Source organism: Vibrio sp. 779(2023) (assembly GCF_033344285.1).
GTDB lineage: Bacteria > Pseudomonadota > Gammaproteobacteria > Enterobacterales > Vibrionaceae > Vibrio > Vibrio alginolyticus.
Genome location: NZ_JAWPOM010000024.1, coordinates 1 through 57,671 on the forward strand (window position 1 = coordinate 1; position 57,671 = coordinate 57,671).

General features: G+C 44.1%; 51 protein-coding genes (1 of these 51 running past the window's edge). 24 read left to right on the plus strand and 27 right to left on the minus strand.

Features of this window, described 5'->3' with window-relative positions:
* Nucleotides 1-112: 112 nt before the first annotated feature.
* The 5 genes from sucA to sdhC form a co-directional block, all read right to left on the minus strand.
* The gene (gene sucA, locus R8O70_RS21290) at nt 113-2,938 is read right to left on the minus strand and encodes a 2-oxoglutarate dehydrogenase E1 component (protein ID WP_115385809.1); all 2,826 of its coding nucleotides are present in this window, start codon (nt 2,936-2,938) and stop codon (nt 113-115) included.
* Nucleotides 2,939-3,109: 171 nt separating this feature from the next.
* On the minus strand, nt 3,110-3,820 hold the full coding sequence (locus R8O70_RS21295) for a succinate dehydrogenase iron-sulfur subunit (protein ID WP_005382174.1): 711 nt from the start codon (nt 3,818-3,820) through the stop codon (nt 3,110-3,112).
* Nucleotides 3,821-3,835: 15 nt separating this feature from the next.
* Nucleotides 3,836-5,602 carry a succinate dehydrogenase flavoprotein subunit gene (sdhA, locus tag R8O70_RS21300; protein ID WP_005382172.1) on the minus strand — a complete coding sequence of 589 codons (1,767 nt, stop codon included), beginning with the start codon at nt 5,600-5,602 and terminating at the stop codon, nt 3,836-3,838.
* Nucleotides 5,603-5,947 (minus strand): succinate dehydrogenase, hydrophobic membrane anchor protein, encoded by a 345-nt coding sequence (gene sdhD / locus R8O70_RS21305; protein ID WP_005382169.1) that lies wholly within the window; start codon nt 5,945-5,947, stop codon nt 5,603-5,605.
* The gene (gene sdhC / locus R8O70_RS21310; RefSeq protein ID WP_017634811.1) at nt 5,941-6,333 is read right to left on the minus strand and encodes a succinate dehydrogenase cytochrome b556 subunit; all 393 of its coding nucleotides are present in this window, start codon (nt 6,331-6,333) and stop codon (nt 5,941-5,943) included. The genes sdhD and sdhC overlap by 7 nt, the downstream gene beginning before the upstream one ends.
* Before the next feature lie 396 nt (nt 6,334-6,729).
* On the opposite strand from sdhC, the gene R8O70_RS21315 reads away from it, so the two are divergent.
* The gene (locus R8O70_RS21315) at nt 6,730-8,019 is read left to right on the plus strand and encodes a citrate synthase (protein ID WP_258623742.1); all 1,290 of its coding nucleotides are present in this window, start codon (nt 6,730-6,732) and stop codon (nt 8,017-8,019) included.
* Nucleotides 8,020-8,110: 91 nt separating this feature from the next.
* Here R8O70_RS21315 and R8O70_RS21320 read toward each other — a convergent pair whose 3' ends face one another.
* Nucleotides 8,111-8,869, minus strand: a complete 759-nt coding sequence (locus R8O70_RS21320) for a Nif3-like dinuclear metal center hexameric protein (RefSeq protein ID WP_213876688.1) — start codon at nt 8,867-8,869, stop codon at nt 8,111-8,113.
* A 231-nt stretch (nt 8,870-9,100) separates the two neighbouring features.
* Here R8O70_RS21320 and R8O70_RS21325 point away from each other — a divergent pair, with 231 nt between their 5' ends.
* Nucleotides 9,101-9,874, plus strand: coding sequence for a DUF1853 family protein (locus R8O70_RS21325; protein WP_258623743.1), 774 nt, complete (start codon nt 9,101-9,103; stop codon nt 9,872-9,874).
* A 61-nt stretch (nt 9,875-9,935) separates the two neighbouring features.
* Here the strand turns inward: R8O70_RS21325 and pgm are convergent, their stop codons facing one another.
* The gene (gene pgm, locus R8O70_RS21330) at nt 9,936-11,582 is read right to left on the minus strand and encodes a phosphoglucomutase (alpha-D-glucose-1,6-bisphosphate-dependent) (RefSeq protein WP_025766986.1); all 1,647 of its coding nucleotides are present in this window, start codon (nt 11,580-11,582) and stop codon (nt 9,936-9,938) included.
* Nucleotides 11,583-11,674: 92 nt separating this feature from the next.
* Entirely contained in the window at nt 11,675-12,217 is a 543-nt protein-coding gene (seqA, locus tag R8O70_RS21335) for a replication initiation negative regulator SeqA (RefSeq protein ID WP_005382149.1), read from the minus strand.
* A gap of 92 nt (nt 12,218-12,309) precedes the next feature.
* Here seqA and R8O70_RS21340 point away from each other — a divergent pair, with 92 nt between their 5' ends.
* The 3 genes from R8O70_RS21340 to fldA all read left to right on the plus strand — a co-directional run bounded on the left by R8O70_RS21340 (nt 12,310) and on the right by fldA (nt 13,993).
* Nucleotides 12,310-13,077, plus strand: coding sequence for an alpha/beta fold hydrolase (locus tag R8O70_RS21340; protein WP_017819953.1), 768 nt, complete (start codon nt 12,310-12,312; stop codon nt 13,075-13,077).
* Between the two features lie 112 nt (nt 13,078-13,189).
* Nucleotides 13,190-13,411: a DUF2788 domain-containing protein gene (locus R8O70_RS21345; RefSeq protein WP_005393038.1), complete on the plus strand. Its 222-nt coding sequence runs from the start codon at nt 13,190-13,192 to the stop codon at nt 13,409-13,411.
* Between the two features lie 48 nt (nt 13,412-13,459).
* Nucleotides 13,460-13,993 carry a flavodoxin FldA gene (fldA, locus tag R8O70_RS21350; RefSeq protein WP_005382146.1) on the plus strand — a complete coding sequence of 178 codons (534 nt, stop codon included), beginning with the start codon at nt 13,460-13,462 and terminating at the stop codon, nt 13,991-13,993.
* A gap of 52 nt (nt 13,994-14,045) precedes the next feature.
* Here the strand turns inward: fldA and R8O70_RS21355 are convergent, their stop codons facing one another.
* Nucleotides 14,046-14,549 carry a DUF4442 domain-containing protein gene (locus R8O70_RS21355; RefSeq protein ID WP_005382144.1) on the minus strand — a complete coding sequence of 168 codons (504 nt, stop codon included), beginning with the start codon at nt 14,547-14,549 and terminating at the stop codon, nt 14,046-14,048.
* 200 nt (nt 14,550-14,749) lie between these two features.
* Between R8O70_RS21355 and fcrX the strand changes: the two genes are divergently transcribed.
* Nucleotides 14,750-15,199, plus strand: coding sequence for a ferric iron uptake transcriptional regulator FcrX (fcrX, locus tag R8O70_RS21360; RefSeq protein WP_005382141.1), 450 nt, complete (start codon nt 14,750-14,752; stop codon nt 15,197-15,199).
* A gap of 222 nt (nt 15,200-15,421) precedes the next feature.
* Here the strand turns inward: fcrX and glnS are convergent, their stop codons facing one another.
* Together glnS and nagE are read right to left on the minus strand one after the other, a co-directional pair.
* Complete coding sequence (glnS, locus tag R8O70_RS21365; protein ID WP_005382124.1) at nt 15,422-17,092, minus strand: glutamine--tRNA ligase; 1,671 nt, start codon at nt 17,090-17,092, stop codon at nt 15,422-15,424.
* A 276-nt stretch (nt 17,093-17,368) separates the two neighbouring features.
* A complete protein-coding gene (nagE, locus tag R8O70_RS21370; RefSeq protein WP_005384985.1) occupies nt 17,369-18,862 on the minus strand; it encodes an N-acetylglucosamine-specific PTS transporter subunit IIBC in 1,494 nt (497 codons plus the stop codon).
* Nucleotides 18,863-19,351: 489 nt separating this feature from the next.
* Between nagE and nagA the strand changes: the two genes are divergently transcribed.
* The 4 genes from nagA to asnB all read left to right on the plus strand — a co-directional run bounded on the left by nagA (nt 19,352) and on the right by asnB (nt 25,271).
* A complete protein-coding gene (gene nagA / locus R8O70_RS21375; RefSeq protein ID WP_005384983.1) occupies nt 19,352-20,488 on the plus strand; it encodes an N-acetylglucosamine-6-phosphate deacetylase in 1,137 nt (378 codons plus the stop codon).
* Nucleotides 20,489-20,490: 2 nt separating this feature from the next.
* On the plus strand, nt 20,491-21,705 hold the full coding sequence (nagC, locus tag R8O70_RS21380) for a DNA-binding transcriptional regulator NagC (RefSeq protein ID WP_005382105.1): 1,215 nt from the start codon (nt 20,491-20,493) through the stop codon (nt 21,703-21,705).
* Nucleotides 21,706-21,786: 81 nt separating this feature from the next.
* Nucleotides 21,787-23,376 carry a cation:proton antiporter family protein gene (locus R8O70_RS21385; protein ID WP_005384981.1) on the plus strand — a complete coding sequence of 530 codons (1,590 nt, stop codon included), beginning with the start codon at nt 21,787-21,789 and terminating at the stop codon, nt 23,374-23,376.
* Between the two features lie 230 nt (nt 23,377-23,606).
* Nucleotides 23,607-25,271: an asparagine synthase B gene (gene asnB, locus R8O70_RS21390; protein ID WP_005384979.1), complete on the plus strand. Its 1,665-nt coding sequence runs from the start codon at nt 23,607-23,609 to the stop codon at nt 25,269-25,271.
* A 115-nt stretch (nt 25,272-25,386) separates the two neighbouring features.
* On the opposite strand, the gene rfaH is transcribed toward asnB, so the two are convergent.
* Nucleotides 25,387-25,887: a transcription/translation regulatory transformer protein RfaH gene (gene rfaH, locus R8O70_RS21395; protein ID WP_005382098.1), complete on the minus strand. Its 501-nt coding sequence runs from the start codon at nt 25,885-25,887 to the stop codon at nt 25,387-25,389.
* Between the two features lie 333 nt (nt 25,888-26,220).
* Between rfaH and R8O70_RS21400 the strand changes: the two genes are divergently transcribed.
* Nucleotides 26,221-27,609 (plus strand): peptide MFS transporter, encoded by a 1,389-nt coding sequence (locus R8O70_RS21400; RefSeq protein WP_005382097.1) that lies wholly within the window; start codon nt 26,221-26,223, stop codon nt 27,607-27,609.
* A 49-nt stretch (nt 27,610-27,658) separates the two neighbouring features.
* Here R8O70_RS21400 and hemH read toward each other — a convergent pair whose 3' ends face one another.
* From hemH to htpG, 3 genes are all read right to left on the minus strand, one after another.
* Nucleotides 27,659-28,621 (minus strand): ferrochelatase, encoded by a 963-nt coding sequence (hemH, locus tag R8O70_RS21405; RefSeq protein ID WP_213893637.1) that lies wholly within the window; start codon nt 28,619-28,621, stop codon nt 27,659-27,661.
* A 167-nt stretch (nt 28,622-28,788) separates the two neighbouring features.
* Nucleotides 28,789-29,433 (minus strand): adenylate kinase, encoded by a 645-nt coding sequence (gene adk, locus R8O70_RS21410; RefSeq protein ID WP_005382094.1) that lies wholly within the window; start codon nt 29,431-29,433, stop codon nt 28,789-28,791.
* Between the two features lie 320 nt (nt 29,434-29,753).
* On the minus strand, nt 29,754-31,658 hold the full coding sequence (htpG, locus tag R8O70_RS21415) for a molecular chaperone HtpG (protein WP_258623745.1): 1,905 nt from the start codon (nt 31,656-31,658) through the stop codon (nt 29,754-29,756).
* A gap of 271 nt (nt 31,659-31,929) precedes the next feature.
* Here htpG and R8O70_RS21420 point away from each other — a divergent pair, with 271 nt between their 5' ends.
* From R8O70_RS21420 to R8O70_RS21435, 4 genes are read left to right on the plus strand one after another with little or no spacing between them, the layout of a single operon-like run.
* Complete coding sequence (locus R8O70_RS21420; protein WP_054575223.1) at nt 31,930-32,808, plus strand: transcriptional regulator; 879 nt, start codon at nt 31,930-31,932, stop codon at nt 32,806-32,808.
* 11 nt (nt 32,809-32,819) lie between these two features.
* The gene (gene toxS / locus R8O70_RS21425; protein WP_005382091.1) at nt 32,820-33,335 is read left to right on the plus strand and encodes a transmembrane regulator ToxS; all 516 of its coding nucleotides are present in this window, start codon (nt 32,820-32,822) and stop codon (nt 33,333-33,335) included.
* A gap of 46 nt (nt 33,336-33,381) precedes the next feature.
* Nucleotides 33,382-34,137 (plus strand): sulfite exporter TauE/SafE family protein, encoded by a 756-nt coding sequence (locus R8O70_RS21430; RefSeq protein ID WP_054575224.1) that lies wholly within the window; start codon nt 33,382-33,384, stop codon nt 34,135-34,137.
* Nucleotides 34,138-34,158: 21 nt separating this feature from the next.
* Entirely contained in the window at nt 34,159-34,437 is a 279-nt protein-coding gene (locus R8O70_RS21435) for a SelT/SelW/SelH family protein (protein ID WP_005382088.1), read from the plus strand.
* Between the two features lie 39 nt (nt 34,438-34,476).
* Here the strand turns inward: R8O70_RS21435 and yfcE are convergent, their stop codons facing one another.
* The 6 genes from yfcE to R8O70_RS21465 all read right to left on the minus strand — a co-directional run bounded on the left by yfcE (nt 34,477) and on the right by R8O70_RS21465 (nt 37,723).
* Nucleotides 34,477-35,022, minus strand: coding sequence for a phosphodiesterase (gene yfcE, locus R8O70_RS21440; RefSeq protein WP_017634822.1), 546 nt, complete (start codon nt 35,020-35,022; stop codon nt 34,477-34,479).
* Nucleotides 35,023-35,097: 75 nt separating this feature from the next.
* Complete coding sequence (locus R8O70_RS21445; protein WP_005382086.1) at nt 35,098-35,307, minus strand: hypothetical protein; 210 nt, start codon at nt 35,305-35,307, stop codon at nt 35,098-35,100.
* A gap of 149 nt (nt 35,308-35,456) precedes the next feature.
* Nucleotides 35,457-35,864, minus strand: coding sequence for a CBS domain-containing protein (locus R8O70_RS21450; protein WP_005382085.1), 408 nt, complete (start codon nt 35,862-35,864; stop codon nt 35,457-35,459).
* Nucleotides 35,861-36,211, minus strand: coding sequence for a P-II family nitrogen regulator (locus R8O70_RS21455; protein ID WP_005382084.1), 351 nt, complete (start codon nt 36,209-36,211; stop codon nt 35,861-35,863). Before R8O70_RS21455 ends, R8O70_RS21450 begins: the two co-directional genes overlap by 4 nt.
* Nucleotides 36,201-36,992 carry a DUF1538 domain-containing protein gene (locus R8O70_RS21460; protein WP_005382078.1) on the minus strand — a complete coding sequence of 264 codons (792 nt, stop codon included), beginning with the start codon at nt 36,990-36,992 and terminating at the stop codon, nt 36,201-36,203. The genes R8O70_RS21455 and R8O70_RS21460 overlap by 11 nt, the downstream gene beginning before the upstream one ends.
* Nucleotides 36,989-37,723 carry a DUF1538 domain-containing protein gene (locus tag R8O70_RS21465; RefSeq protein ID WP_005382077.1) on the minus strand — a complete coding sequence of 245 codons (735 nt, stop codon included), beginning with the start codon at nt 37,721-37,723 and terminating at the stop codon, nt 36,989-36,991. The genes R8O70_RS21460 and R8O70_RS21465 overlap by 4 nt, the downstream gene beginning before the upstream one ends.
* Nucleotides 37,724-37,978: 255 nt before the next feature.
* Here R8O70_RS21465 and R8O70_RS21470 point away from each other — a divergent pair, with 255 nt between their 5' ends.
* From R8O70_RS21470 to R8O70_RS21480, 3 genes are all read left to right on the plus strand, one after another.
* Nucleotides 37,979-38,893: a TIGR01777 family oxidoreductase gene (locus R8O70_RS21470; RefSeq protein WP_005382076.1), complete on the plus strand. Its 915-nt coding sequence runs from the start codon at nt 37,979-37,981 to the stop codon at nt 38,891-38,893.
* Between the two features lie 44 nt (nt 38,894-38,937).
* Complete coding sequence (locus tag R8O70_RS21475) at nt 38,938-39,765, plus strand: SDR family oxidoreductase (protein ID WP_025766996.1); 828 nt, start codon at nt 38,938-38,940, stop codon at nt 39,763-39,765.
* Between the two features lie 472 nt (nt 39,766-40,237).
* On the plus strand, nt 40,238-41,092 hold the full coding sequence (locus R8O70_RS21480; protein ID WP_005388628.1) for a co-chaperone YbbN: 855 nt from the start codon (nt 40,238-40,240) through the stop codon (nt 41,090-41,092).
* A gap of 60 nt (nt 41,093-41,152) precedes the next feature.
* Here R8O70_RS21480 and R8O70_RS21485 read toward each other — a convergent pair whose 3' ends face one another.
* The 6 genes from R8O70_RS21485 to R8O70_RS21510 are packed head-to-tail and all read right to left on the minus strand — an operon-like array spanning nt 41,153 to nt 51,899.
* Nucleotides 41,153-44,917, minus strand: coding sequence for a cellulose synthase subunit BcsC-related outer membrane protein (locus R8O70_RS21485; RefSeq protein WP_258644905.1), 3,765 nt, complete (start codon nt 44,915-44,917; stop codon nt 41,153-41,155).
* Complete coding sequence (gene bcsZ, locus R8O70_RS21490; RefSeq protein WP_138939149.1) at nt 44,908-46,014, minus strand: cellulose synthase complex periplasmic endoglucanase BcsZ; 1,107 nt, start codon at nt 46,012-46,014, stop codon at nt 44,908-44,910. The genes R8O70_RS21485 and bcsZ overlap by 10 nt, the downstream gene beginning before the upstream one ends.
* Entirely contained in the window at nt 46,014-48,299 is a 2,286-nt protein-coding gene (bcsB, locus tag R8O70_RS21495) for a cellulose biosynthesis cyclic di-GMP-binding regulatory protein BcsB (protein ID WP_258509337.1), read from the minus strand. The genes bcsZ and bcsB overlap by 1 nt, the downstream gene beginning before the upstream one ends.
* Nucleotides 48,289-50,922 (minus strand): UDP-forming cellulose synthase catalytic subunit, encoded by a 2,634-nt coding sequence (gene bcsA / locus R8O70_RS21500; protein WP_258509338.1) that lies wholly within the window; start codon nt 50,920-50,922, stop codon nt 48,289-48,291. Before bcsA ends, bcsB begins: the two co-directional genes overlap by 11 nt.
* A gap of 3 nt (nt 50,923-50,925) precedes the next feature.
* Complete coding sequence (gene bcsQ / locus R8O70_RS21505; RefSeq protein WP_005382068.1) at nt 50,926-51,705, minus strand: cellulose biosynthesis protein BcsQ; 780 nt, start codon at nt 51,703-51,705, stop codon at nt 50,926-50,928.
* Complete coding sequence (locus tag R8O70_RS21510) at nt 51,702-51,899, minus strand: hypothetical protein (protein WP_021034149.1); 198 nt, start codon at nt 51,897-51,899, stop codon at nt 51,702-51,704. Before R8O70_RS21510 ends, bcsQ begins: the two co-directional genes overlap by 4 nt.
* A 470-nt stretch (nt 51,900-52,369) precedes the next feature.
* Between R8O70_RS21510 and bcsE the strand changes: the two genes are divergently transcribed.
* The 6 genes from bcsE to R8O70_RS21540 all read left to right on the plus strand — a co-directional run.
* Nucleotides 52,370-53,953 (plus strand): cellulose biosynthesis protein BcsE, encoded by a 1,584-nt coding sequence (gene bcsE, locus R8O70_RS21515; RefSeq protein WP_258614931.1) that lies wholly within the window; start codon nt 52,370-52,372, stop codon nt 53,951-53,953.
* Nucleotides 53,950-54,126 (plus strand): hypothetical protein, encoded by a 177-nt coding sequence (locus R8O70_RS21520; protein WP_005382064.1) that lies wholly within the window; start codon nt 53,950-53,952, stop codon nt 54,124-54,126. The genes bcsE and R8O70_RS21520 overlap by 4 nt, the downstream gene beginning before the upstream one ends.
* Nucleotides 54,126-55,751 carry a cellulose biosynthesis protein BcsG gene (gene bcsG / locus R8O70_RS21525; protein ID WP_182039403.1) on the plus strand — a complete coding sequence of 542 codons (1,626 nt, stop codon included), beginning with the start codon at nt 54,126-54,128 and terminating at the stop codon, nt 55,749-55,751. Before R8O70_RS21520 ends, bcsG begins: the two co-directional genes overlap by 1 nt.
* Before the next feature lie 153 nt (nt 55,752-55,904).
* Nucleotides 55,905-56,822, plus strand: coding sequence for an SPFH domain-containing protein (locus R8O70_RS21530; RefSeq protein WP_005382060.1), 918 nt, complete (start codon nt 55,905-55,907; stop codon nt 56,820-56,822).
* A gap of 3 nt (nt 56,823-56,825) precedes the next feature.
* Entirely contained in the window at nt 56,826-57,287 is a 462-nt protein-coding gene (locus R8O70_RS21535; RefSeq protein ID WP_005382058.1) for an NfeD family protein, read from the plus strand.
* A gap of 324 nt (nt 57,288-57,611) precedes the next feature.
* On the plus strand, nt 57,612-57,671 hold the 5' end (the start) of the coding sequence (locus tag R8O70_RS21540) for a hypothetical protein (RefSeq protein ID WP_021707680.1). 120 nt of this gene lie beyond the right edge of the window; the window shows 60 of its 180 coding nt (coding positions 1-60); it begins with the start codon at nt 57,612-57,614; the stop codon falls past the right edge of the window.

Below are 57,671 nucleotides of genomic sequence, written 5' to 3' on the forward strand. Positions count from 1 at the left end.
GTCGCCTGGTTGTTTGTGCCATGTCGCTACGGTTGCATCAGCAACTGATTCAGGTAAATCTGGAACCAGAATTTCAATTGTCATATCTGTTTCTTCCTTTAACTTCTAGTTCTTAATTCGAAGTTTTTGAGTTCACGTTCAGAGCGTCTTCAACCAACGCTTTTTGTTGTTTCAAGTGCACCGACATGTAGCCAACTGCTGGCGAAGCAGAAGCTGGGCGACCTGCGTATTTAAGATTTGCACCTGCAGGAATAGCGGCACGGAAGTTATGTTGGCTACAGTACCAAGCACCTTGGTTCTGAGGTTCTTCCTGACACCACACGAAGTCTTCAACGTTAGTGTATTGAGCAATTGCTGCTTGTACTTCTTCCATTGGGAATGGGTAAAGCTGTTCAATACGCACGATAGCAACATCGTCTTGCTCGTTGTTACGGCGCTGCTCTAGTAGGTCAAAGTAAACCTTACCAGCACAGAACACGACACGTTTCACTTTGCTTGGTTCTAAATCATCTACTTCTGGAATTGCAGATTGGAATGTACCATCCGCCAAGTCTTCAATCGTTGAAGTACATAGAGGGTGGCGCAGCAAAGATTTCGGCGACATAACAATGAGAGGTCGACGCATTGGGCGTACAACCTGACGACGAATCATGTGGTACACCTGAGCCGGTGTTGAAGGAACCACAACCTGCATATTTTGCTCAGCACAAAGCTGAAGGTAACGCTCTAAACGTGCAGATGAGTGCTCAGGGCCTTGACCTTCATAACCATGAGGTAGAAGCATAGTAAGACCGCACAAACGCGCCCACTTTTGCTCGCCTGACGAGATAAACTGGTCGATAACAACTTGTGCACCGTTGGCAAAATCACCAAACTGTGCTTCCCAGATAGTTAAACCACCTGGTTCGGCTGTTGCGTAACCGTATTCAAACGCCAACACAGCTTCTTCTGACAATACTGAGTCAAAGACTTGGAATGGCCCTTGGTTGTCATGAATATTCGCTAATGGAATGTAAGTGCTTGCATCGGTTTGGTTATGAAGAACCGAGTGACGGTGGAAGAAAGTACCACGACCCGAGTCCTGACCTGAAAGACGAATACGCTTGCCATCGTCAACCAATGTAGCATACGCCAATGTTTCAGCCATACCCCAGTCAATAGCTTTTTCACCGGTCATCATTGCTATACGATCGTTGTATAGCTTATTAACACGGCTTTGCAGTTTATGGCTTTCTGGGTACTGACACAGACGATTGCCTAGCTCAACAAGGCGTGTCTTGTCGTATTTTGAATCCCACTCCATATCCCATTCATGCCCTAAGTAAGGGGACCAGTCTACAGAGTGCAACGCCATTGGACGCCATTCTTTAACAACCACTTCACCGCGATCTAATGCATCGCGATACTCATTGACTAACTGAGTCGCCGTCTCGATATCTGACTCATTTTTATCGATCAGAACATCTGCATACAATTTGCGTGGTGTAGGATGCTTTTTGATTTTCTGGTACATCAAAGGCTGAGTCGCATTTGGCTCATCTGCCTCATTGTGACCGTGGCGACGGTAACACACAAGATCGATCACGACATCGCGCTTGAACTCGTTACGGTAATCCAATGCAATGCGAGTAACAAAAGCAACTGCTTCTGGGTCATCTGCATTTACATGGAAAATTGGCGCCTGCACCATCTTCGCGATATCGGTACAGTACATCGTAGAACGCGTGTCACGAGGATTAGACGTCGTAAAGCCTACTTGGTTGTTGATGACGATACGTACCGTACCACCAACTTGGAACCCACGAGCAAGAGACATGTTGAACGTTTCGGCAACCACACCCTGACCAGCGATTGCAGAATCACCGTGGATGGTGATAGGAAGTACTTTGCTACCTTGATTATCACCCAAGCGGTCTTGACGTGCTCGAACTGAGCCCATGACTACCGGGTTTACGATTTCTAGGTGCGATGGGTTAAATGCAAGTGCTAAGTGAACATCACCGCCTGGAGTCGCAAAATCAGCAGAGAAACCTTGGTGATATTTCACATCACCCGTACCCCAAGTTTCGTCGTGTTTACCTGCGAACTCATCAAACAGGTCTTGAGGTTTCTTACCAAGTACGTTCACCAGCATGTTCAAACGACCGCGGTGAGCCATACCGATAACCACTTCACGCATTCCACTTGTACCCGCATGACGGATCAACTCTTTCGTCATCGGAATCAGCGCATCACCACCTTCTAAAGAGAAACGTTTTGCACCTGGGAATTTCGCCCCGAGGTAACGCTCCAAACCTTCAGCGGCTGTTAGCTCTTCTAGGAATGTGCGCTTCTCATCTTTGTTGAATGATGGCTGGCCTACGACAGACTCAAGGCGTTGCTGAATCCAACGCTTTTGCTCTGTGTCAGTCATGTGCATGTATTCAGCACCGATGGAACCGCAATAAGTTTTGTTGAGGGCTTCATAGATATCTTTCAACTTCATGGTTTCTTGCCCAACAGCAAAAGAACCTACGTTGAAAGTTTCTTCGAAGTCATCTTCGGTAAGATTATGAAAAGCAGGGTCTAACTCCGCCACTGTTGGGCGTTGCCATAGACCTAGTGGGTCTAATTCTGCAGCTTCATGCCCGCGGAAACGGTATGCGTTGATTAGCTGTAGAACTTTTACTTGTTTTGCATCGACATCTGGGTCACTAACTTGGACATTGTAATGCTTTGTTTCTCTAGCGAGTCGTCGGAAGTAGTCACGGACACGTGAATGTGGTTGTTCTGCCACTTCTTCTGATGGCTTAGGCAAGCCTTCAAAAACACGTTTCCACTCCTCACTTACCAGATCGGGATCACTTAGATACAGTTCGTAGAGGTCCTCTACATACGTTGCATTGGCGCCAGCCAAGTGTGAAGACTCGAGCCATGCCTTCATCACGCCGTTGTGCATATTTTCCCTTAACCAGTAGTTTTCACGTTTGCTTCGGTCTTTGCCGAGCTATAAGAGCCGACTAAAAATACGGTCGGCAATTTTTGTATTCTTTACTCGAATATTACTGAAGCAGTGAAGCGGTCATATCGGGTGATCCGCAACACTGCGACATTCCTAAGAGCGAGTAAATTAAACCGAACGATTAACCAACATCGACTTAATGTGACCGATGGCTTTCGTCGGATTTAATCCCTTAGGACAAACACTTACACAATTCATGATGCCATGGCAACGAAAAACGCTAAATGCATCATCAAGATCAGACAAACGTTCATCTGTTGCCGTATCGCGGCTATCAATTAGCCAACGGTACGCTGCGAGAAGACCAGCTGGGCCGATGAATTTATCAGGGTTCCACCAGAATGATGGGCAAGACGTTGTACAACATGCACACATGATACATTCGTACAATCCATCTAAATGCGCACGGTCATCAGGCGATTGTAGATTCTCACGTGATGGTGGTAATGCACCATCATCAATCAAGAATGGTTTAACTTTCGCATAGTTATCATAGAACTGCGTCATGTCAACGATAAGATCGCGCACGACAGGTAACCCTGGTAGTGGACGAATAACTATCTTATCGCCTTGTAGAGCAGATAACGGTGTGATACACGCTAGGCCGTTTTTACCATTCATATTCAAACCATCAGAACCACATACCCCTTCACGGCATGAGCGACGGAACGCGATGCTTGGATCTTGCTCTTTTAGCAGAATCAATGCATCAAGCACCATCATGTCTGAGCCTTCGTCTACCTCAAGGGTATACTCTTTCATGTAAGGCTTAGTATCCACATCCGGATTGTAACGGTATAAAGAGAAGTTTAATTTCATAGTCGTATCCTCCCTTTAGTATGTACGTACTTTCGGCGGGAAAGCTTCACGATGCGTTGGCGTCATGTTCACATCACGCTTAGTCATCGCTTCTGTTTCCGGATTGTAGATAGAGTGGCATAGCCAGTTCTCATCATCACGCTCAGGGAAATCGAAACGAGCATGTGCGCCACGACTCTCTGTACGGTAGTTCGCTGCAACGGCAGTTGAAAACGCGGTTTCCATCAGGTTATCAAGTTCTAGACACTCAATACGCTGCGTGTTGAACTCTGAAGACTTATCCGCTAGATGTGCATCTTTCAAACGTTCGCGAATCACTTTCAACTCTTCTAGACCGGTTGCCATCGCATCGCCTTCACGGAATACCGAGAAGCTATTTTGCATGCATGCTTGTAGGTCTTTACGAATCTGAACCGGATCTTCACCACCAGTGCTGTTTTCCCAACGCATAGTACGCGCTAGAGACGCTTCAATATCAGATTCTGTTGCAGGACGAGCTTCCGCTTGCGCTGCTAGCGTTTCGCCAAGGTGCAAGCCAGTAGCACGCCCAAAGACGACCAAGTCTAGTAATGAGTTGCCGCCCAGACGGTTAGCACCGTGTACCGATACAGAAGCAATCTCACCACATGCGTAAAGGCCTTGTACTTCCATCTCGCTACCGTCGGCCTTCTGCTTAATTGCTTGGCCAGAGACTTGAGTAGGTACACCACCCATCATGTAGTGACAAGTTGGAATTACTGGAATTGGCTCTTTCACTGGGTCAACGTGTGCAAATGTACGAGACAGTTCACAGATACCTGGTAGACGTGATTCAAGTACTTCTTTACCAAGGTGATCAAGTTTCAACTTGATATGTGGACCCCAAGGACCATCACAGCCGCGGCCTTCACGAATTTCAATCATCATTGAACGAGCAACCACGTCACGACCAGCAAGGTCTTTCGCGTTTGGTGCGTAGCGCTCCATGAAGCGTTCACCATCTTTATTTAGAAGGTAACCACCTTCACCACGACAACCTTCCGTCACTAGAACACCCGCGCCAGCAATACCTGTTGGGTGGAACTGCCACATTTCCATGTCTTGCATTGGAACGCCTGCGCGAAGTGCCATACCAACGCCATCACCCGTGTTGATGTGCGCGTTAGTGGTCGATGCGTAAATACGACCTGCACCACCTGTAGCTAGAATGGTTGCTTTCGATTTGAAGTAACAGATTTCACCCGTTTCCATACAAATCGCAGTACAACCCATGATTGCGCCGTCTTGGTTTTTCACAAGATCCAAAGCGTACCACTCCGAGAAGATGGTTGTTTTGTGTTTTACGTTTTGCTGGTAAAGCGTGTGAAGAAGTGCGTGACCAGTACGGTCTGCAGCAGCGGCTGTACGAGCAGCCTGCTCACCACCAAACTCTTTAGATTGGCCACCGAATGGACGTTGGTATATGGTACCGTTATCAAAACGAGAGAATGGAAGACCCATTTTTTCAAGCTCGATAACTGACTCAGGACCATTTTTACACATGTATTCAATCGCGTTCTGGTCACCGATGTAGTCGGAACCTTTAACGGTATCGTACATGTGCCATTGCCAATCGTCTTTGTGCGAGTTACCCAGAGCAACGGTAATGCCGCCCTGTGCAGACACAGTATGAGAACGTGTTGGAAATACTTTTGACAACAAAGCACATGATAGGCCTTGCTCTGAAATTTGTAGTGCAGCGCGCATACCTGCACCACCAGCGCCGATTACTACGGCATCAAACTCACGAACTGGAATAGACACTTACGCACCCCACAGAATAAATAGACCAGAGAAGACATAGCCGAATAGCACGGCAATAACACCAAGTTGTAGTGCGCCACGTAGTTTCGCGCACTTAATGTAATCAGTTAATACTTGCCACAAACCAACCCAAGCGTGAATCAGGATCGAGACAAGTGCCAACATGGTGAATACTTTAGTGAAGGTACCACCAAAGAATTGGGTCCAAGATGCATAAGAGATATCTGAAAATGCACAGAAGCTAATCAGATAAATCGTGTATAGCGTCATAATGATTGCAGTTGCACGAATTAGTAGGAAATCGTGTACACCATTACGACCAAATGAAGATACGTGTTTTACCATACCAAGATCCCCGCCAATAATGATAATACTGCTGTTGCACCAAACGCGACTTTAGCGCTCATCGTGCCTGAATCTAGTTCTTCAAAGTGACCTAGATCCATCAATAAGTGACGGATACCACCTGCGATGTGGTAGGCAAGTGCAGTAAGAATTCCCCACAGGATGAATTTTACGAAGAAGCTATCGACGATGTCAGCGGCTTCCATAAAACCCATTGGGGATGACAGAGAAATGGATAGTAACCACAGTAATATACCCACCGCAACAAACGTAATTACCCCAGACACACGGTGTAGGATGGATGCGATTGCTGTGATAGGAAAGTGGATGGTCTGTAGATCTAAATTAACAGGTCTTGACTTTCTTTCTTTCACGGGCTTGCTCACTCAGCTCCATTGAGCATTTATTGTTATAACCAATTTCAGCTTCCAAACGTACAAAAGTTAACATCTATTTAACAAATATCGCGAGTAACCACTCAGATAATTGTAAACAAGTTGTTAACAAACGGAATCCAGCAACAAACCTCACTCTTTGTTTCTAGCCCCGAATTTATAAGGATTTAACTAAAATTTTCTTTGCCAATATACGGCGAGCAACATTCTAATACAATTGGTGTAACAAATTATGCTACATAGAACAGATTTTTAACGATTTTCATGAGAAAAATCATAACAAGTGCACACAAAGATGGAGAAAAATTGACTTTAAGCTTTAACAACAGTACAAAAATGGCACATAAACATCCTGGACGGATTAAATAATAAACAAAGGAGATTGTTATGGCGGATAAGAAAGCGACCCTTCATGTTGAAGGTCAAGCGCCAATCGAACTGCCAATTATGGACGGTACGCTAGGTACACCTGTAATTGACGTTCGTAAGCTGGGAGCCAATGGTTACTTTACTTTTGACCCAGGTTTTCTTGCCACTGCATCTTGTGAATCATCAATCACGTACATCGATGGCGGCAAAGGTATTCTTTTGCACCGCGGTTTCCCGATTGATCAATTAGCCAATAACGCAGATTACTTAGAAGTATGTTACATCCTTCTTTATGGTGAAGCCCCTACCCGAGAACAATACGAGCAATTCAAAACGACCGTTACTCGTCACACAATGGTACACGAGCAAATCGCAAGCTTTTTCCATGGCTTCCGACGCGATGCACACCCAATGGCGGTAATGTGTGGTGTAGTTGGAGCACTTGCAGCCTTCTATCACGACTCTCTTGACATTAACAACGACGAACACCGCGAAATTGCAGCGTACCGTCTGCTGTCAAAAATGCCAACACTGGCGGCGATGTGTTACAAATACTCTATCGGTCAGCCATTTATTTACCCTCGTAACGACCTTAGCTACGCTGAGAACTTCTTGCATATGATGTTCGCAAATCCTTGCGAAGAATATGAAGTAAATCCTGTGGTTGCCCGTGCGATGGATAAGATTTTCACTCTACACGCGGATCATGAACAGAATGCGTCGACATCAACTGTACGCCTAGCTGGCTCTTCTGGTGCGAACCCATTTGCATGTATTGCCGCTGGTATTGCATCCCTTTGGGGACCTGCTCACGGTGGTGCAAACGAAGCCTGCTTGAGAATGCTAGAAGAGATTGGCAGCGTCGATAACATCCCTGAATATGTAGACCGCGCGAAAGACAAAGATGACCAATTCCGCTTAATGGGCTTTGGTCACCGCGTTTACAAGAACTACGACCCACGTGCGACAGTAATGCGCGAAACGTGTCATGAAGTTCTCAAAGAGCTAAACATTCAAGACCCTCTGCTAGACGTTGCAATGGAACTTGAGCGCATTGCGCTTTCTGATGAGTACTTCGTGTCTAAGAAGCTGTACCCGAACGTAGACTTCTACTCAGGTATCATTCTTAAAGCGATTGGTATTCCAGTTTCTATGTTTACGGTTATCTTCGCGATTTCTCGTACCATCGGCTGGATTGCTCACTGGAACGAAATGCATAGCGATCCACTGAACCGCATTGGTCGTCCTCGTCAGCTATACACTGGCGAAACACAACGTGAGTTTTCTCCACTTCACGAACGTGAATGATCTTTTAGTACGAAGATAGACAAACAAAAGGGTTGAGATTTTCGTCTCAACCCTTTTTCTTTTCAGCACTTAACGTTACGAATAGCGAACGTTAAACCGGATTATCTATATCGATAAACTCCACATGTAGGCCGTATTCATCCGCTAGCCATTTGCCTAAGGCCTGAACACCATAACGCTCAGTAGCATGATGACCTGCAGCAAAGTAATGAATGTCCATTTCACGAGCGGTATAAGTGGTGCGCTCTGAAATTTCTCCAGAGATAAATGCATCCAGCCCGTGCTGTACAGCAAGTTCAATGAAATCCTGCCCTCCACCAGTGCACCAGCCGACTGTCTCAATCATCTTATCGGTATTCTCTGGAGCGATATGCAGAGGCTCTCTATCAAGAACTTGGTTGATCTTACTCGCAAATTCAACACCAGACATCGGCTTTTTCAAGCGCCCAAACATAGCAACTGACTGAGGGTGCCCTTCAAGCCCACCTTCTACTTCGATTTCAAGTAAGCGAGCTAATTCAGCGTTGTTGCCTAGCTCTGGATGAATATCTAGAGGAAGGTGATAACCATATAAGTTGATATCATTTTTGATCAGGCTACGAATTCGTTTACCTTTCATGCCACGAATTGGCTCAGGCTCACCTTTCCAAAAATAGCCATGATGAACAAGTAATGCGTCTGCATTAAGCTCAATCGCTTTATCGATTAAGGCTTGGGAGGCAGTTACGCCAGTGATAACACGCTTTACCGCTGATTTCCCTTCTACCTGTAACCCATTTGGTGCGTAATCTTTAATTAACTGCGGTGACAGTTTGTCATTAAGAATCTGTTCTAGCTTTAAGTTATTCATTATTACTTCCAATTTCTAGCGCATGTAAACCTAAATAACCTCTCGATGGAATCAGACGAAAGAGTGCAACCTAGTTGATACAACAACGTTTTGACATCTGGCACCTTGATATCATTTAGGTCTTTGAAGTGTATCTCGAACCCTAATATCGATGCTAGCCACCCTACCCTCAAAAGCAAATTTAGTTACAATAACAAAGCTTGTCGCCTCACCATAAATTTAGGGATACGGATGAACCAACTGCAACGCTTTTACCAATGGATCGCCACTTCACCTCCGCTTTTCAAGTTACGCCCTCCGTTTGCAACCTTAGAAGATGTCTCGGTCAAACCTTTGAATAGCTCAGAACAATACAATGGTAATCCGAGACTGGGTTTTTTATATCAGCACCTATGCACTGCGGCTCTTTCTAATTCAGAACGATATCAGATTATTGCCGAAGAAATTCAGTTAAACGACGCTGAAGGTAAGACCATTGGTGCTGTCGATTTGGTGTTGAGGAATACAGAATCAAATCAAATAGAACACTGGGAAGTGGCGATTAAGTTTTATCTTCTTTACAACGGCGTTTGGTATGGCCCGAATGCTCACGACCAGTTACATGCAAAATTGGATAGAATGCTCACGCATCAGCTGAAAATGAGCGATCGCCCGGAATTTCAAAAAATAATTCCTTTAAACGACTCTCCAGAAGAGCGCCTAATGATGCAAGGACGACTCTATATTAATCCGTTTACTCCAGAGCCAACTCCTAAGGAGTGCTTGGGTTATGAATTAAATCCAAGTCAGATTAGTGGTTACTGGTGCTATCAAAGTCAATGGGATTTAATTGGTAAACCACTTTATCATTTACATAAACCATGCTGGGCGATCGGTACAGACGATTTCTCTCAACCTATTGAAAAGCCTTTAGATCGATTCATACACGCACAAACGGAAGACGGTCAATTCTGGTTTGTGGTACCAGATTCATGGCCCGGAGATAAAGCGGTTCGGGGCACTTAAACATGAAAGGGTTGATGTTTTCACATCAACCCTTTGCTAGATACATTGACCATTGGATGTTTTACAAACCAGCGGCTGCAAATACTTGATTAACTATTTCTTGTGCTTCAGCTTCGATTTGTTTCAGATGTTCTTCACCTTTGAAGCTTTCACAGTAAATCTTGTAGATATCTTCTGTACCTGATGGACGAGCAGCGAACCAACCGTTAGCTGTCGTTACTTTAAGGCCACCAATCGCAGCACCATTGCCTGGTGCATGCGTTAGACGAGCAGTGATCGCATCACCTGCTAGAGTTTCAGCCGCAACCATTTCTGGTGACAACTTCTTCAATACGTCTTTTTGTGGGCCATTTGCTACAGCTTGAATACGGTTGTACTTCGACTCACCGTGCTTCGCCGCTAGCTCTTCATAGTAATCTTGAGGGTTCTTACCCGTTACCGCAGTGATCTCTGCTGCTAGAAGGCATAGCAAGATGCCATCTTTGTCTGTTGACCAAGGCGTGCCATCTTTACGAAGGAATGACGCACCAGCACTTTCTTCGCCGCCGAAACCAAACTTACCAGTGTACAGACCGTCTACAAACCATTTGAAACCAACAGGCACTTCACATAGCTCACGACCTAGATCCGCAACAACACGGTCAATCAGCGCACTTGAAACTAGTGTTTTACCAACAGCGACGTCTTTACCCCACGCGTCACGATGACGGTACAAGTAGTCAATACAAACGGCTAAGAAGTGGTTCGGGTTCATCAAACCTTTTGGCGTAACGATACCGTGACGGTCGTAGTCAGGATCGTTACCAAATGCTAAATCGTATTCGTCTTTCAGTGCCAATAGACCCGCCATTGCGTAAGGAGAAGAACAGTCCATACGCACAACGCCGTCTTTATCTAGCGACATGAATTGGAAAGAAGGATCGATCGATTCACTTACTAGCGTTAGGTCTAGGTTGTATGCCTGACCAATTTGACGCCAGTAATCGATACCGCTGCCACCCAATGGATCTACACCAATCTTCAGGTTCGCTTTTTGGATTGCTTCCATATCGATAACGTTCACCAGGTCATCAATGTATGGCTTCACCAAGTCCATCTCTACAAACAGATCCGATGCTTTTGCTTCTGCTAGTGGTAGGCGTTTAACACCTTGTAAACCTTCAGCAATCAATTCGTTCGCACGATCTTCGATAGCTTGAGTCAACTCAGCTTCTGCAGGACCACCATGTGTCGGATTGTATTTGATTCCGCCGTCTTGTGGTGGGTTATGTGATGGGGTAATAACGATACCGTCTGCTTTTTCATCGTGTTTGATGTTGTAAGTCAGAATCGCGTGTGAAATACCCGGTGTTGGCGTGTAACCGTTGTCTTGCTGGACAATCACTTTCACACCATTTGCAATCAATACTTCAATCACACTTGAAAAAGCAGGCTCAGATAGCGCATGCGTGTCTTTACCCACAAACAACGGGCCAGTTGTGCCTTGCTCAGCACGAACTTCTGCTACCGCTTGAGCGATCGCTAAAATGTGGTTTTCGTTAAAAGTGTGCTTGTCTGCAGTACCGCGGTGGCCAGAAGTACCAAATTGAACTTTGTGTTCTGCGTTTGCCGCGTCTGGTTGAAGTAAGAAGTAGTTAGCAACGAGTGCTGGGATATTGTGAAGATCTTCCTGCTGCGCTTTTTGCCCAGCACGAGGGTGCATAGCCATGTTTGACATCCTTTCTTTCAATACAAATAAAATTAAAAAAGCCTCATAATATCCGCTCACTGCGACGCATTATGAGGCTTCTATCAGGTTTCTTAGATTGAACCTGTTACTTTTTCTATTAAGTCAGGTTGGAACCCCATGTGTGCCATCACTTGTTCAACCATCTGTCTTTTACGACTTGTATTGTTATTCGTGATAACCCAAAACGGTGTGCCAGGAATGGCTTTTGGCTTGGTCGTATTACCGTTTGCTAGCAAGGTTTCTTCATTATCTGCAAAGTACACGCGTTTGCGTCCTTTTACATTCGTAGCCTGGGCGAAACCTTCTGGATTCAATTTATGTAAGGTCGATAATACCAACATAAAGCGATCAATCGCTTTTTTTAGACCGGCAAACTCATCAGAAATAAGCAGCGAACGCATTTCTTTCACTACATCAACAGATTCCGTTTTACCCGCATCTTTACTTACTACAATCCCTTGTGGCTTCTCTACTACAGGCGCGGCTTTAGCTTCCTGCAACTGACCATCAAGGTTTAAAAGGCGTCGCAAAATATCCGAGGCGCTTTCACCGATATGCTTAGTTTGACTAGCTATATAACGGTATAGATCCTCATCAACCTCAATTGTTTTCATTCGCTTTTCACATTCTCAATGTTTAAACTCTGGGGGATTATAACGAGATCCACGCGGATACTCCACGTTAAACCCATCACGAATAAGATAAAATGTCAGCATTACTCAACTATAAGCAGGAAGGCCAAGGCCAAACAGTTGTTTTGATTCACGGATTGTTTGGTAGTTTAAGTAATCTGGGTCTACTCGCCCGCGATCTTATTAAAGATCACACGGTGATCAGTATTGATCTGAGAAATCACGGCCTCTCTTTCCACTCCGAAGTCCATAACTATACCGATATGGCAAAAGATGTGGCTCAGCTCCTTCAGCACTTAAACGTTGAGCCATCTATTGTTATTGGTCACTCCATGGGCGGAAAAGTCGCGATGGCTCTTGTGGACATTGCTCCAAATGTAGTCAAGCAGTTAGTCGTTCTCGACATGGCGCCTGTAGCCTACACTACGAACCGTCACGATAATGTTTTTAACGGCTTACATGCTGTTATTAATGAAAAACCAGCAAATCGACAGCAAGCCATGGATATCCTAGCTCAACATATTGAACTCGATGGTGTAAGACAATTTCTCTCTAAATCACTGTACAAAAATGGCGATAAGATGGATTGGCGGTTTAACGTACCGAGCCTTTTTGAGAATTATGACCAAATTATTGGCTGGCAAGAAATCACACCAACAGATATCCCAACTTTATTTATCAAAGGCGGCGACTCTGACTACTTAATGCCAGAACATCAGCCGGCAGTGAAGCGACAATTTAACCATGCTAAAGCACACATTATCGCTGGCACTGGTCACTGGTTACACGCCGAGAAACCGACAGAAGTAATGAGAGTCATTCGAAAATACATTTCCAGTTAACAAATTCGAAAAGCAACACTAGATTATTGAAATAACCCTTCTTGTAGTGCATTAACTTTACCGTTTAACAGTGGTATAGTGCGCCCAAGATTTTTCGGCATGAAGGGCTAAAATGCTTTACGACTATATGGATATGCTCGAGTCTATTGGGCTCGATCTTCTTTTTGCTGCTATCTTTTTTTTCATCGGGATGGCGATAAAAGATGTGCTAAAGCAAGGCAATGTACCTGTTTTTGGTCGTCGTATTGTGTGGTTAGTCCTTTTCCTAGGCTGTGCTGGCTTTATTGCAAAAGGTGTAATTCAGCTAACTTGGGAAGGCTCAGGGTTAGGTTAAACCCTTAGTAGCATCGCCAATAACAAACAATGTAAAGGTATAGACTCTATGGCAAGTGTAGGTATCTTCTTCGGTAGCGACACAGGTAATACTGAAGCCGTTGCAAAGATGATTCAAAAGCAACTAGGTAAACATCTAGTTCACGTTCAAGACATCGCGAAAAGCAGCAAAGAAGACATTGATAACTTCGATCTTCTTCTTCTAGGTATCCCAACTTGGTACTACGGCGAAGCACAATGTGATTGGGATGACTTCTTCCCTGAACTTGAGCAAATCGACTTCTCTACTAAGCTAGTGGCTATCTTTGGCTGTGGCGACCAAGAAGACTACGCAGAATACTTCTGTGACGCGATGGGCACAGTCCGTGATATCGTTGAATCTAAAGGCGGCACAATTCTTGGCCATACCTCGACAGAAGGCTACGAATTTGAAGCGTCTAAAGCACTTGTTGAAGGTGACGAAAGCCAATTCGTAGGTCTATGTATTGATGAAGACCGCCAACCAGAATTGACTGACGAGCGTGTTGAAAGCTGGGTTAAACAGATCTATGAAGAGATGTGTTTAGCTGAGCTAGAAGGCTAATCAAATTGAATGATGCAAAGACCTCCACTTGGAGGTCTTTTTGTATGTATTGTCACACAGCATCGGTAAGTACTTCCTCTTCGCGATACTGAGGTTTCTTTCTTACATAAAGCTTGCGTTGAACCTCTGAAACCACATTCCCCTGTTTATCTTTTACATGAGTAATAAACTCAGGAAAGCACTTTTCTCCATTCCGTGTCATTTGATAAATGTTTTCCAGCATCCCTTCAGTGACCTCAAATTCTGCAAACAAATCACTTTGCCCCGGCTTAATAAAGTTAATGCTTGCCTCTTTATCCCACACATAATATTCCTCTCGTAGAATCCCCATCAGCATCAACGAGTAAATAGGATCAGTTAAAGAGAAAATACTGCCGCCATATTGGGTGCGATTGGCATTTTTATTCCACCAGCGAAGCTTTAAACGTACCTTTACAGTACGGAAGTCTTGAGAAATATGTAAGATTTTAATACCCGCCCCCCAAAAAGGAGGCCAAATATTGAGTGCGAACTTTACAATTCCTGGTTTGTATATCTTCGCTAGTCGCCTATTCATCGCTATCCCTGCCCTCTCCAAGCTTAATGTTACACAATTGTAACTGGTCAGAGCTGTAATATAATGGACCTGTTTCTAATTTACAAAAAGATTCTATTAACCCTTTGAAGTTCGTGGTTTAATGTTCCGAACGCTTATCCTATAATGGTAGGAAGATTGAATTCTGTTAAATCGCTGCAGATGATCCAACGGGAAAGTATATGTCAGATAATAATCAGGCGCTGAAGGATGCGGGTTTAAAAGTAACCCTTCCGAGGCTAAAAATTCTAGAAGTACTTCAGCAGCCAGACTGCCAGCACATCAGTGCTGAAGATTTGTACAAAAAGTTGATTGATCTAGGTGAAGAAATTGGCCTAGCAACTGTTTACCGAGTTCTAAACCAGTTCGACGATGCTGGTATTGTAACTCGTCACCACTTTGAAGGTGGAAAGTCAGTCTTCGAATTATCGACTCAACATCACCACGACCACCTAGTGTGCCTAGACTGTGGTGAGGTAATTGAATTTTCTGACGATCTTATTGAAGAACGTCAAAAAGAGATTGCAGCTAAGTACAATGTCACACTAACAAACCACAGCTTATACTTGTACGGCAAGTGTAGCGATGGTGGTTGTAAAGACAATCCAGATGCACACAAACCGAAAAAATAAGGGTTTGTTAATTTAAAAAGTAAACGTCAGCACATGCTGGCGTTTTTTGTTTCTAGAAGTCAGTACCTTAGACGTCAGTACTTTGGTTACAGAACAAAAGCTACTAAACACCCATCTTTTTTCTCCACAGTTTTGCACATCTATATAGCACTCTGTGGGATTAGGTATAAAAAATGCCAGCGTTTGCTGGCATTTTTTCATCGTTCTCAGCATTAATTGAGATTATTGATTCTCAATTTTTGCCCAGGTATCACGTAGACCAACCGTGCGGTTGAATACTAGATTATCTGCTGAAGAGTCTTTCGAGTCTGCACAGAAGTAACCCATACGTTCAAACTGGTAACCTTTTTCTGCTTCTGCAGAAGCTAGGCTAGGCTCGACGAAGCCATTGATCACAACTAATGATTCAGGGTTGATAGTAGAAGCAAAATCTTCCGCTGCGCCTGGGTTTGGCACCGTAAATAAACGATCGTACAGACGAATTTCCGCTGGAAGAGCTTTATCAGCTGACACCCAATGAATAACGCCTTTCACTTTACGACCATCTGCTGGGTTTTTACCTAGCGTATCTGCATCGTAAGAACAGAAGATCGTTGTGATGTTGCCTTCGGCATCTTTTTCAACGCGCTCAGCTTTGATCACGTAAGCACCACGTAAACGAACTTCTTTACCTAGCACTAAACGCTTGTACTTTTTGTTCGCTTCTTCACGGAAGTCTTCACGCTCAATCCACAATTCACGCGTGAATGGCACTTCACGCACGCCCATTTCAGGTTTATTTGGGTGGTTGGCAACTGTCAAGTTTTCTACTGCGCCTGCTTCAAAGTTTTCGATAACAACTTTAACAGGATCCAGTACAGCCATTGCACGCGGAGCGTTCTCGTTTAGGTCATCACGAATACAAGATTCTAATGAACTAAACTCGATCATATTTTCTTGCTTCGTTACACCAATACGCTTACAAAACTCACGAATAGATGCAGGTGTGAAGCCACGACGACGCAGACCTGAGACAGTCGGCATACGTGGATCATCCCAACCATTAACCAGTTTTTCAGTAACTAGCTGGTTAAGCTTACGCTTAGACATCACTGTGTATTCAAGGTTTAAACGACTGAACTCGTATTGATGTGGACGGCTTTCGATCGTGATGTTGTCTAGAACCCAATCGTACAGACGACGGTTATCCATGAATTCAAGCGTACAAATAGAGTGCGTAATGCCTTCTAATGCATCAGAAATACAGTGCGTAAAGTCGTACATTGGGTAAATGCACCACTTATCACCAGTTTGGTGGTGCGTAGCAAAACGCACACGGTATAAAACTGGATCGCGCATGACCATGAATGAAGAACCCATGTCGATTTTAGCACGAAGACACGCTTTACCTTCTTCAAATTCACCAGCGCGCATTTTTTCAAACAACGCCAAGTTCTCTTCAACAGAACGGTCACGGTATGGACTTGGTTTACCTGGCGCCTTTAGTGTGCCGCGGTATTCACGAATTTGCTCTGGACTTAGCTCATCTACGTACGCTAAGCCTTTGTTAATCAATTCAATTGCATATTCGTAAAGCTTATCGAAGTAGTTTGATGAGTAACATACTTCACCACTCCACTCAAAGCCCAACCAGTTTACATCTTTCTTGATAGACTCAACGTATTCGATGTCTTCTTTTTCAGGGTTTGTATCGTCGAAACGCAGATTACATTGACCCTGGTAGTCCTGAGCAATACCGAAGTTCAAACAGATAGACTTAGCATGACCGATATGCAGGTAGCCATTTGGCTCCGGCGGGAATCGAGTATGCACGCTAGTGTGTTTACCATCCGCTAGATCTTTATCAATGATCTGGCGAATAAAGTTTGATGGACGAGCATCAGCTTCACTCATCTATAGCACCTCAAAAATATTAGTATTGTCAGAGAAAACGGAACCCTGTATCCAAGTATGGTTTCACAGAGTACATTGTTCCTAATGATCCACAATTCTAAGCAATTAGACAACAAGAACTCGCTCTAAAACGACAATATTTATTGAGTTGGCGTGAAAGCAAAGCAGATTCAAAGGGCCTAAACGAAAAAAGGCCTCCTGCGGAGGCCTTTTGCGATGTTGTAGTATCAATTGTTTGCAATACCAATAACAAACAATCGCACCACTATTAAACAGTTAAGCTGGTAACTGAACACCACTTAAGTCTTCATCTTTAGATACATTCTTCATCTCACCAGCAACAATCTCTGCTAGTGGACCAAGGATAACTTGTAGGTTGTTTGTACCTAGCTTCACAACTCCCATAGCTCCAAGATCTTTCAGAGTTTTCTCATTGATAACGCTCATATCTTTCACAGAAAGGCGCAAACGAGTAATACAGGCATCGATAGAACTTAGGTTGTCATGACCGCCAAGTGCTTTCAAGTACTGACGAGCAAGCTCTGAAGAATTGCTTGATCCAGCCACGTTAGATGAAGCTTCTTCATCATCTTCACGTCCCGGTGTTTTAAGGCCAAACTTAACAATCACGGTACGGAACACGAAGTAGTAAACCGCAAAGAAACCAAGACCTTGTACAATGAGCATGTACCAGTTTACCGCTAGCGGGTTACGAGTCGACAATACTAAGTCGACTAAACCAGCAGAGAAACCGAAACCTGCAATCCACTGCATTGATGCCGCGATATAAACTGATAGACCAGTCAGCGCTGCGTGAAGAACGTACAGTCCTGGAGCAAGGAACATGAATGCAAATTCAAGTGGTTCTGTTACACCTGTAAAGAATGAAGCAAACGCAGCCGCAATCATGATAGATGCCACTTTCTCTTTATTCTTTGATTTCGCAGTATGGTACATCGCTAGAGCAGCGCCTGGTAAACCAAACATCATGATTGGGAAGAAGCCCGCTTGGTACATCCCCGTAACACCTACCGTTGCCGTGCCTTCAGCTAATGATTTCGCACCGCCAAGGAAGTTTGGAATGTCATTAATACCAGCAACATCAAACCAGAACACTGAGTTTAGTGCATGGTGCAGACCAACAGGAATTAGAAGACGGTTGAAGAATGCATAAACACCTGCACCTGCTTCACCCATACCTTGAATGCTTTCGCCAAAACTGACCAGACCGCCGTAAACTGATGGCCAAACGTACATCAGGATGAACGCAATAACGATACCAGCAAAAGACGTTAGGATAGGTACAAGACGCTTACCAGAGAAAAACGCCAGTGCTTTGTGCAGCTCTACGTGAGAAAAACGGTTGTACAACTCAGCAGAAACAATACCAACCAAGATACCTACGAACTGGTTATTGATTTTACCAAATGCAGCAGGTACTTCACTTGGGTCAATGCCTTGAATTTGTGATACTGCACCAGGGGCCAAAAGCGTTGTGACAACTAAGAAGCCCACGAAGCCTGAAAGTGCAGCGGCGCCATCTTTGTCTTTAGACATTCCGTAAGCAACACCAACAGCGAACAATACTGACATGTTGTCAATGATCGCTGCACCAGCTTTAATAAGAAATGCAGCAAGTGCACTGTTTGCGCCCCAGCCATTTGGGTCGATCCAGTAGCCAATACCCATGAGTATTGCTGCTGCAGGAAGTGTGGCAACCGGCACCATAAGCGCCTTACCCACCTTCTGGAAGTATCCGAGAATGTTCACCTTAAGTTCCCCCTATAGGATTAGATGTTATGTTGAATGACTTATTTCAGCCGTCCAATTTAGTCATCCTAAGTTTATGATATTAATTTTGCTCCGCAAATTAAAAGCTCACCGTTTGTGATCATAATCACCACAATTTACCCTTTCGGAAGGTTTTTGCTAGCGAGATCATAAAACTTATTTTATTATACGAAAAAATGGCGTTTTAAAGATAATATTCTCGCACTTTATGCAAGGCAGAATCAGTGTTATTTTGGTATCTAGGCGGGTAAATCACTGTAACTTTGCTCTGAAAAAGAATCATAAAAAACCATACAATTATTACTTTTCAGTTAGTTACTATGACAATAACATCGATAAAACGCGACTTGCTGTATGTGACTCGTTATCTAATTCAGTGATACAAACTAAGTACCCATATGACTGAAGCAGTCTCTACTTAGATAACGATATAGAAATTGAATTCTCATCTATAAGGACTAGCTGACTATGTACGCGCTAAGTAACTGTAAAATTTATACCGGTAGTGATGTTCTTACCGATCATGCGGTCATCATCGAAAACGATCTTATTCAATCTATTGTGCCGGTTTCTGAGCTACCTCAAAGCATCGAAGTAAAAGACCTTGCAGGCGCTAATCTAAGTCCAGGCTTTATCGATCTGCAGTTGAACGGTTGTGGCGGTGTAATGCTAAACGATGCAATTACCCCTGAAACCATGCAAATCATGCACCAGGCAAACCTCAAATCTGGCTGTACTAGCTTCCTGCCAACACTCATTACATCATCTGATGAAGATATGCGAACTGCAATTGCCGCAGCTCGTGAGTACCACAACAAATATCAAAATCAATCGCTTGGTTTACACCTCGAAGGTCCTTACCTTAACGTCGCGAAAAAAGGCATCCATAACGTCGATTTTATTCGCCCATCAGACGAAAGCATGATCGACCTTATCTGCGCAAACGCCGATATCGTAGCGAAAGTAACACTAGCACCTGAGCATAACGACCCAGAGCATATTGCGCGATTAAAGGCTGCTGGCATCGTGGTTTCAATTGGCCACACAAATGCAACCTACGCCGAAGCACGTAAAAGCTTTGAAGCAGGCATTACTTTTGCTACACACCTCTTTAATGCAATGACACCAATGGTTGGTCGTGAACCAGGAGTTGTTGGTGCAATTTACGATACTCCTGACGTTTATGCTGGCATTATTGCTGATGGTTTTCACGTCGACTACGCAAACATCCGAATTGCTCATAAAATCAAAGGTGAAAAGCTTGTTTTGGTGACGGATGCCACAGCTCCAGCAGGTGCTAACATTGATCACTTTATTTTTGTCGGTAAGAAAGTATATTACCGAGATGGTAAGTGTGTTGATGAAAATGGCACGCTAGGCGGCTCAGCTTTGACAATGATTGAAGCAGTTCAGAATTCAGTTGAGCACGCGGGGATCGCTTTAGACGAAGCTCTACGAATGGCCACGTTATACCCAGCAACAGCAATTGGTGTTGAGGATCGCCTTGGCCGAGTTCGAAAAGGGATGGTTGCAAACCTGACTATTTTCGATCGTGACTTTAAAGTAAAAGCGACGGTTGTTAACGGACAATACGAGCAAAATTAAGCATGAATGGCGGACAGATTGGTAATGTAGATTTAGTAAAACAGCTTAACAGCGCTGCGGTATATAGGCTGATTGATCAGCAAGGTCCTATCTCCCGTATTCAAGTCGCGGACGTGAGTCAGCTCGCGCCTGCTAGTGTTACCAAAATAACCCGCCAACTTTTAGAGCGCGGCCTTATTAAGGAGGTCGCCCAACAAGCTTCAACTGGTGGTCGTCGTGCGATCTCTTTGACTACTGAAGTCAAACCTTTTCACTCGATTGCCGTTCGCTTAGGTCGAGATTACGTACAGTTCAGTTTATACGATTTAGGTGGCACCGCGCTGGCAGAAGATCAGCATGAACTGCACTACACTAACCAAGCAGACTTAATCGCAGGACTTATCGATTTATTAAAAGATTTCGTAAGCCGTTGCGAAGACAAAATTGATCAACTCATCGCTATCGGCATCACTTTACCGGGCCTTGTTAACCCAACAACTGGCGTGGTCGAATACATGCCTAATACCGATATCGATAATCTTGCTCTCGGTGAAATTGTTGGAGAGAAGTTTAATACAGCATGCTTTGTTGGCAACGACGTACGTGGCATGGCGTTGGCTGAGCACTACTTTGGAGCAAGCCAAGACTGCCAGGATTCTATTTTGGTTAGTGTCCACCGCGGTACTGGCGCAGGTATTATCGTTAACGGCCAGGTTTTTCTTGGTTTTAACCGCAACGTCGGTGAAATTGGTCATATCCAAATTGACCCGCTTGGTGAGCAATGCCAATGTGGAAACTTTGGCTGTTTAGAAACCGTAGCTGCAAACCCAGCGATTATTCAACGAGTGAAGCAACTGATTACTCAAGGATACGAATCAAGCTTAACCGACCTTGAAAACATCACAATTGAAGCGGTATGTCAGCACGCAATGAATGGTGATGAACTTGCGAAACAGAGTTTAGTGCGAGTAGGCAACCAGCTAGGTAAAGCGATTGCGATTACGGTTAACTTATTTAATCCACAGAAAATTGTAATTGCTGGCGATATTACTGCAGCACAAGATATTGTTTTCCCTGCAATTCAACGCAACGTAGAGAATCAATCTCTTAAAACTTTCCATAACGACCTCCCTATCGTGGCTTCTCACATTGATAAGCAGCCAACGATGGGCGCATTTGCGATGATTAAACGCGCTATGCTGAACGGAGTTTTGTTACAAAAGTTACTGGAAGACTAAGTTTATACAACCAATTGAGTTACAATCTCGGGCTGTGTTTTCACAGCCCGTTTTTGTATATCAGGAATACAGCTCAACAGTATGGAAATTATTCTAATTACAGCCGCTTTTTTAGCTGGTTTTATTGCGCTTAAATGCAGCCTCCCTCCCCTCGTTGGTTTTCTACTAGCTGGATTTGGCTTGCATGCATTTGGTTACCAAAGCAATGACGTTATTGTCACTCTCGCAGATCTTGGTGTTACTCTTCTTCTGTTTACTATTGGACTCAAACTCGATGTAAAAACCCTGCTGTCCAAAGAAATATGGGGAGGTGCAACCGCCCACAACATACTCTCTACCGCTTTTTTTGCCCTAGCGTTATCCGGCTTAAAACTACTGGGCTTGACTTCGCTAGCCAGTATGGACGGCAGCCAAATCCTGCTCTTAGCTTTTGCACTATCGTTCTCTAGTACCGTTTTTGCCGTAAAAGCATTGCAAGAAAAAGGCGAAATGAACGCGACCTACGGCACACTCGCGATCGGTATCTTAGTTATGCAAGATATTTTTGCCGTAGTATTCCTGACTGCTTCAACCGGAAAAGTCCCAGAATGGTATGCCATCGGTTTGTTCGCACTGCCTTTCCTTCGTCCCCTATTCTATAAGCTGCTCGATAAAGTTGGCCACGGCGAAATGCTGGTGCTATTCGGTATTTTCTTCGCGCTTGTTGTCGGTGCTGGGCTATTCGAGTTGGTCGGGATGAAACCAGACTTGGGCGCGCTAATTTTAGGCATGCTACTCGCAGGTCACCCAAAAGCCTCAGAACTATCCAAGTCATTATTCAATATGAAGGAGCTCTTTTTAGTCTGCTTCTTTTTGAACATTGGCTTATCCGCCTCATTGAGCGTGAATGGCGTCGTTCTCGCCCTGCTATTTATCTTACTGCTACCAATCAAAGGACTCTTGTACTTCGTCACTATTAATCATTTTAAGTTTCGAGTACGTACCTCTTTGCTCGCCTCTTTATCACTATTTAACTACAGTGAGTTTGGTCTTATTGTTGCTGGGTTGGCCTATAAAATGGGCTGGATGCCAAGTGATATGCTTGCTGCGATTGCGGTTGCGGTGTCGGTATCCTTTGTAATTTCCGCGCCACTTAACCGCCTTAGCCATAAAATTTATCAACATTCAGGTAAGTGGCTGCAAGAGACAGCGGTAGAAAAGCTCAATCAACGCGACCAACTCATCAACCCAGGTCATGCCCAAGTATTGATCTTAGGTATGGGGCGTATTGGAACGGGCGCTTATGATGAGCTACGTTCACGCTATGGCAAAATTTCATTGGGTATAGAAATTCGTGAAGACGCTGCACATCATCATCGTTCAGAAGGAAGAAATGTGATTTCTGGTGATGCCACCGACCCGGATTTCTGGGAGCGAATTTTAGATACAGGTCATGTAAAACTGGTTCTGCTTGCAATGCCACATCATCAAGGTAACCAAACAGCACTTGAGCAGCTTAAACGCAGAAAATATAAGGGGCAAATTGCCGCTATCGCCGAATACCCAGATCAATTGGAAGGCTTACTTGAAAATGGCGTTGACGCAGCATTCAATATTTATAGTGAAGCTGGTAGCGGTTTTGCTCGACACGTCTGTAAACAACTTCAACCTAAATTCACACCAATTAAATAAGCAACAGCACTGATATTTTTCGGAAGGCTTTCTATTGATAGAAAGCCTTTTTTGTATAGTTTTTATACCAAACCTTGATCTCATTCACCAAAACAACGGTTGAGTTAAATGTTTTCCATATATCAAGGCCTTTTATCATTTTTTTAATCACAAAACGTTGCTTTTTTTATTAGTAATGGCAAATTTAAACCATACCGATTAGAAATTGTTTAGTTTAGTAAGGATGTAGTATGTGTTCAGTATTTGGCATTTTAGACATTAAAAGCGATGCAGCCGCATTGCGCCCTATCGCATTAGAGATGTCGAAAAAACTTCGTCACCGTGGCCCAGACTGGTCTGGGATTTACTCTTCAGAGCGTGCTATTTTAGCGCACGAGCGCTTGGCGATTGTTGGTCTAAATAGTGGTGCACAGCCGCTATACAGCCCTGATAAGAAGCTCATCCTTGCCGTCAATGGTGAAATCTACAACCATAAAGAAATTCGTGCTCGTTACGAAGGAAAGTACGAATTTCAAACCGATTCAGACTGTGAAGTCATTCTTGCACTTTACCAAGATATGGGTGCAGATCTCCTTGAAGAACTAAACGGTATTTTCGCTTTTGTTCTCTACGACGAAGAAAAAGATGAGTATTTAGTCGGCCGTGACCATATTGGTATTATCCCTCTTTATCAAGGTCACGATGAGCATGGTAACTACTATGTGGCATCAGAGATGAAGGCTCTTGTTCCAGTATGTAAAACAGTAAGTGAATTCCCTCCTGGTAGCTACTACAGCTCTAAAGATACTGAGCCAACACGTTACTATGTTCGTGACTGGAACGAGTACGCAGCAGTACAAGGTAACAGCACTAGCAAAGAAGAATTGACTGAAGCGCTAGAAGCGGCTGTTAAACGCCAACTAATGACTGACGTGCCTTACGGTGTACTTCTTTCAGGCGGTCTAGATTCTTCTATTACATCTGCGGTAGCAAAACGCTTTGCAGCGATGCGTATTGAAGATGATGAAAAGTCTGAAGCTTGGTGGCCTCAACTGCACTCTTTTGCTGTTGGCCTAGAAGGCGCGCCTGACCTGAAAGCAGCTCGCGAAGTTGCCGACCAAATTGGTACCGTTCACCACGAAATGACGTACACGATTCAAGAAGGTTTGGACGCGATTCGTGACGTGATTTACCACATTGAAACGTATGACGTGACGACTATCCGCGCATCAACACCTATGTTCTTAATGGGTCGTAAGATCAAAGCGATGGGTATCAAGATGGTATTGTCTGGTGAGGGCGCTGACGAAATCTTTGGTGGCTACCTTTACTTCCACAAGGCGCCAAACGCGAAAGAGTTCCACGAGGAGACAGTGCGTAAGCTGCTTGCTCTGAACATGTTCGACTGTGCTCGTGCTAACAAGTCGCTGGCAGCATGGGGAGTTGAAGGACGCGTACCTTTCCTAGATAAAGAGTTCATAGATGTAGCAATGCGCTTGAACCCAGCAGACAAGATGTGTGGCAACGGTAAAATGGAGAAACACATCCTTCGTGAGTGCTTCGAGCACTACCTGCCAGAATCGATCGCATGGCGTCAAAAAGAGCAATTCTCTGATGGCGTTGGCTACAGCTGGATCGATACGCTGAAAGAAGTCGCGGAACAGAAAGTGACAGACCAGCAGATGGAAACAGCTCAATATCGATTCCCATACAACACGCCAACGACAAAAGAAGGCTACGTGTACCGTGAAATCTTTGAAGAGTTATTCCCACTTCCATCAGCAGCAGAGTGTGTACCAGGAGGCCCTTCAGTAGCGTGTTCTTCAGCGAAGGCGATTGAATGGGATGAATCGTTCCAAAACTGTGTTGACCCATCAGGTCGTGCAGTACAGACCGTTCACAACGATTCATACTAATTCTCTACGATAAAGATAAGGGTCGGTTCGTCCAACCCTTTTAAAACAGACAGAAAATTAGATACGATCAAAAAGAGGTGCTTTTGCACCTCTTTTTATGTTTGATGGAATTAGGCTATTTTAAGTCTAAATCACTATTGTCTATGCTGACAGGCACACGCTTGGTGATCATCTGAACTAGCATAATTGAGCGTTTCTCACCATCTTGTTCTTGGAAGATGGCATCTATGCCCGCAAATTGACCGCTTTTAACTCTAATTTGATCGCCTGGTTTTGGCATGCATTCAGAAACGGTATTGTCATTACAACACTTTTCTAGCTGCATCAATTCGAAGACCAAGTCACCTTGAACTTCTTTCGGTTGAGCACCAAAACGCACAAAGTCAACAACACCTCGAGTAGAGCGGACTGAGGTGAAGTTTGGCCCTTGCTCATAATCAAAGTAAGCGAATACGTAACAAGGAAACAGCGGTTCCTCGACTTTTTGTCTTTTACCGCGCAAAATCTTCTCAACTTCTACAGTTGGATAAAAGCACTCCACACCTTGGTTTTCAAGGTGTTGTTTCGCCCTAACCTGCTCCCCACGTTTACAATAAAGTAGATACCAACGTTTCATCTTTTTACTAGCCAATTCTATTTTGTTTTTATCCTAGCATTAAGCCAAAGTTGAGTCATTGATATTCAGTTTATCTATAAAAGTATGATTATACATCGCTCGCATTAACGAAATTTTTCAGCAACTTACGATAAAGAAGTCCATAGTCAAAAATGGAAATTAAGTTTGTAACACAACCAATACACCATCATATAATCTGCAAATCCAATCAAAAACAGCCACTTAACAAACAAAAATAGTTGAATGGCAAAATTTTATTATTTGTCACTCGTTGAATTGCATTGTATACGTAGAAGTCGTTAAAAAATGTAATAACTATTATTAGAAGAGCTTATGTCAAACCAACATCAATATTTTGGTCATCCACGTGGCCTGTTCTTATTGTTCGGTACTGAACTGTGGGAACGCTTTTCTTACTACGCAATGCGTGCCATTCTCGTGCTTTACCTCACCGATACAACAATGAACGGCGGCCTTGGCTGGTCAACCAAAGACGCATTAGACCTATACGGCATATACACAGGGCTTGTGTATATCACGCCTCTTATCGGTGGTTACCTAGCAGATAACTATTTAGGTCAACGTCGCTCAATTTTGCTTGGTGGCGCGTTAATGGCCATCGGCCAGTTTACTCTTGCACTTCCTGCTGATGCTTTAGGTATTGGTTCGCTACACAGTTTCTATTTAGGTCTTGGCCTACTTATCACTGGTAACGGTCTCTTTAAGCCAAATATCTCAACCATGGTTGGCGACCTTTATCAAGAAGGTGACAACCGTCGTGACGGCGCATTCACTATCTTTTATATGGGTATCAACTTAGGTGCATTACTTGCCGGCGTCGTTTCTGGCTCTGTGACAACCTCTTACGGTTGGAAAGCAGGCTTTGTTGCCGCTGGTGTGGGTATGCTGGTTAGCCTAGTGATGCAAATGGTACTGGCTCAATCATGGCTTGGTGATATTGGTCGCGAACCAGCGGCGAAACGAGATCTAAACAACAAAAACGCCACCACGAAGCAGCCACTCACCAAAGAAGAAGTGAATCGACTAAAAGTAATTCTGGTCATGAGCTTATTCACTATTGTCTTCTGGGCAGGCTTTGAACAAGCTGGTGGTCTGATGAACATCTACACTCAACAATATACTGATCGCATGATTGGTGGTTTCGAAGTTCCTGCTGCGTGGTTCCAATCACTAAACCCATTTTTCATTATTACTCTAGCGCCAGTTCTGGCTGTCCTTTGGGTAAAATTGGGTAAACGTGAACCTACTTCGCCAGTGAAATTTGCGATGGCACTATTTTTCTTGGCGATTGGTTTCCTTTGTATGGTTGGCGCAGTGCTAGAACAAGGTGGAGATACAACAGTAAAAACATCGATGTTATGGTTGGTCGGCGCTTTCTTCTTCCACACATTAGGCGAGCTGTGTTTATCACCAATTGGTCTTTCATTGGTGACTAAATTAGCACCGCTTCGCTTAGCTTCACTTATGATGGGTGCATGGTTTGGCTGTAATGCGATTGCTAACTATGTTGCGGGCTATGTGGGCTCTCACGTAGGCGAGTTAGGCGCTATGGCTATCTTTAGTGGTATTGCGGTCAGCGCAACCGTAAGTGGCGTAATTTTGCTCCTATTCTCTAATACACTCGTTCGCTGGATGCATGGCGCTGAAAATACGCACAGCACGGCAGAGCAAGTAGAAGAGCAGCAAGTACAAGTTGCTTGATCGCTCAACTAAACGTAGAAAGGGTCGCTATTGCGACCCTTTTTTGTATCTAAAGTTTAGATTGAACTAACTCAACCATCATCTCGATATGAAGTTCACTATCGTTCAAACAAGGGATGTAGGTAAAGTTTTCGCCACCAGCTTCAAGGAAAATCTCTTTACACTCTTCCGAGATCTCTTCCAACGTCTCTAAACAATCTGACGAAAATGCAGGGGTCACAACATTAATATTTTTCACACCCTTTGCAGGAAGTGCTTCTAGGGTCTTATCGGTATAAGGTTGAAGCCACTCTTCTCTCCCAAATCGGGACTGATACGTCATGCCAATTTGTTGTTCGCTTAAACCTAACGCTTCCCCAAGCAAGCGAGTCGTCTCTTCACAATGCTGTGGGTAAACATCACCATTGTCAGCATAGCGTTTTGGAATACCATGATAAGAACACAGCAGGTAATCTCCTTGACCATTCTTTTGCCAATGTTCACGAACTGAATGCGCTAACGCTTCAATATATTTCGGGTGATTGTAATAATCACGAATAAAGCTAAAGCCTGGCATCACCGGCAGGTTTTTAAATGCTTTAGTGATTCCGTCAGAAACCGCTGCCGTTGTTGTGCCCGAGTATTGCGGATACAAAGGTAAAACAATGACCTCATCAACGCCTTGCGCCAATAGGGCTTCAAAGCCTGATTGCAAACTTGGGTTACCATACGTCATACCAAGCTCTACAGGTATATCAAGCTTTTGTGCTAACTTTTCCGTTTGGCGTTGAGAGTACACCATCAACGGCGAGCCCTCTTCCATCCATACTGATTGATAGAGTTTGGCAACTTTAGGAGCTCGGATAGGAAGGATAACGCCGTGCAATAGTGGACACCAAAGCCATCGAGTCATGTCTACCACTCGGTGATCATGAAGAAACTGACTTAAAAAGCGCTTTACGGCAGGAGCGGTTGGTGCGTCAGGAGTTCCCAGGTTAACTAGGAGTACACCCTGTTTATTATTCTCTTTCATAACATCCTATTCATGGTAAACGGCTTGGTTCATATATTTAAGTAACCTCAAAGTAACGAATAGCCGAGCTGAAGTTAATTAGATATATGTTTACGAGTAAACTAAAAAAAGCGACCACTTGGGCCGCTTTCAATATATCAAAATATTAAATTTTTGACTTCAGCAAATTAAGATAGTGCTTTCTCGATATCCGCACTAACTTCAGCTACTTGCTTAGTACCATCAAACTTAAGGTACTTAGTCTTTCCTGCTTCAGCTTCTTTGCCGTAGTAGTTGATTAGCGGTGCAGTTTGCTCGTGGTAAACACCTAGACGAGCACGTACTGTTTCTTCTTTGTCGTCATCACGAACAACAAGATCTTCACCAGTTACATCATCTTTACCTTCCACTTTAGGCGGGTTGTAAACCACGTGGTAAGTACGACCAGAAGGAAGGTGAGCACGACGACCAGCCATACGCTCAACAATCACATCGTCTGCAACGTCAAATTCGATAACGTAGTCTACGTCTACGCCCATTTCTTTTAGGCCGTCAGCTTGAGGGATAGTACGTGGGAAACCATCTAGTAGGAAACCGTTTGCACAGTCTTCTTGAGCGATGCGCTCTTTGATAAGACCAAGGATGATTTCATCAGAAACTAGCTGACCAGCGTCAATAACAGCTTTAGCTTGTTTACCAAGCTCTGTACCTGCTTTGATAGCAGCACGAAGCATATCACCAGTAGAGATTTGTGGAATACCGTATTTTTCCATGATGAAGTTTGCTTGTGTGCCTTTACCTGCACCTGGAGCACCTAGAAGAATGATGCGCATGATTTATCCTCTTTAATATTTAAGATTTATACCGAAGCTCACAATAGCTGACCTCTTAGACATCAAACCTGAGAAGCACCTGCAACGATAAGTTTCGGTATAACGTATATAGGCGAGCAAAAATACACGCCTTATTACTCACATTCAAGTCGCAGATTCTATCACAGGTTCTCTGAGCAAAGAGTGTATTAAGACTAAAGAATGTTAACAGTACCCTCTTTCACGCCCTATTGATTATTAACTCAGCACTTGAGATGCAAAATTTTGCGACAACAAACAAAAAGCTCGCGAAATGCGAGCTTTTTGATTTGCAGAGGTTATTACACCTTAGTCAAAAGTTGATTAACGGCTCCTAAGAACTCTGTTGGATCCTCAATAGAGCCTCGCTCCGCGAGCATTGCTTGACCAAGCAGAACTTCAACCCAGCGACCAAACGCTTCTTCATCGGCTTCGTCAGCCATACGCTTAACCAATTCGTGCTCAGGGTTTAGCTCAAAGATGTATTTCACTTCCGGCACAGCTTGACCAGCTGCCGCAAGAAGCTTCGCCATTTGAGTGCCCATTTCGTAATCGTCCGTTACCACAACAGCAGGCGTAGATGCGAGTTTGAAGGTCGTACGAACTTCTTTCACACGATCGCCTAGGTAAGACTTCGTGCGCTCTACAACCGACTTGAACTCTTCTTCGGTTTCTTTTTGCTTCTCTTTTTCTGCTTCATCTTCAAACTGACTTAGATCAAGCCCAGCCTTAGTGATTGACTGGAACTGTTTACCATCAAACTCAGTTAAGTAGTTCATCAGCCACTCATCAATGCGGTCGTACATCAAGATAACTTCAATGCCTTTCGCTTTGAACTGTTCTAAGTGAGGGCTGTTTTTCGCAGCTGCATAGCTGTCTGCCGTCAAGTAGTAGATCTTATCTTGACCTTCTTTCATGCGCTCAACGTAAGACGCCAAGCCCACAGTTTGCTCAGAAGAGTCCACTTCAGTTGAAGCAAAGCGCAATAAACCTGCAACTTTCTCTTTGTTTGCAAAGTCCTCCGCAGGGCCCTCTTTCATCACAAGACCAAACTCTTTCCAGAATGATTGGTATTTCTCTTCGTCATTCTTGGCCATACGCTCGAGCATCGTTAGCACGCGCTTAGTACAAGCATTACGTAGAGACTGAGTCACTTTATTGTCTTGTAAGATCTCACGCGATACGTTTAGCGGTAAATCGTTTGAGTCTATTAAACCACGTACGAAGCGTAAGTATGACGGCATAAATTGCTCTGCATCGTCCATAATGAATACGCGCTGTACGTACAGTTTCAAGCCTGATTTGTGGTCGCGGTTCATCATATCCCAAGGTGCTTTCGATGGGATGTATAGTAAGCTCGTGTAGTCGTTTTTACCTTCTACACGGTTATGACTCCAGACCAATGGATCGGCAAAGTCATGTGATACGTGCTTGTAGAACTCTTGATACTCTTCTTCTGAAATATCAGATTTGTTACGCGTCCACAGTGCTTGGGCTTTGTTGATTTGCTCCCACTTCTTCTCATCCGTTTCCTTGCCTTCGTCATCACGAACAACAGTTTGGATTGAAACAGGAATGCCGATGTGATCAGAGTACTTACTGATAACGTCACGTAGACGCCACTCATTCAAAAACTCTTTACCCTCTTCACGCATATGAAGAATGATGTCGGTACCACGTGACTCTTTGGTAATGTTTTCGATGGTGTACTCACCTTCACCCGCTGAGTGCCATTGTACCGCTTCATTAGCGGCTAGACCCGCAGCGCGAGTGCGCACGGTAACGGCGTCAGCAACGATAAATGCCGAGTAGAAACCAACACCAAACTGACCAATAAGCTGAGAGTCTTTGCTCTGCTCTTCAGATAGCTTTGAGAAAAACTCGGCTGTTCCAGATTTTGCGATTGTTCCTAAGTGCTCAATCACATCATCACGGCTCATACCGATACCGTTATCAGAAATGGTTAAGGTATTTGCGCTTTCATCAAACGACAGTTTCACGCAAAGGTCTGCATGACCTTCGTATAGATCTGGGTTAGATAACGCCTGAAAGCGCAGTTTGTCTGATGCATCTGATGCGTTAGAGATCAGCTCGCGCAAAAAGATCTCTTTATTTGAATAAAGAGAATGGATCATTAAATGCAGTAGTTGTTTTACTTCTGATTGAAAACCACGAGTTTCTTTATTTTGAGATACGGTTTCGCTCATGTGTGCTCCATAACATCTAAACTAATTGGCTTTTTCATAGGGACAAGTTTGTGACTTTCCCCTTGAAATCACCTTACCGAGATGTCATTTAACATGTGGCTGACAAATGTAAATTCAAGGTCAATATTGCTAAAAACGGTGTTTTTTTAGAAAATTTTAATTATCCTACCCGTCTAAAAGCATCTAAAATGTCGTGCGCACTCCAAGCGCCCCGGTAATTTTGTGACATAAATCACCATAATTACAACATCATCCATCTAAGAAGAACTAAATGACTAACATTGGCACCAAATTTCTACTTGCTCAAAGGTTCACCTTTGATCCAAATAGTAATTCGCTCGCTGACCAACAAAACGGCAACGACGTTGTACGATTAGGAAGCAACGAAAGCCGTATACTTCTGATGTTGGCAGAGAGACCAAACGAAGTTTTAACCCGTAACGAGCTTCACGAGTTTGTTTGGCGTGAGCAAGGTTTTGAGGTGGATGACTCAAGCCTGACTCAAGCGATTTCTACTCTGCGTAAGATGTTGAAGGATTCAACAAAATCTCCAGAGTTTGTTAAAACGGTACCTAAACGTGGCTACCAACTCATTTGTTCAGTGGAACGCTTGAGCCCATTTTCTACTGACTCTAACACTGACGTTGAAGAAACCGCTTCTGAACAAGAAGCGCCAGCAGTGGAGTTAGAAGCGAGCGATACACCACCAACAGAGATAGTGACCGATACTACTGCTGATCTTGAGCCTCAAGTAGAGCCGACTAAAACTCAGCCGAAGCCAGCATCTAACACGATTAACTGGCTACCGCGTGTCATTATCTTTTTCTCTCTGCTGCTTCCTGTTTGCGTATTGTTATTCACGAACCCTGCGGAATCCCAATTCCGTCAAATTGGTGAGTATCAAAATGTACCAGTGATGACACCTGTAAATCACCCTCAAATCAACAACTGGTTGCCTTCAATAGAGCAATGCATTGAGCGCTACGTGAAGCACCATGCAGAAGACTCGTTACCAGTGGAAGTGATTGCCACTGGTGGACAAAATAACCAGCTGATTCTGAACTACATTCATGACAGTAACCACTCTTACGAGAACGTAACACTGCGTATTTTCGCAGGTCAAAACGATCCAACAGACATCTGCAAATAAAGGAGGCCAATATGAAGATTAAATTAGCATCTGCGGTTTTGGCCGTATCCGTTCTTTTCAGTAGTTGGTTGTATTGGGGAAGTGACCTAAAAGTGGAGCAGCTCCTCACAGCAAACGAATGGCAGTCGACCATGGTGACAGTCATTACAGACAGCTTGCCTGACGATACTGTCGGCCCACTACGCCGAGTTAATGTTGAATCAAACGTGAAATATCTCCCTAATGGTGACTATATTCGCGTAGCAAATATAAAACTATTCGCTCAAGGTTCAACCGCAGAATCAACGATAAATATCTCGGAAAAAGGCCGCTGGGAAGTAAGTGACAACTATTTGTTGGTCTCGCCTTCGGAGTTTAAAGATATTTCATCTTCTCAATCAAAAGACTTTTCCGAAGCACAGCTACGTTTGATTACTCAAATTTTTAAGCTAGATGCGGAGCAAAGTCGTCGTATTGACGTCGTAAACGAAAAAACACTATTGCTCACTAGCTTGAACCACGGTTCTTCGGTACTGTTTAAAAACTAATTTTGATTGGATGATAAGGGGGCAAGACGCCCCCTTTGTTTTGCTTATGGATTGGCTAGATACCCTTACCCTTTTTTTCGGTTCACTAATCGCCAACACGCTGGCTTCACTTTCCGGTGGCGGAGCAGGCTTGCTTCAATTCCCTTTACTCATCTTTCTCGGCTTACCGTTCTCCGTTGCGCTGGGCACACATAAGGTGGCTTCGGTCGCTTTAGGCTTAGGCGCAGCAAGCACGCATTTAAGATCAGGCACTATTAAATGGAAAGTCGCGCTCTACCTTATCTTGTCCGGTAGTACTGGCGTGATTTTAGGGGCTAACTTAATTGTACAGATCCCTGATGGTATCGCGGAAAAGATGCTCGGCACGATGATCCTAGCGCTGGGTATCTACTCGCGACTTAAGACATCGCTAGGCCAAGCTGAAGTAATACGCAACCGTCATCCTATTGGTTGGGTTATTGGTGGAATTGGCTTACTGTTTATCGGCATCATTAACGGATCTCTTACCGCAGGTTCTGGTTTGCTCGTGACACTATTTTTGGTGCGCTGGTTTGGTTACGACTACAAACAAGCCGTTGCTTACACCATGATTTGTGTCGGCCTGTTTTGGAATGGCATTGGAGGCATTGCCGTCGTACAGGCAGGGGCCCCTATTCACTGGGCTTGGCTGCCTGTTTTATTGTTAAGCTCATTTCTAGGCGGCAGTTTAGGCGCATGGGCCGCGACTCGATACAGTAACAGAGTGATTAAAGTTGCATTCGAAATTCTCACGTTTGCCGTGGGCATCAAGTTGCTGGTTTAAAAAGATTAAAAGGAAAGTTTCATGGATAAAGCAATCATTGATATTTATTACTGCCGCCAGTGCAACTGGATGTTGCGTTCAACTTGGCTATCGCAAGAATTACTGCATACTTTTAGTGAAGAAATAGAAACAATCAGCTTACACCCAGACACAGGTGGTCGCTTCGAAATTTTCTGTAATGGCCAGCAAATTTGGGAACGGAAAAAAGACAGCGGCTTTCCTGAAGCCAAGGTGCTAAAACAGCGCGTTAGAGACATTATCGACCCAGAACGCGATTTAGGACATTCAGACACAAAATAGGGAGCAATTCGCTCCCTATTTTTTTACTTAGTAAAACCGTTAAATCATGGTTTGTGCTAATACTTCGCCTTCTGGCGTTTTTACCGTTAGCTTATTGTCTTCTAGAGTACCAAAGCTTCTCGGTAAGCCATTACGTGGGAATGTCATCGAGCCTGGGTTGAATATAATGGCTCCATCTTGCATCTCTGCGACGGGAACATGTGTATGCCCGTGGGCGATGATATCACCTTCGCGCAGTGGCGGCCGTTTTTCAGAGTTGTACAAGTGACCATGAGTCAAAAAGATTCTCTTGCCAGATTCAAGTAGCACCCATGAGTAATCCATCATCATTGGAAACTTCAATAGCATTTGGTCTACTTCACTATCACAGTTGCCACGTACAGAAATAATTTGATCACTGTATTGGTTCAATAAGTCTGCTACCTGTGGAGGGTTGTAGCCTTCCGGAATAGGGTTTCGCGGCCCATGGTTTAGCGTATCTCCTAGCAAAATCAGGTGGTGCGCACCAGAGGCCAGAAATAGCTCAATGGTTTCTTTAGTTGCTGGCAAAGAGCCATGCAGGTCTGAGGCAAAAAATAGTTTCACGACATCGTCTCCTCAAAAAGTATGAGGTCATTCTACGGCATTTTTTTAGCAGCTCAACCTACGACGGTTTGAATACTACTGATAGCGCAATGATTCAATGACCATAGGCAAAACATAGAACCATGCTGCATACGCTGTTCCAACCAACACCAGTATCCAAAACACCATCGACATAAATTTTGATTTGGCTAGATGGTGCAGCGGATCGGGCTCTCCGCATCCTGGACATGCATGAGCGCGTTTTGAGATTTGTTTCTCACACACGGGGCAAGAGACTAAAGGCATGATACAGATTCCTCGACATTAGGCTTAGGGCGCAAAGAATAATGGTGAATTAACACATATGCAACCTAACATATATTAAATATTTTAGTTCTTTGTAACAGTCGCTGACTTGAGAAAAAATTCGTTGATTTTTCATTTATATCAACCGATTACACTTCTTCTCGCACCATACCATTGATGACAATATTGTTATAACTCACCATCCCAATGACCTCGCCACTTTCAATGACCGGCGCTCTGCTTATGCCAAATCGCTCAAACAAACGGGCACAATATTTTACGTTCATATCTGGTTCGACACACAAAGCGGGCTTGGTCATGATTTCATAAATATTTGTGCGCTGAGGAGAACGATTATTCGCCAGCACCTTTTTGGCGATATCATTCATCAACACGATGCCATATTCATCATTATCATCTCGCTTTTTCACCACCAGCGCTTTGACTTGGTATTTTTTCGCTAGCGTTATGCCTTCGTATACGGTCATCAGTCCATCAACCATCACATACGTTGCCGCCATAACATCTCGAACTCTAATTATCGTTTGATCACTCATAATTCATCCTCGACTACTTTGGTCAATGTCTCGACTTGATGCGCGACACCGACTGCATCTTCAATATCGATCTGAATAGCAATCCCCTGTCCCGACTCTCTGTCAAATTCACCAACCTCATTAATGGTCTCTAATATGTGTCGAGATAGATGTTCCTCGACCACAAACAGCAGCACATCTTTTTGCACTTCTAGCGTTAAACCAAAAAACGTTCGCTTTTGATTTAAACCTTGCCCGCGAGCATTGTTAATCACTGTTGCACCGGTCGCACCAGCATCGCGTGCAGCGTCCAACACCTTGTCTGTTTTGCTGTCTTCCACAAACGCAAGTATCAATTTAAAGCGCATTTTCTTCTTCCTCCGAGACGTTTTTATTCAGCCACTGGGTTATTTGCGCATAGCCCATCACAGAGATCATAGGAAATAGACTGGCAAACGCGATCAAGCCAAAGCCATCAATCATTGGGTTTCTTCCAGGGACGGTCGAAGCAAGCCCTAACCCTAATGCAGTTACAAGTGGGACAGTGACGGTAGAAGTTGTTACGCCTCCAGAATCGTAGGCGAGTGGAACAATAAGCTTAGGAGCGTAAAACGTTTGAATCACAACGACGATGTAACCCGCGATGATGTAATAATGAATGGGATCGCCCACGACAATCCGGTAACTCCCTAATGCAATACCAATTGCCACCCCAAACGCAACGGCTACGCGCAAGCCGTTAATACTGATACTGCCTCCAGAGACTTGGTTTGCTTTTATCGCTACAGCGATTAAAGAAGGCTCTGCAATCGTGGTACTAAAGCCTATAAAAAAGGCGAAGGTGTAAACCCAATAATAGTCGACCCACATTAAGGCTTTCCCTACCGATACTTTGAACTCTTGTAAAAACTCCGGCGCCGTTAATTGCACAGCCATCGTCTCCCCAAGTGGAAACAACGCCATTTCTAATCCAAGTAAAAAAAGAGCTAACCCGAAAATCACATAAACGAACCCAAGCAAAACTTTCTTAAGGTTGCTAACAGGACGCCTTAACACCGCTAACTGAAAACCAAAAATAATGCTGGCGATGGGAACGACGTCTCGAACGGTCGATAACAAAGTGTCTAGGAAATGATCAATTGAAATCATGTTACGACCATTCCGTAAACCATCACAAACATCATCGGTAACAGCGAGGCAAAAGCAATTAAACCAAAGCCATCCACCATAGGGTTACGCCCTTTAATAGAAGACGCTAAACCGACACCCAGTGCAGTGACCAAAGGTACTGTTATGGTGGACGTTGTTACACCTCCGGAATCGTAAGCAACGCCAATAATGGCTTCAGGTGCAAACCACGTCAGTATTACAACGCCGACGTAGCCACCAATGATCATGTAATGAATCGGCCACCCTTTTAAGATACGCAAAACGCCGATAACGATAGCTATCCCCACAGAGAGAGCTACTGTTACTCGAAGTCCTTCTCCGTAATCCTGCATGGACTGCTCTGAGTTAGCGATCATTCCGCCCTCAGCCGCAACTTCTGAGGCTTCTTCCGCTACCGCGGTTAATGCAGGTTCAGCTATCGTGGTGCCAAACCCCAAACAAAACGCAAAGACTAATAACCAAAACACGCTGCCTTTTTTTGCAAAGGCTTGAGCCATACTCTCTCCGATAGGAAAAAGACCAAGTTCTAGGCCAAAGATAAAAAAGGTTAATCCTAAAACGACAAGCAACAAGCCAAAAAGAATGGAGACCAGGTTGGGCAGCGGCTCTTGCAAAACGACTAATTGAAAAAAAGTGATAACAATGATGATGGGTAATAAGTCACGAGCACTATTGAGGAGCGCTCGAAAAAGCGCAACAAATGCTTCCATGCCTATCCTCCTTGATTATGCAAACTGATTACGCTCGTTCCAATGAGTGATAACTTTTAGTCTGGCATAGATTTCACTCTTCTACCGTGAATGCACTAGCGCCATCTATAACATTTAGTTACATATTTTCTAATATGTGAAGTTAATAGCCTCTCTGTCAGCTTGTCACTATCCCAGAAATAATGGTGTTGATATGATCAAGCTAAGCACAAAACGACTATAATGTTCTAATACGTGTACATTCAAAGAGATAACATGAAGATATTACTCACAGGTGGCACTGGGTTTATTGGCTCGGAGTTGCTCAAGCTGCTATCAACTCACCAGGTTATGCTACTTACACGCTCTCCAGAGCGAGCAAAACAACGCCTACAGCATGCTGATCTGGGTAATATCGAATACCTTGACTCGCTCGAGTCGTTCGCCGATCTCAATCACGTTGATGCCGTCATTAATCTTGCAGGTGAGCCTATTGCGGATAAAAGGTGGACCAGCGAGCAAAAAGAAAAAATCTGCAAAAGTCGTTGGAAAATTACCGAGCAAATTGTTGAGCTGATCCACGCAAGTACCGAACCTCCCTCTGTTTTTATTAGTGGCTCGGCAGTTGGCTACTATGGTGATCAACAAGACCATCCGTTTGATGAGTGCTTACATGTTAATAGCGACGACTTTCCTCATGAGGTTTGTGCAAAGTGGGAGCAAATAGCCAAGCGCGCAGAGTCGGAACAAACACGGGTTTGTCTACTGAGAACTGGCGTGGTACTCGGCCTTAATGGTGGTGCGTTGGCAAAAATGCTATTACCTTACAAGCTTGGCGTAGGCGGCCCACTTGGGAACGGTAATCAGTACATGCCTTGGATTCACATCCTAGATATGGTCCGCGCCATCATGTACTTGCTTGAAACACCACATGCCCACGGTGCATTCAATATGTGCGCCCCCCATCCTGTGACTAATCGTATATTCAGCGGCACACTAGCTAAAACGCTAAAACGTCCGCATATCTTGTTCACGCCTAAATGGGCGATGGAACTCCTAATGGGAGAATCTTCCTGCTTATTGTTTGATAGCATGAGAGCCAAACCCAAAAAACTCACCGAACTGGGCTTTAAATTTAGCTACTCCAGAATAGAGCCAGCACTCAAGCACTTGCTTCATGACCGGAGCTGATGAATGATGGCTCTAATCAAGGTTTCTGAGTCTTAAATTAAATTATGAAAAAGTCGATTCTTATTACGGGTTGTTCAACCGGCATCGGTTACGTGTGCGCTCACGCCCTACAAAACAAGGGATTTAATGTCATTGCATCTTGTAGGAAAGAACAAGATGTCCAGCGCCTAATTAATGAAGGGCTAACCTGCATCAATCTAGACCTAAATAGCCCAGAAAGCATTTCTTCGGGCGTGAAGCAAGCGCTAGAGTTAGCAGAAGGTAAGCTTTACGCAGTGTTCAATAATGGTGCCTATGGTCAGCCCGGAGCACTGGAAGACTTACCCACCGAGGCTCTTCAAGATCAATTTCAGACCAACTTTTTTGGTTGGCACCAGTTGGTCAGAGAGGTGCTTCCTCATATGCGCCAGCAAGGCGAAGGACGCATCATACAAAACAGCTCTGTTCTTGGTTTTGCCGCAATGAAATACCGTGGTGCCTATAATGCATCAAAATTTGCCTTAGAAGGCTGGACAGATACGCTCAGGCTAGAGCTTGCGGATACGAATATCAAAGTGGCATTGATAGAACCAGGACCGATCGAAACTCAATTTAGAAACAATGCATTACGAGCCTTTGAGAAGTGGGTTGATATTGAATCTAGCCCCCATCGTCATGCTTATGAAGGACAAAGAGAGCGACTCAACAACGACAAGTCTAATAATCGATTTGTTTTGCCTGCAGAGTCTTGCATCGCACCAGTTCTTCATGCATTAACTAGCGTTTCACCGAAAATTCGTTATCGAATTACTACACCGACTAAATTATTCGCAGTCTTGAAAAGACTATTACCAACCCGTGTACTTGATAAAATTTTGCGACAGGCTGCATAAAAAAGTTTTGTCGAAATGTAATTTCACCGTAACAATGTGATGTCATTATGAACATGTAGGTTAAAAAAACCTCAACTAAACGAATCAATTTCTACGCAATTCAGCGGGGATTCTTTCGCCCAAAGTGATTGAGTTGCTTAGATTTGGTATCGCCACCCATTACGTTTTGTAGCAATGTTTATACTACTGCGAGGCAACAATGACATTAAATCAGCTTAACTGGCTTAGTGTGGGTGTAGTGTTGACCATGTTCATCCTATTTTGATACCGCACTAACAAATAGCATTAGAATTGCGCTGCTTCGGCAGCGTTTTCTTTTTATCTAACACCTGAGCAGCAATAACCTCACTCTATTACCTCACGTTTTCTCAAAATAGAATGATTCATTATTGATGGTGAATGTCGCTTGAATTTCACCTAAATCAACTCCATATCTAATATCAACGACAAGACACAAGGCAAGGATACTCTGATGCAATCCCCATTTATCGTTGAGATAACAGAACAGAACTTTCGCGAAACGCTTGAAGGATCAATGAACACGCCCGTTTTGATCCACTTTTGGGCCAACGCTCAGCCAGAAAGCGCACAGATACTCCCTGAGTTGCAATCTCTTGCTCAACAGTACAACGGTGCATTTACGCTTGCTCTACTAAATTGTGAAGATCAGCCCGCTTTAGCGTCTCAATTTGGCGTGCAAGTATTGCCAACTATCGCGCTGTTTATAAATGGTCAAGCCGTCGATGGTCTGGGAGGCCCCCAGCCAATTGATGCCATTGCCACCATGCTACAAAAGCATTTGCCAAGCCCAGATGAACAACTATTAAAACAAGTCAGTGAACTTCTTCAGCAAGGTGAGCATGCTCAGGCTTTGAGCATCATCCACACTTTGCCGCCAGAGCTGCAAGAGCGTGGTGATGTGAAACTCGCGATGGCTGATTGTTTGCTAGAAACCAAACAATTTGATATTGCCCAAGAACTACTGAACGCTATCCCTCTCGAGTATCAAGATAACTACTACAAGAGCCTAATAGCCAAGCTCGAGCTGCATTTGCAAGCTGCAGATAGCCCTGAGTTACAGCGACTAGAACAAGCATACGCAGCAGACATGGCAAACTTCGAACTCGCTTGTGAATTGGCGGTACAATACAACCAAGTTGGTCGGGATGAAGAAGCGTTGGAACTGCTGTGGAATATTCTTAAAAAAGACTTGGGCGCCCAAGACGGTGACGTGAAGAAGACTTTTATGGATATTCTCAGTGCGCTAGGTCAAGGTAACGCATTAGCAAGCAAATATCGTCGCCAGCTTTACTCAATTTTGTACTAAGCGTCGCATTCTTCTAGGAATAAGACAACAAAGGCCGGGATTTCCGGCCTTTGTTTTTTGTTAGAAGTCGCTATACAACGTTGGTGCTGCTGGCGGATACTCTATTGGTTGCCAGCGATCATTAAAGGTGTACTTGGCATAAAGCATGAAATGGTTTGGTGTATAAAACTCAGAACGTTGTACATCGACTAACGCACCAAGATACCAACGTTTGCTGACTCGCTTTTCCACCGCCGCTTGCAACGACGTACCAAAACCACCACCTTTGTCTGACTCCGCTACTGTCGATAAGTATGGCGCGTCTTCCTTAGTCCAAGAGTTAGAGACGGATGCACTCAATTGATATGACCAAGAACTGTTGTATCGGCCATAAAGGTTGATAGGTAAAGACACCGAGAAGTAACTTTGCGGGCTGTAGTAGCCACCGTGACCTAGCGTGTACTCACCCAGATTTTTGTCGTAATCAAGGTACATTAAGTTCGTACCTATACTTAAACGCTGGTCATCCGTTGCAATTAACTTGTAGTACGCTCCACCTAGCACGCCTAAACGAGTGTTGTCCTCAACCTTTTCACCAGTCAAAACATGATACTGCAAGCTACTCCAAAAACCGTAAGGGCCACCAATGTCCCAACTTGAGCTCAACTTCACACCAGTACGAGCAACTCCGCCCCATTTAGTCCCTTGAGGGTCAGTCGTGCCGCTAGGGACAGACATTCCAGCATAAGAAAGCGTGCTACTGGTCTCTGGGCGACGCGAAGCTTCTGCCGTCCAACCAAACTCACCCAGGTCCCCATTGATGCGCACACCACCAACCCATGTGGTATGGTCGAAACCAATTGGTGTCGTGCCGATATCGACCAACCAATCTTCAGCCTGCCAGCCCACTCCAAATGCCATACCTGATGCGTCATTTTGGAACGAAGTGCTGTCAGAATCGGTAGTTTTTTCATAATAGTCCAACTGACCTGAATCGATAGAAACATAATCGGCTTTTAGCAACAGGTGCCCATCCCAGTTCTCTATCGGGATTCGGGCTTCTATGGGCACTTGATTCGAAGTATTACGGCCATCTCGTTCACTGTAATCCCAGCCAATCATGACATGCCCATCACTCCGATCATGCAGTTTATCGATGTCCGATTTGACGTTACGAGTCAACCAGTAGTCGTCAGCAGTATCATATAGCTCGCGTAAGCTTAGGGGTTCTTTTTTCGCCTCTTCAGTTTCACGATTTTTATCCATTCGGTCACGATTTAAGGCTTGATAGGCGCGTGTTTCAGCTAACGCCCACTGTTGATTTTCCATTGCTATAGACATGCTATTGCGAAATGCTAATGCGTCAGCATCAGGCATCGCATCCAACAACTGATTTAGCGCATTAGCGTCATTTCGATAGCCTTGTTGATTAAACACCGCGGCCACTGTCATCAACTGTGCCGCAGTTAAGCTATCGCGCTTTTTATTCAAAATGAGGTGCATGTCGTGATACGTCGCTTCATATCCAGTCAAAGCACTAGCTTGCAACATGCCAATTTCTGCTTGAGTTTTAAATGGCTCAGGCTTTAAAGAAACTTGTTCATACAAATCCAACGCAAGCTTAGGCTGTTGATTAACCAGCATCAGATCCGCTTGACTCAACAGTCGACGGGTTTTGAGTTCATCAAGCTGTAATGCTTCCGAAGCACTTAAATCTTGTGTTGCGGAATTCAATGCTAAGTCCGCGTACCAACGATCAAAATCTTCAAAGTGACTCAAGCTTACCATCATGCTGCCGTAAGCCAGTTTGTCATCGGTTGACCAATCTTCTGAAAGCGAAATGTTTTGGAAAATCCTCTCAGCTTCCTTAACTTCATCAATGTCTAACCACGCACTCACTAGACGAGCGAGCGGTTGAATTTGACCTTGATAATCCGACTCTAGCGCACGTAATGTCGCCTTTACTGATTCGGGAGAAGCTAAGTAACGCGTTTGAATGTCTCTCAACTGAGCATCAAGCTTCAAGCGGGTTAAATTGCGCTGCATTGCGTCTGTCATGTCATGTTGTGCGATACTCTCTAGCTCAGCGATGGCCTCATTCACGTTGAAGTCCTGCGCGAGATAAAGCGCGTAAGCAAATTTCATTTCAGGGTCATTACTAGATGTAGCCCAATCGGACATCAGCGTATCCGCGCGTACTTTGTCGCCCATTGAATGAACCACGTCAGCAATATCAAGCCTTAACCATGGGGAGGTTGGCTGTAGCGCAATCAATTCCTCTACGGACGCTTTCATCGTTACCTGATCATTTTGAGCGATTGCGATCCGCAGACGAGTCAAAATAACTTCCGACTTGATGCTCGCTATTTTTTCAGCGACCACTTTCTGCTGTGGGGCTGAGTAACTGCGCGCGAGCGCTTCCGCGCCAGACCAATCTTGCTGCTGAATACGAACATCTAAGCGACCACGCAATGCAGAGCTATTGCTGCTATCCAGTTGCAAAGCTTGTTTGAAAACCTTCTCTGCCGCGGCATAATTTTCTTGTACCAGATACAAAGAGCCTAATGATGAATAAGCATAAGGTTGGGATTTATCTACTTGAATCGCTTTTTGATAAGCGCTTTCTGCTTGCTTAAACTGGCCTTTTTCGACCAAGGCATCACCTTGATCAAGATACGCCCAATATTGAGAAGTCTCGATTAGCGCTGCCCATTTTGAGGCCGAGTCAGGATTATGATCTAAGTGCTGAGCCTGTTTAAAGTATCCGAGCGCTTTTTGTTGCTGCCCTCTACGTAGATAAACCTTACCCATAGCACCAAGCAATTCAGGATCTTGCGGACGAGTCGTCAACGCATAACGCAGCTGAGCTTCTGCTTGGTCGGTTTTATCTTCCTCGAGCAACGCTAACCCTTTGAGCTTGGCGAGATAAGTGGGGTCTTTGCGTAGTTCCTTTTCCTTTTTCCAGCGATCTTTCGCGCTTTGATTCGCTCTTTGTATCTCCATGTCAGACGGGTAGTAGCTAGCTAAGATGGCATATTGCTGAACAACTTGATCTGAAATAGGCAATTGATCCAATGCACGCAACCACGACGTTGCCGCATTTGTTCCAACCGAAGGAGCAAGCGCTAACTTTTTATAGGTATCGAGAATCCATGGATCAGCAGGATTCTCTTTGCGAATGTGGTTGGCTAACGCGAGTTGAAAAGACGGAACACTAGGATAATTTGCATTTAAACGTTCCAGTCCCTGTTTTACCGAGCTCCAACTGCCTGGCAAATTACTTTGCAACTGTAGGAATTCCAGTTGTAACGCTGGTGATGGCATTCCATTTGGGAAAAGGGCTTTGTAAGCTTGAATCGCTTCATCGTAACGACCAGATTTTGCAAGCAACTGAGCGCGCTGATAATCCGCTCTTTTCTCTCCCTGAATAGCCATAATCGATGACAAGTTTTTCGCTTGAGGCGAATGAGGCGCCTGTCTGATTAAGCGCTCAAATACCGGTTTTGCTAATTCTGGCTGCTTACGTTTCAGATAAATATTCGCTTGATAGAAAAGCCCCGTTGGATTGCTTTCTTCAATCGCGAACAGCCTCTCCAGAGTACTCTCGACAATATCATCTCGGCCAATCGCGTCCGCCAGTTTTAGCTGCTCAACCAACCACTCAACCGAGTCAACTCGTGCTAATGATGTGGGAAATTGAACCAGCTCGATAGGCTTGTAGACCTGTGCGAGCTGCGACTTTGTCAGAGGTTTTGAACTAAAGCTTTCTGCATGCACAGTGCCGACGCCACCAGTCGCCAGAGCAACCAGTGGAATCCACCATAACGCGCGTCCTGTTACTGACATCTCTCGCTCCATGCAGGAAGCAATTCACCTTGCACACCAAAACGGTAACGTTCTTCATGCCAACCAAGCCCAAATAGACTTAATACGTTGTCGTAATAATGATCGTTTTTGTCCGCCACAAGTTCATTTTGAGCACGACGAAACTGCGTCTCCAACAGCGTAGGTTCACCAGAAGCCGCGAGTAACGGAAGAGCCGCAGCAGAAAAACCTGCGCTTCCTGCTTGGGTATATTTACCCGTTTCAGTATTTACTTCTCTCGCTGGCGCACCAACGGCTTTGGTTGCCGCGACAAACGGCTGCATTTTTTGCACTAATACTGCTTTTTCTGAAACTTGGTCATTTAGCATACCCGCCCAAAGATAAGTGCGGATCGCGTTGTAACTGCCCATCGGCCCTGTAACCACATCTGAGCTATAACGACCATTTCTCAATGTTGCCCAGTCTGGGCTAAAGCCTGCTGGCATCGTTTTCTCTAGCATGTGAACACTTGCCTTATACATTGAGTCCCAGTTGTATTGCGGGTACAGCGACTGCATACGAGCAATCAGTTGTAACGGAACATAACTCGGATTCACACGGTACTGGCCGTCGGCATCAAAGCCCGTTGGAGCTGGCAACAATACCGTTCCAACTCCCGCTATGTTGACGGTTTCTTCACGTAAAATACGACTCGCGATCAGATGTCCAAGGGTCTGATAGTAGTAGTTATTCCATAATCTCCCCGCCTCAACAAGGGAGTAAGCTATCCACAAATCAGAATCTGACGCTGGGTTAGAATCCAAGACTCCGAACTGACCATTTTCTTTTCTTCCCCACAACCAAGCAGGAAGCCTTGCCGTCAAATCCCCACCAGCCAAATGTGATTGAGTCCATTTTAAAACCTGATCGAAGGTTTTAGGGTCATTGGCAACCAAGGCAAAGAACAATGCGTAAGATTGGCCTTCCGAGGTTGTAATCATACGCTCGTCACTGCCATCAACGACTCGGCCTTGCTCCATGTATACCGACTTAAATGTTTCCCATTGTGGCCACTCGCAGGTGTTAGCCCACAAGTAAGGAGACACGAACAACATAAGGAACGAGATGAGTTTTTTCATTATTCCTCTTCCTCAGTTTTTTCTAAACGTCTAGACGCGACTTGACGTAATACGCGCCAAAGCACAATGGTTACGATCACCACTAGCAAGGCGGCAAAGCACGCAACGATGACTGGGTGATTAGAGAAGTGATACCAAACGAGCTGCCACACAGGAAGCTTACCGACATAGTAGTGCGAACCCACGTTGTAGCTTGCTACTTCGTTATTTCTCAACGTCACCACCGAGCCAAACATGTGCTCCACTTTACCGGAGTCAGCCAACGAGCGATCAACCGACGAAAAATCTGACGGGTGAGCCGCCATAATAGAAATGACGCTGCGTTTTTTCGTAAATGGCGATTCTGCACCATAAATAGCAGCAAAAGAGCCTTCTGCCTCGACAGAAACATAATCTGCGGCGGCTTGACGAGCATCACTTGGACTCATCCAGTTCATTCCGAGCTGCTTTTCATTTTTGCTTGGTAGGCGAATTTGTCTCTGACCCTCTTTAACCACTAAGTTAACTTGGTCAGGGTTATTAGCGGCTTGTTCTAGTGCATCCACAACACCAATCGTCAGGATGTCTTTATTTTTTAGTTGCTCAGCATTCCATTTATCTGTCAAAAGCACCTGAATACCTGGGTACCCAGAATCACTTCCTAACGAGCCCATGACGTTTAAGAAGGTCTGCAACACTTCTTTTGGAGCTCTCTCTGGAACAACAATCGCAGTTTCTGACAAATCGGCCATGCGTGTGTAAGGGAAGCCAGAAGTAGCAAAAGCGCGCATATTTGGCATTTCGATGTAGTGAGGGAAACCACTAAAATCAACCGTAGAGTCACCATCAATGACCGCGTATTGCTTACTTGGCTGCGTCACCTGACATTGCCCATCAGTCACCGACGCAAAACCAAACTCAAACTCGATTCGGTTTTGACTACCCACCTTAAAAGCCGGAATGCGAACAAACGTATCACCACTTAGAATGCCATCATCTAACAAAGGAACACGTATACGGTTAGATTCTCCACCTTGACCTTTTGTGGTTAGGTTGAACGCCTCAATGAATTGGTCATTAATACTCAAAGTCAGACGAGAGCCGGAATGATCCGCAGCAGGCGGTGAATAACGATAGTTAAGATCCATCGGTATACCACGGCTTTGCCAAGTAAAGAGATCGGGTGGTAAACGCAAACTTACGTTGATTGGTGGAGGCGTTCGGCCTTCCACTTGCAGCATGCTTTTTTGTTCGACTAACTCAGACAATGCAACAGGACGAGCCGTACTCACCCAGTTTGGCGCATCGTACGGGACTCGTGGTTTGATTTGTTTGACTTCATTAATCTTCGCGATTGGTCCAGTAAGAAGTTGGTTTCCCAACGCCAAACCTTGCACCGCAATGTTAAGATCCTTACTGTCACGGCCTGTCACCAGAAGAAGCTTCACGTACGGGTCTGTTGGATGAGTGATGACTTGAAGACGAGGGCCATCCGTGTCTGGAAAATCTCTCAGAAACTCAGGTTTGTTGTCATTGGTAACAAAGACAATGGCGTTGCGCTTAGGTAACGTGTCGACACTAAAAGGGAATTGAGCACCACGCCAACCCGCAAGAGCACCAAAGTAAGAGCTCAAGACACCGGCAACCTTGACATCATCTAAATCGTATTTGCTACCCATCACGACAGGCAGATTTAACTGGCTGAAATCACGGACATCAAAAAAAGGAGCCGGTAACAAACTCAAGTCACTTTCCAGCACTGTCTTTTGAGCAAGCATCTCAATTCGACTACTTTGGCTAATCTCAGCCCAAATGCTCGAGTCATTGGGGTTAGCACAGTCTTTCTGAGTATTCCCTATTAACTCAAAGCGAATTTGGTTGTAATTACTAAAGTAACGAGTGTCCAGCGGCATAGATAAGCTCAACTTTTTGCCTTGCTGGCCATCGACGATTGACGCTACTCCCATAAGTTCGTTGTTCAAATACACTTTGACGTGAGAAACCAAAGAGAGCAACGCTGGCGAAGGTGTGATATCAAAGTGCAACTTTGCTTTAGATACCACCTCATCGAGTCGCGAACCGAAACCAATATAAGCACTGGCCTCACTACCTTGGATAGCAATTGAACCACTGTAACCTAATTGACTAAATGGGATGACGCGCTTAAACACGGTCGAATCTTCAGCATCTTGCTGTGCCAAAGGCGTTGCTTGCTGCTGACTTACTTCTTGTGCCGCGAGACTGCACGACATACACATGAGAGTGATAGCCGTTGTCAACGCTGTTAGTTTTTTATTATTTAGCATGACTTGAGGTCCTGATTGGGACATAACGAGGTCTTAGTGACCAAATAAATTCGATACAAAATAAAAGTGCATCCACACTGACCTGAACAAACTTAGGACAATGTTGCAGCAAGCGTTTGTATCCATTAAAGCCGACTTGCAGTACAGCCTGCATACTCGATAGAGGTTTATCTGATTGATAACCTTGTTGCCATTTCGCCCATGTATCTGCACGTGCAAATGTACATTGGACGTATTGGATTCGTTGTTGATGAGACAGTTCGTTGAGTTGTAAACCAAATATCCCCTTATGAGCATAGGCAACCGTCATAGGGAACACGAATTCTTGGCCACCTCGATTGAGGATCACTTCTAAGGTTTGACCGAGTAAGTAAGCACAGGTTGGTTCATCGACCCCGTCAATTTCTATGCGCACGCCCCCCAAAGAGAAATCCTTCATCTGCGCTTGTATTAAATGCCCAGAATTAAGCCTAACCGCGACAGGAATCGCCACCTCTACTCGGTGATCTTTTCGCACTTGTTTAGCTTCTACTGCAACCGCAACGGCAGCACCTAAAATCAACAGGTTGTACATCGTCCATACGAGATTCACGATAACTGTACCGATTTCATTTTGAGGCCCCCACCCCATTCGGTAAATCCCTACAGCGAAGCCCAAAATGTTGAGTGCAACCAAAACCAAATATGGTCGAGAGATCACCCAATCGTAGTGAGACTTTTCAACCAAACCGCCTTTTGCCGTTACGTTGAATGTCCCTTTATGGGGCGCAAACAAAGCCACCGTTGTTGGCCTTGCGATATACCAAGCAAGCACGGTTTCGTATACCTCACCCCAAAACGAATAACGGTAGTCACCCTGCATACGAGAGTTGGTCATGCTGGCGTGAATCATGTGGGGTAATACGTACAAAATGATCGCCAGCGCTGGTGCATAAATCACGTAGGAATGCAGCAACAAATAAGCCAAGGGTGCGATCAGGAATACAATCCTCGGGATACCAGATAGAAAGTGCAGCATGGCATTGACGTAACAAAGCCGTTGAGAGAGCTTAAGCCCCTTTCCAGTCAATGGATTATCTACCCTAAATATCTGCGCCATCCCGCGAGCCCAACGAATGCGTTGCCCAACATGTGCAGACAATGTTTCTGTCGCCAAACCAGCAGAAATCGGCTGCTTAAGATATGCAGAACGATAGCCTAAACGGTGCATGCGCAGAGACGTGTGCGCATCTTCCGTCACGGTTTCGACTGCAATACCACCGACTTCCTCTAAAGGCTCTCGACGTAAAATAGCGCACGAGCCACAGAAGAAAGTCGCATCCCATAAGTCGTTACCATCTTGAATCAGGCCGTAAAACAAGTTGCCTTCGTTTGGCACGTTACGAAAGTTCGATAAGTTACGCTCAAAAGGATCCGGTGAGAAAAAATGGTGCGGCGTCTGAATAAGCGCCAACTTTGGATCTTTCAGGAACATCCCCATTGTGAGCTGAAAAAATGCTCGTGTAGGAATATGGTCACAGTCAAAAATCGCAACAAACTCACCGCTGGTCTGCTTCAACGCATAGTTAATGTTACCGGCTTTCGCATGTTCATTCGTTGGGCGGCGGATGTAGTTCACCCCTACACTTTTGGCGAAATCTCGGAAGCTATCACGCTTGCCGTCATCCAGAATGTGGATGTTAAGTTTGTCTTTCGGCCAATCGACACCTAACGAGGCATAAACCGTCGCTTTCACAACATCGAGATCTTCGTTGTAAGTAGGGATCATCAAGTCAATGGTTGGCCAAGTTGACTGATCCGGTGGCATCGATACTGGTTTGCGATTCAATGGCCAGATATTTTGGAAATAGCCAAGCATTAGCACAATCCAAGAATACGTCTCAGCTAGAAGTAAAACGCCCCCTAGAAACAAAGCAACAGGATCGTCCCAGTTCAGGGTAGACGAATAACGCCACCACAAGTATCGACATGAGGCCGTAACCGACAAGATGATCAAAAGCATGGTAGGAAAACGACCCGGCATGCGACGGACCATCATCGCTAATGCCCAGAGTAACAGCACAAAGACAGTCTGAGCCTGATAACCAAATGGCACCGTAAAACAAAGCAAAGCGATTAACACCACGAAAAACAGCAAAGTGTAGTTCAACGCCATCGCGGACTTACTTGCTTTAATACGCTCTCGAACTTGTGGATCTTTGATGTTGTTCGCTGTCTGTTCTAACCAGCGGACGCCTTTTGCAACCAATTCAAATGGCAAGTAGAACGCATTGCGAATTTGCTCGGCTAAAGTCATCGCTAAGCCGCTGGTTTTTTTGGACCATGCTGTATTTACGTTTTGCCTGAAGCAAAGCAACCACACGCTTTGGATAATAAAACGTACAGGATCAAACCATCTTGGCGCAGCAAAATTAACGTTTGGATAGTAAACCAAAGGCAGTTTCCATGAGGGAACACCCGAAATAACCGGCTTTAAAAATACAAAACTCAATGAAAACCAAAAAGACAAAGCACACTCACCAACCCAGTTTGTTTTACAATTCCAGGCTTGCTCGTAAGCGTTCTTCTGCAGTCTGAATTGATCCACTACCCAACGTTGGAAAATCAGATTAAGACTTCGCATAAATTAGCTTTGGTCCTGAGCGCTTGATAACGCTGATACACACCAAAAAGCAAAAGACTGAAAATCTTTTGCGGCTTGGCTCGATGGCGAATAGTGTTGAACGGTCGTCAGGTTTGCCACACATTCAAGCAATGCCGTATCTCGATGAATCGAAACAGGAATCAAGGATTCGCTAAGTTCCTTTTTCAGCACCAACATGAAATCACGACCAATTTCGGTTTCTGGCTGATACTTATTCACCAAAAAACGTAATTTGTCAGAGCGAAGCAATCTCGATAGCTCTTCATGTTGTAGCCAAGATTGAAGAGTGAGATAACTCAGGGCGTCTGCCGTTACCACCACCACAATCATATCCATTGAGTCGACAAAAGATCGCACTTCAGGATCAGTAAGCTCTGCTAAGTCGGCGTGAAAAAGCAGCCACTGCTCACCACGGTTTTCGCTCACTTGCAACGTCATTTCACCTAGCATTGATAGATAGTGAGAACGCTCATTAAAAAACGCTTTTAACTGCTCAGAATTCAGATGGCCAAACGGTAAAAAAAGTGCACCTTGTGGGCTTTCATAACCAGCCTGGGTCCAAGGCTTATCTAAAAGAAGTTGTTTCGCCCAGCCTCCTTGCTCTTCCCTCGGCAAGCCAAGATGAGCTTGCAGTAAACTATTAGGCACCACCTCAATGGCCAGTACCTGTTTATTTATCTTAACTAACGCTTGTGCCAAATTCGCAGCGACGGTCGTTGAGCCACAGCCGCCTTTTAAACTAACAAATAGAAGGCGCTTCATATCGCTTCCGTTTCGGAATTTTTCTGCGTATTACGTACCAAAGATAGAACATTACGAGCACCGTTGGCTTTGAAGACTTGCCACTTATTTTTAACTTGTACGTAAGACTCGTTTTCTGTTGTTTCAATATACGTGTATTGAGTTAAGTTATAAGAAGAGTAGATCGAATTAATATCTTTTGCAGACTCAGTCATAGAATTTTTCACAATGTAACGGAGCTTAAACTGAGATAACAGCAATCCCGCCACTATCATTTTCAGTATAAATTCCATTGTTAAAAAATTGACGCATCGACCTATGCGTCTCATATTTATAGAACGATGATGAATGTGAATAAGTTTATTTATAGCCCATATAAATAACAAAGGCCTAAATAATATTTAACTTCAGAAAAAAGGATTACAATAATGAATTGTTACCATCCATTTAATACATATAAGAAATTTAAATATTTTAAATGAGAATCATAGACTTAGAGACTATTGATTTTAAACTCATAAACATCATGTGAAGCACATGCTATAACTATTTTAATTTCTGATCAATTTCGTTTAATATCTTAGCGTCATTTTCTTGTCACTAAGAAAATCAAAATTGTAACGATTAGCATACAACGGATTGTGAGCTTCACAAAACACATTAAGTTATTGATTTAAGGCTCTTTATGTCATCACTCTCTGAATCATCTGCTATTAAAAACGAACGAGAGATAAACTCTGTTTATGTAAACTTATTTACTCATAAACAGATGCTTATTGATTATTTGTTCAGTACACTACCGGAAAATGACAACACTTCACTTACAAGCTTTACAGACAAAGAAACTTTTTTGTCCACATTGAATGATGAAGCCTTAATGAAATTCAATGACTTATCTAAAACCTACTTTGAACAGTGTTTTTTTCTTAGTCATAAATTCACAAAAAAAACGCCCAAAGCTATAAATCTTGCTAAAGACATTCACCAAACGAACATAAAGAAGTTTTCTACATGTCTATTAGTTGTTCCAGACTCGCTACTATCATCAACTAATGATGATTTTATAAGTGTCTTTCTACAAAGCTTAAATGAGCTGGCAAATAATAAAAAAATCACTATTAGTGTTTGTATATATGGGCATCTGACGACTTCACTATTAAAGCCCATTCTTATTTCTCACAATAGACACATTGCAGGTTTGGCGACCATGACATCATTAGATGACGCTCGCTACTGCTATCTTGTGGATTTTTGGTCCAATAAACACGGTGTAATTACCCAACACGAATACATTCTCACTAAAACTAAAGATAAAACACTAAAAGCAACGTCTTACGAAACGCATCAATCTCATGTCATGCCAGAAGACAAATCGGATAGCGATAGAATCTATGTCAGCAGAAGAGCTTTCAGAGAAAGCGTGAAAGCCCCAAAAGGGATGCGTGTGGCAGAGAGCAATCAAGAACTCATAGCGATGCTAGACAACCCTCGCTCTTCAACGATTATTTTCAGCTGCGATAACCAAAGCGAAGTTCAACAGATCGCGTTAGATTGCTACCGTTTAAGGTCCGCATATGGCCGTCGACTAAAGATTATTGTCAGGGAGACCCAACAATGTCTGAGATATGCAGATGAAAAGTTCTTGCTTCGCGCGGGGGCAAACTTCATTTCTCACGCGCAAATCCCCCACATGCGCTTTATGACTCAGGTTGAAGCAATTCAAGGCCAAAGGCTTACACGCCCAATTCCTGAAAGTTTAGAGGCGCTCTTAAAATATGACTTTGAGTTTGGTAGCAAAGGCTACTTACAAAACCAGGATTTTAGTCAATACTGTATTGACGTCATTTCCCACTCAACACACTCAAGTGTGAACTTTGCACTTATAAAGCTGAACTTATTGCCAGGTATGACTGCAGAGGAATGTTTACGTCTTTGTCATATTCGAAGAGATGGCGACGTTGTGACAGCCTGCAACAAAGCTCTATATGTCGTGTTCAGTGCTATTCGACAAAGCGATATTGATATTGCGCTAAACAATATATTTGAGTTTCCAGTGAGAGACCTATTTCACTCGACCCACACGTTTGATACCCAATTAGATATCGAAACAGAGTTAAAATTCATCGTTCAAGATGCCGCTGTCATATCCGACGACGTTTCAGCTCTGGCGACAAAGAGGAAAATATTCCATACCGCCACTAACTCCATTACTGATGTTCCTCCTTTGTTTGCTGTGAAAAAAACAATTGAGCTCAAGGAGCGTTCATGAATATTAACGATTTTTTACTGACCGTGAGTATCAGCTCAGGTATTGGCCTACTCCTAGGATACTTTATCCGTGACCTCGTAAACGCTACCCGACGCTTTTACCACAAGCACTTAAAACGCTCGCGCTATTTTGAGCTAGATACATCAGCCACTAACACTAAGAAGCTTAAGTAATGATATCGCATTCTCATGACTCTACCCCCTCCACTATAGGATTGGGCTGGTGGAATATTTACTTTATCGCAAAAACAGCGCTCTATTTTCAAGGAATCATCGATTTCCATCCAATGGAAAACTTTGCGCTGTTGATCTTCATCCTGCTTCCTATCTCGATGAAAAGCCTAAATGCGGTACGTCATATTGTTATATTTGTCGCCGCAGCGTGGCTCTTGCATTATGATTCTTATCTTCCTCCTCTAGACCGTCTTTGGGCTCAAGCGGGACAGTTAATGCAGTTTGAATTGAGTTATCTGGTCGAGCTTTTGGGACGATTTTTATCATTCCGAGCAATACTCGGATTGCTCGCTTTGTGTGGTGCGTACTTTATTTTGAGCAAGTTTGTTAGGGTTTCAGTCTTTGTGGTTATTGCGATGGTCTATATAAGTATGCCAATGACGACTGAACCTCAGACAACAGTGGCTGCAGAAGTAACTCAACAACAGCCGACAACCGAGGTTACTGCTGGCAAACAACCTCAAATAACGGAAATTAATGATGCCAGTCTCAACACGTTAACTGCAGATTTCTTTGCTAAAGAAGCTTCTCGACGTGTGGCATTCGATACAAACAGCGCAATGGATGCTCCTTTTGATTTGCTGTTCTTGAGTATTTGTTCGGTCGCGTGGGATGACATCGAAATTGCAGGACTGGCCGATCATCCTCTGTTCAAAGAGTTTGACATCATGTTCGACAATTTTAGCTCCGCTACGTCATACAGTGGGCCAGCTGTCATTCGTCTGTTACGAGCCAATTGTGGTCAACAGGAACACAGTCAACTGTTCCAGCCAGCACCATCAAAGCAGTGCTACTTGTTCGAAAGTTTGAAAGAGCTAGGCTTCACAGAAAATTTACTGATGAACCACAATGGTGTCTTTGATAGCTTCCTTGAATTGATCAAAAAAGACGGCGACTTACAAGCGGCTCTTATGTCTCAAGAAGACTTAACTCCTTACCAAAAATCTTTTGATGGCTCTTCGATCTTCCGCGATAAGCAAGTATTGGATAACTGGTGGCAGCAAAGACTTAACAGTAGTGACGACAAAGTCGTGGCACTCTACAACTCAATTTCACTACATGATGGCAACAGGATCATCAATGCGAATTCAAGCACATCTATTGCTAGCTACAAAATGCGCCTTAAGAATTTGCTTGATGATCTCCACGCGTTCTTTAAAACCTTAGAGTCCTCAAAACGCAACATCGTTGTCGCTTTGGTACCAGAACATGGTGGTGGTATGCGAGGAGACCGCATGCAAATTTCAGGTATGCGAGAAATTCCTGCACCGACAATCATTCATACACCGGTAGGAATTAAAATCTTCGGAGAAGGAATTCAGCGTCAGGGCGACACCGAACACGTAAGCGAGCCATCTAGCTATCTGGCATTGTCGCAGCTCGTTTCGAATATCCTGGATAAAAACATTTATCAAAGTAAGACGTTTAGCCCTTCAATATTGACAGAGAACCTACCAGAAACACGAGTTGTCGCGCAGAACTCAGGCTCTACTGTGATTGAAGTACAAGGGAAGTATTATGTTTCTCTTGATGGTTCAAGTTGGATTGAATACCCCGCGAAATAGCGAGAGTAAAACCATGCAATGACAAAGGCCGGTGTTTCCGGCCTTTGTCATATAAAAAACCAATAACCTCTCAAAGGTCTCAGAACTTCAATTGTCTATTGTCTATAAATAGGTAAAAATGGATCGAACATTATGCACTTAAGGGAATAACTCATGCCAATTGATTCACTGATCACCATCGGTATTTTCGTCGTTCTTGCTGTCGTTATCTTATCTTCAGCCATTAAAACGGTTCCGCAAGGAAACAACTGGACAGTTGAACGCTTCGGACGCTACACCCACACATTAAAGCCGGGTTTAAACTTAATCATTCCATTCGTTGATAAAGTTGGTCAAAAAGTAAATATGATGGAGCGCGTTCTCGATATTCCTGCGCAAGAGGTCATTTCAAAAGATAACGCTAACGTGGTTATTGACGCTGTCGGATTTGTTCAAGTGATCGATGCTGCCAAAGCGGCTTATGAAGTCAACGATTTAGAACACGCTATTAGAAACTTGACCCTTACCAACATTCGTACCGTTTTAGGTTCAATGGAACTGGACGAAATGCTGAGCCAACGCGACATGATCAACTCTAAGCTGTTGGCGATCGTTGACCAAGCAACAAACCCTTGGGGCGTAAAAGTCACACGAATTGAGATTAAAGATGTCCAGCCACCAGCCGATCTGACCGCTGCAATGAATGCGCAAATGAAAGCCGAGCGTAATAAGCGTGCGGAAATTCTTGAAGCAGAAGGGGTTCGCCAAGCTGAGATATTAAAGGCCGAAGGTCATAAACAATCAGAGATATTAAAAGCTGAAGGCGAAAAGCAGTCTGCTATTCTCCATGCAGAAGCACGTGAGCGTGCCGCGCAAGCAGAAGCAAAAGCGACTTACATGGTTTCCGAAGCCATTGCAAAAGGTGACATGCAAGCCGTCAATTACTTCATTGCACAGGGTTATACCGAAGCGATCAAGAGCATTGGTCAAGCCGAAAATGGTAAAATCATTATGCTTCCATTAGAAGCAACCGGACTAATGGGCTCGGTTGCAGGGATAGCAGAAATGTTTAAACAGCAAGATAAAGAATAATTTATGGACTTTTTTAGTTTGTTGGAAGGTATCTCTTTCTGGCATTGGCTAGCGTTTGGCTTTGCTCTTTTAGCAGTTGAGCTACTTGGTACCGCAGGGTATTTTCTCTGGCTCGGGATGTCTGCACTTATCGTTGGAGCCATCATGACCGTTTTGCCAATGAGCTGGCAATTGCAATGGCTTTGCTTTGCAAGCTTCAGCTTAATCACCACCTGGCTTTGGTGGCGACGACAATGGTCTAAAGACAAGCAAGAAGACCAAGAAAGAGATCTGAACCAAAAGTACAAGCAGTTAATTGGGCGTACTCTTATCCTTGAAGAAGACTTTTCCGTCGGACTCAATCGCATCAAGGTAGCCGATACCACATGGTCCGCACAATCGGATCAAGCACTTCCAGCCGGTACCCGCGTAAGAATCACCGATGTTGAAGGTATTATTTTAATCATTGAGCCTGATTCTAATTAATTTATGCCAAAGTAATGGGGCAAATCATGCTCCATTACTTTAATCTAAACAACTGCTTTCATTTCATTACCTTAATTAAAATCGAGAAAAAAATAAGTATTAGTAATATTATTAATACCCTACCTACCATTTCCTATTATTTAATTATTTAACACACGACAATCAATAAGATAGAAATATATCTAGGTAAATTATCGATCTAAATTTATTTTAAAAAATAAAACTTTATTGAATTATTTTTTGATCTTTTTATCCTCGGATACATACTTAACGCATGAGCATTTAAGTTGAGTGCTTTTTATTTGGTAAGTAAGAGGATGTACTATGAATAAGCTTCTCTTTTTAATGTTGTGCGGTATTTTTTCTTTTTCTTCCTTTGCCTAC

What these genes read in the sequence shown, in the direction of transcription:
- sucA (WP_115385809.1), bottom strand. Translation starts at nt 2,938, where the DNA reads ATGCACAACGGCGTGATGAAGGCATGGCTCGAGTCTTCACACTTGGCT.
- R8O70_RS21295 (WP_005382174.1), bottom strand. Translation starts at nt 3,820, where the DNA reads ATGAAATTAAACTTCTCTTTATACCGTTACAATCCGGATGTGGATACT.
- sdhD (WP_005382169.1), bottom strand. Translation starts at nt 5,947, where the DNA reads ATGGTAAAACACGTATCTTCATTTGGTCGTAATGGTGTACACGATTTC.
- R8O70_RS21315 (WP_258623742.1), top strand. Translation starts at nt 6,730, where the DNA reads ATGGCGGATAAGAAAGCGACCCTTCATGTTGAAGGTCAAGCGCCAATC.
- R8O70_RS21320 (WP_213876688.1), bottom strand. Translation starts at nt 8,869, where the DNA reads ATGAATAACTTAAAGCTAGAACAGATTCTTAATGACAAACTGTCACCG.
- R8O70_RS21325 (WP_258623743.1), top strand. Translation starts at nt 9,101, where the DNA reads ATGAACCAACTGCAACGCTTTTACCAATGGATCGCCACTTCACCTCCG.
- pgm (WP_025766986.1), bottom strand. Translation starts at nt 11,582, where the DNA reads ATGGCTATGCACCCTCGTGCTGGGCAAAAAGCGCAGCAGGAAGATCTT.
- seqA (WP_005382149.1), bottom strand. Translation starts at nt 12,217, where the DNA reads ATGAAAACAATTGAGGTTGATGAGGATCTATACCGTTATATAGCTAGT.
- R8O70_RS21340 (WP_017819953.1), top strand. Translation starts at nt 12,310, where the DNA reads ATGTCAGCATTACTCAACTATAAGCAGGAAGGCCAAGGCCAAACAGTT.
- R8O70_RS21345 (WP_005393038.1), top strand. Translation starts at nt 13,190, where the DNA reads ATGCTTTACGACTATATGGATATGCTCGAGTCTATTGGGCTCGATCTT.
- fldA (WP_005382146.1), top strand. Translation starts at nt 13,460, where the DNA reads ATGGCAAGTGTAGGTATCTTCTTCGGTAGCGACACAGGTAATACTGAA.
- R8O70_RS21355 (WP_005382144.1), bottom strand. Translation starts at nt 14,549, where the DNA reads ATGAATAGGCGACTAGCGAAGATATACAAACCAGGAATTGTAAAGTTC.
- fcrX (WP_005382141.1), top strand. Translation starts at nt 14,750, where the DNA reads ATGTCAGATAATAATCAGGCGCTGAAGGATGCGGGTTTAAAAGTAACC.
- glnS (WP_005382124.1), bottom strand. Translation starts at nt 17,092, where the DNA reads ATGAGTGAAGCTGATGCTCGTCCATCAAACTTTATTCGCCAGATCATT.
- nagA (WP_005384983.1), top strand. Translation starts at nt 19,352, where the DNA reads ATGTACGCGCTAAGTAACTGTAAAATTTATACCGGTAGTGATGTTCTT.
- nagC (WP_005382105.1), top strand. Translation starts at nt 20,491, where the DNA reads ATGAATGGCGGACAGATTGGTAATGTAGATTTAGTAAAACAGCTTAAC.
- R8O70_RS21385 (WP_005384981.1), top strand. Translation starts at nt 21,787, where the DNA reads ATGGAAATTATTCTAATTACAGCCGCTTTTTTAGCTGGTTTTATTGCG.
- asnB (WP_005384979.1), top strand. Translation starts at nt 23,607, where the DNA reads ATGTGTTCAGTATTTGGCATTTTAGACATTAAAAGCGATGCAGCCGCA.
- rfaH (WP_005382098.1), bottom strand. Translation starts at nt 25,887, where the DNA reads ATGAAACGTTGGTATCTACTTTATTGTAAACGTGGGGAGCAGGTTAGG.
- R8O70_RS21400 (WP_005382097.1), top strand. Translation starts at nt 26,221, where the DNA reads ATGTCAAACCAACATCAATATTTTGGTCATCCACGTGGCCTGTTCTTA.
- hemH (WP_213893637.1), bottom strand. Translation starts at nt 28,621, where the DNA reads ATGAAAGAGAATAATAAACAGGGTGTACTCCTAGTTAACCTGGGAACT.
- adk (WP_005382094.1), bottom strand. Translation starts at nt 29,433, where the DNA reads ATGCGCATCATTCTTCTAGGTGCTCCAGGTGCAGGTAAAGGCACACAA.
- htpG (WP_258623745.1), bottom strand. Translation starts at nt 31,658, where the DNA reads ATGAGCGAAACCGTATCTCAAAATAAAGAAACTCGTGGTTTTCAATCA.
- R8O70_RS21420 (WP_054575223.1), top strand. Translation starts at nt 31,930, where the DNA reads ATGACTAACATTGGCACCAAATTTCTACTTGCTCAAAGGTTCACCTTT.
- toxS (WP_005382091.1), top strand. Translation starts at nt 32,820, where the DNA reads ATGAAGATTAAATTAGCATCTGCGGTTTTGGCCGTATCCGTTCTTTTC.
- R8O70_RS21430 (WP_054575224.1), top strand. Translation starts at nt 33,382, where the DNA reads ATGGATTGGCTAGATACCCTTACCCTTTTTTTCGGTTCACTAATCGCC.
- R8O70_RS21435 (WP_005382088.1), top strand. Translation starts at nt 34,159, where the DNA reads ATGGATAAAGCAATCATTGATATTTATTACTGCCGCCAGTGCAACTGG.
- R8O70_RS21445 (WP_005382086.1), bottom strand. Translation starts at nt 35,307, where the DNA reads ATGCCTTTAGTCTCTTGCCCCGTGTGTGAGAAACAAATCTCAAAACGC.
- R8O70_RS21450 (WP_005382085.1), bottom strand. Translation starts at nt 35,864, where the DNA reads ATGAGTGATCAAACGATAATTAGAGTTCGAGATGTTATGGCGGCAACG.
- R8O70_RS21455 (WP_005382084.1), bottom strand. Translation starts at nt 36,211, where the DNA reads ATGCGCTTTAAATTGATACTTGCGTTTGTGGAAGACAGCAAAACAGAC.
- R8O70_RS21460 (WP_005382078.1), bottom strand. Translation starts at nt 36,992, where the DNA reads ATGATTTCAATTGATCATTTCCTAGACACTTTGTTATCGACCGTTCGA.
- R8O70_RS21465 (WP_005382077.1), bottom strand. Translation starts at nt 37,723, where the DNA reads ATGGAAGCATTTGTTGCGCTTTTTCGAGCGCTCCTCAATAGTGCTCGT.
- R8O70_RS21470 (WP_005382076.1), top strand. Translation starts at nt 37,979, where the DNA reads ATGAAGATATTACTCACAGGTGGCACTGGGTTTATTGGCTCGGAGTTG.
- R8O70_RS21475 (WP_025766996.1), top strand. Translation starts at nt 38,938, where the DNA reads ATGAAAAAGTCGATTCTTATTACGGGTTGTTCAACCGGCATCGGTTAC.
- R8O70_RS21480 (WP_005388628.1), top strand. Translation starts at nt 40,238, where the DNA reads ATGCAATCCCCATTTATCGTTGAGATAACAGAACAGAACTTTCGCGAA.
- R8O70_RS21485 (WP_258644905.1), bottom strand. Translation starts at nt 44,917, where the DNA reads ATGTCAGTAACAGGACGCGCGTTATGGTGGATTCCACTGGTTGCTCTG.
- bcsZ (WP_138939149.1), bottom strand. Translation starts at nt 46,014, where the DNA reads ATGAAAAAACTCATCTCGTTCCTTATGTTGTTCGTGTCTCCTTACTTG.
- bcsB (WP_258509337.1), bottom strand. Translation starts at nt 48,299, where the DNA reads ATGCTAAATAATAAAAAACTAACAGCGTTGACAACGGCTATCACTCTC.
- bcsA (WP_258509338.1), bottom strand. Translation starts at nt 50,922, where the DNA reads ATGCGAAGTCTTAATCTGATTTTCCAACGTTGGGTAGTGGATCAATTC.
- bcsQ (WP_005382068.1), bottom strand. Translation starts at nt 51,705, where the DNA reads ATGAAGCGCCTTCTATTTGTTAGTTTAAAAGGCGGCTGTGGCTCAACG.
- R8O70_RS21510 (WP_021034149.1), bottom strand. Translation starts at nt 51,899, where the DNA reads ATGACTGAGTCTGCAAAAGATATTAATTCGATCTACTCTTCTTATAAC.
- bcsE (WP_258614931.1), top strand. Translation starts at nt 52,370, where the DNA reads ATGTCATCACTCTCTGAATCATCTGCTATTAAAAACGAACGAGAGATA.
- R8O70_RS21520 (WP_005382064.1), top strand. Translation starts at nt 53,950, where the DNA reads ATGAATATTAACGATTTTTTACTGACCGTGAGTATCAGCTCAGGTATT.
- bcsG (WP_182039403.1), top strand. Translation starts at nt 54,126, where the DNA reads ATGATATCGCATTCTCATGACTCTACCCCCTCCACTATAGGATTGGGC.
- R8O70_RS21530 (WP_005382060.1), top strand. Translation starts at nt 55,905, where the DNA reads ATGCCAATTGATTCACTGATCACCATCGGTATTTTCGTCGTTCTTGCT.
- R8O70_RS21535 (WP_005382058.1), top strand. Translation starts at nt 56,826, where the DNA reads ATGGACTTTTTTAGTTTGTTGGAAGGTATCTCTTTCTGGCATTGGCTA.